Source organism: Cellulomonas sp. NS3 (assembly GCF_024757985.1).
In the GTDB taxonomy this organism is placed as follows: Bacteria; Actinomycetota; Actinomycetes; order Actinomycetales; family Cellulomonadaceae; genus Cellulomonas_A.
Genome location: NZ_CP103289.1, coordinates 4,733,457 through 4,776,279 on the forward strand (window position 1 = coordinate 4,733,457; position 42,823 = coordinate 4,776,279).

General features: G+C 72.5%; 34 protein-coding genes (1 of these 34 running past the window's edge). 17 read left to right on the plus strand and 17 right to left on the minus strand.

Translation table 11 applies throughout. The features are described from left to right. A protein-coding gene (locus NXY84_RS21525; RefSeq protein ID WP_258725075.1) for a protein adenylyltransferase SelO crosses the window boundary here: on the minus strand, window positions 1-118 show its 5' portion. It extends 1,346 nt beyond the left edge of the window; the window shows 118 of its 1,464 coding nt (coding positions 1-118); it begins with the start codon at window positions 116-118; its stop codon lies beyond the left edge, outside the window. Window positions 119-399: 281 nt separating this feature from the next. On the opposite strand from NXY84_RS21525, the gene NXY84_RS21530 reads away from it, so the two are divergent. The 3 genes from NXY84_RS21530 (at window position 400) to NXY84_RS21540 (ending at window position 3,102) form a co-directional block, all read left to right on the plus strand. After that, window positions 400-1,836, plus strand: a complete 1,437-nt coding sequence (locus tag NXY84_RS21530; RefSeq protein WP_258725076.1) for a DUF1996 domain-containing protein — start codon at window positions 400-402, stop codon at window positions 1,834-1,836. A 195-nt stretch (window positions 1,837-2,031) separates the two neighbouring features. Then, entirely contained in the window at window positions 2,032-2,802 is a 771-nt protein-coding gene (locus NXY84_RS21535; protein ID WP_258725077.1) for a hypothetical protein, read from the plus strand. A gap of 87 nt (window positions 2,803-2,889) precedes the next feature. Beyond that, window positions 2,890-3,102, plus strand: coding sequence for a hypothetical protein (locus tag NXY84_RS21540; RefSeq protein ID WP_258725078.1), 213 nt, complete (start codon window positions 2,890-2,892; stop codon window positions 3,100-3,102). 212 nt (window positions 3,103-3,314) lie between these two features. Here NXY84_RS21540 and NXY84_RS21545 read toward each other — a convergent pair whose 3' ends face one another. Beyond that, window positions 3,315-3,623 carry a hypothetical protein gene (locus NXY84_RS21545; protein ID WP_258725079.1) on the minus strand — a complete coding sequence of 103 codons (309 nt, stop codon included), beginning with the start codon at window positions 3,621-3,623 and terminating at the stop codon, window positions 3,315-3,317. Window positions 3,624-4,230: 607 nt separating this feature from the next. Between NXY84_RS21545 and NXY84_RS21550 the strand changes: the two genes are divergently transcribed. After that, entirely contained in the window at window positions 4,231-4,497 is a 267-nt protein-coding gene (locus NXY84_RS21550) for a hypothetical protein (RefSeq protein ID WP_258725080.1), read from the plus strand. Between the two features lie 416 nt (window positions 4,498-4,913). Here NXY84_RS21550 and dnaB read toward each other — a convergent pair whose 3' ends face one another. After that, window positions 4,914-6,290, minus strand: a complete 1,377-nt coding sequence (dnaB, locus tag NXY84_RS21555; protein ID WP_258725081.1) for a replicative DNA helicase — start codon at window positions 6,288-6,290, stop codon at window positions 4,914-4,916. Window positions 6,291-6,532: 242 nt separating this feature from the next. Here dnaB and NXY84_RS21560 point away from each other — a divergent pair, with 242 nt between their 5' ends. Beyond that, window positions 6,533-7,957 carry an MATE family efflux transporter gene (locus tag NXY84_RS21560; RefSeq protein ID WP_396126353.1) on the plus strand — a complete coding sequence of 475 codons (1,425 nt, stop codon included), beginning with the start codon at window positions 6,533-6,535 and terminating at the stop codon, window positions 7,955-7,957. A gap of 125 nt (window positions 7,958-8,082) precedes the next feature. Here NXY84_RS21560 and rplI read toward each other — a convergent pair whose 3' ends face one another. From rplI to NXY84_RS21585, 5 genes are all read right to left on the minus strand, one after another. After that, window positions 8,083-8,532 carry a 50S ribosomal protein L9 gene (gene rplI / locus NXY84_RS21565; protein WP_034624455.1) on the minus strand — a complete coding sequence of 150 codons (450 nt, stop codon included), beginning with the start codon at window positions 8,530-8,532 and terminating at the stop codon, window positions 8,083-8,085. A 16-nt stretch (window positions 8,533-8,548) separates the two neighbouring features. Continuing rightward, the gene (rpsR, locus tag NXY84_RS21570; protein ID WP_034624459.1) at window positions 8,549-8,785 is read right to left on the minus strand and encodes a 30S ribosomal protein S18; all 237 of its coding nucleotides are present in this window, start codon (window positions 8,783-8,785) and stop codon (window positions 8,549-8,551) included. 79 nt (window positions 8,786-8,864) lie between these two features. Then, the gene (locus NXY84_RS21575; RefSeq protein ID WP_258725083.1) at window positions 8,865-9,395 is read right to left on the minus strand and encodes a single-stranded DNA-binding protein; all 531 of its coding nucleotides are present in this window, start codon (window positions 9,393-9,395) and stop codon (window positions 8,865-8,867) included. A 92-nt stretch (window positions 9,396-9,487) separates the two neighbouring features. Continuing rightward, entirely contained in the window at window positions 9,488-9,781 is a 294-nt protein-coding gene (rpsF, locus tag NXY84_RS21580) for a 30S ribosomal protein S6 (RefSeq protein ID WP_034624464.1), read from the minus strand. A 390-nt stretch (window positions 9,782-10,171) separates the two neighbouring features. Beyond that, window positions 10,172-12,649, minus strand: coding sequence for a transglycosylase domain-containing protein (locus tag NXY84_RS21585; protein WP_258725084.1), 2,478 nt, complete (start codon window positions 12,647-12,649; stop codon window positions 10,172-10,174). A gap of 368 nt (window positions 12,650-13,017) precedes the next feature. On the opposite strand from NXY84_RS21585, the gene NXY84_RS21590 reads away from it, so the two are divergent. The 4 genes from NXY84_RS21590 to NXY84_RS21605 all read left to right on the plus strand — a co-directional run bounded on the left by NXY84_RS21590 (window position 13,018) and on the right by NXY84_RS21605 (window position 18,347). Continuing rightward, window positions 13,018-13,677, plus strand: coding sequence for a PadR family transcriptional regulator (locus tag NXY84_RS21590; RefSeq protein ID WP_258725085.1), 660 nt, complete (start codon window positions 13,018-13,020; stop codon window positions 13,675-13,677). Beyond that, on the plus strand, window positions 13,674-14,768 hold the full coding sequence (locus NXY84_RS21595; protein ID WP_258725086.1) for an inositol-3-phosphate synthase: 1,095 nt from the start codon (window positions 13,674-13,676) through the stop codon (window positions 14,766-14,768). The genes NXY84_RS21590 and NXY84_RS21595 overlap by 4 nt, the downstream gene beginning before the upstream one ends. 111 nt (window positions 14,769-14,879) lie before the next feature. Then, complete coding sequence (locus NXY84_RS21600) at window positions 14,880-16,202, plus strand: MFS transporter (RefSeq protein WP_258725087.1); 1,323 nt, start codon at window positions 14,880-14,882, stop codon at window positions 16,200-16,202. Between the two features lie 9 nt (window positions 16,203-16,211). After that, on the plus strand, window positions 16,212-18,347 hold the full coding sequence (locus NXY84_RS21605; RefSeq protein WP_258725088.1) for a SpoIIE family protein phosphatase: 2,136 nt from the start codon (window positions 16,212-16,214) through the stop codon (window positions 18,345-18,347). An 88-nt stretch (window positions 18,348-18,435) separates the two neighbouring features. Here NXY84_RS21605 and NXY84_RS21610 read toward each other — a convergent pair whose 3' ends face one another. Further along, entirely contained in the window at window positions 18,436-19,920 is a 1,485-nt protein-coding gene (locus NXY84_RS21610) for a CCA tRNA nucleotidyltransferase (protein WP_309485028.1), read from the minus strand. Between the two features lie 146 nt (window positions 19,921-20,066). On the opposite strand from NXY84_RS21610, the gene NXY84_RS21615 reads away from it, so the two are divergent. From NXY84_RS21615 to NXY84_RS21650, 8 genes are all read left to right on the plus strand, one after another. After that, on the plus strand, window positions 20,067-20,612 hold the full coding sequence (locus tag NXY84_RS21615; RefSeq protein WP_258725089.1) for an NUDIX hydrolase: 546 nt from the start codon (window positions 20,067-20,069) through the stop codon (window positions 20,610-20,612). After that, window positions 20,609-22,942 carry a DUF6049 family protein gene (locus NXY84_RS21620; protein WP_258725090.1) on the plus strand — a complete coding sequence of 778 codons (2,334 nt, stop codon included), beginning with the start codon at window positions 20,609-20,611 and terminating at the stop codon, window positions 22,940-22,942. Before NXY84_RS21615 ends, NXY84_RS21620 begins: the two co-directional genes overlap by 4 nt. Continuing rightward, entirely contained in the window at window positions 22,939-24,570 is a 1,632-nt protein-coding gene (murJ, locus tag NXY84_RS21625) for a murein biosynthesis integral membrane protein MurJ (protein ID WP_258725091.1), read from the plus strand. Before NXY84_RS21620 ends, murJ begins: the two co-directional genes overlap by 4 nt. A gap of 60 nt (window positions 24,571-24,630) precedes the next feature. Then, window positions 24,631-26,556, plus strand: coding sequence for a hypothetical protein (locus NXY84_RS21630; protein ID WP_258725092.1), 1,926 nt, complete (start codon window positions 24,631-24,633; stop codon window positions 26,554-26,556). A 179-nt stretch (window positions 26,557-26,735) separates the two neighbouring features. Continuing rightward, a complete protein-coding gene (gene trxB / locus NXY84_RS21635; protein WP_258725093.1) occupies window positions 26,736-27,731 on the plus strand; it encodes a thioredoxin-disulfide reductase in 996 nt (331 codons plus the stop codon). Beyond that, window positions 27,731-28,072 carry a thioredoxin gene (trxA, locus tag NXY84_RS21640; RefSeq protein ID WP_258725094.1) on the plus strand — a complete coding sequence of 114 codons (342 nt, stop codon included), beginning with the start codon at window positions 27,731-27,733 and terminating at the stop codon, window positions 28,070-28,072. The genes trxB and trxA overlap by 1 nt, the downstream gene beginning before the upstream one ends. A 303-nt stretch (window positions 28,073-28,375) precedes the next feature. Beyond that, window positions 28,376-29,716 (plus strand): PLP-dependent aminotransferase family protein, encoded by a 1,341-nt coding sequence (locus NXY84_RS21645; protein ID WP_258725095.1) that lies wholly within the window; start codon window positions 28,376-28,378, stop codon window positions 29,714-29,716. A 72-nt stretch (window positions 29,717-29,788) separates the two neighbouring features. Further along, window positions 29,789-30,775 carry a D-alanine--D-alanine ligase family protein gene (locus NXY84_RS21650; RefSeq protein ID WP_258725096.1) on the plus strand — a complete coding sequence of 329 codons (987 nt, stop codon included), beginning with the start codon at window positions 29,789-29,791 and terminating at the stop codon, window positions 30,773-30,775. 1,798 nt (window positions 30,776-32,573) lie between these two features. Here the strand turns inward: NXY84_RS21650 and NXY84_RS21655 are convergent. The 8 genes from NXY84_RS21655 to rpmH form a co-directional block, all read right to left on the minus strand. Continuing rightward, window positions 32,574-33,827 carry a ParB/RepB/Spo0J family partition protein gene (locus NXY84_RS21655; RefSeq protein ID WP_258725097.1) on the minus strand — a complete coding sequence of 418 codons (1,254 nt, stop codon included), beginning with the start codon at window positions 33,825-33,827 and terminating at the stop codon, window positions 32,574-32,576. After that, the gene (locus NXY84_RS21805; protein WP_309485030.1) at window positions 33,824-35,617 is read right to left on the minus strand and encodes an AAA family ATPase; all 1,794 of its coding nucleotides are present in this window, start codon (window positions 35,615-35,617) and stop codon (window positions 33,824-33,826) included. The genes NXY84_RS21655 and NXY84_RS21805 overlap by 4 nt, the downstream gene beginning before the upstream one ends. A 328-nt stretch (window positions 35,618-35,945) precedes the next feature. Next, window positions 35,946-36,626, minus strand: coding sequence for a 16S rRNA (guanine(527)-N(7))-methyltransferase RsmG (gene rsmG, locus NXY84_RS21665; RefSeq protein ID WP_258725098.1), 681 nt, complete (start codon window positions 36,624-36,626; stop codon window positions 35,946-35,948). 2,985 nt (window positions 36,627-39,611) lie between these two features. Next, window positions 39,612-40,136, minus strand: a complete 525-nt coding sequence (locus NXY84_RS21670; protein ID WP_258725100.1) for a protein jag — start codon at window positions 40,134-40,136, stop codon at window positions 39,612-39,614. 42 nt (window positions 40,137-40,178) lie between these two features. Continuing rightward, entirely contained in the window at window positions 40,179-41,315 is a 1,137-nt protein-coding gene (yidC, locus tag NXY84_RS21675; protein ID WP_258725101.1) for a membrane protein insertase YidC, read from the minus strand. Between the two features lie 22 nt (window positions 41,316-41,337). Then, entirely contained in the window at window positions 41,338-41,643 is a 306-nt protein-coding gene (gene yidD / locus NXY84_RS21680) for a membrane protein insertion efficiency factor YidD (RefSeq protein ID WP_258725102.1), read from the minus strand. 8 nt (window positions 41,644-41,651) lie between these two features. After that, window positions 41,652-42,077 (minus strand): ribonuclease P protein component, encoded by a 426-nt coding sequence (rnpA, locus tag NXY84_RS21685; protein ID WP_309485031.1) that lies wholly within the window; start codon window positions 42,075-42,077, stop codon window positions 41,652-41,654. After that, window positions 42,025-42,162: a 50S ribosomal protein L34 gene (gene rpmH, locus NXY84_RS21690; RefSeq protein ID WP_034225701.1), complete on the minus strand. Its 138-nt coding sequence runs from the start codon at window positions 42,160-42,162 to the stop codon at window positions 42,025-42,027. Before rpmH ends, rnpA begins: the two co-directional genes overlap by 53 nt. Window positions 42,163-42,823: the final 661 nt, after the last annotated feature.

Below are 42,823 nucleotides of genomic sequence, written 5' to 3' on the forward strand. Positions count from 1 at the left end.
CGAGCACGAGCAGCTGCGGGGCGGGCGCCGTCTCCGCCTGCCAGGGCACGGCCATCTCGGGGAGCTCCCGCGCGAAGCGGTCACCCAGCGTGATGGTCGATGCCGGTGCGACGCTCATCGATCCACAGTACGTCGCCCACCGTGAGCGGCGACCCGGGGAGCCGTTCGGTGCGCGCCGGCCCATCGCCCACGGACCTGGTGACCGGGACCTGTGCGCCGACCCGACCGCGGAGTACCCCTGCGGGATGGTCGGAGAGCGCTCTGACGGCGGTGAACGGTCCGGACGAGAAGCGTGCGAACGGCCGCACGACTCTGCGGCTACTGCCGCCCGGCCATTGAGAGAGCGCTCTCTGGCGCGTACGGTTCGCTACGTCCGTGTGGTCCGATCTTGGAGGAATCATGAAGAGCAGACACACGCGGACGGCAGCGTCGCCGACCGCAGCAGGACGCGGCCCGACGTCACGTGGACGCCGTGCGGTCGCCGCCCTGATCCTCGCCGCTGCCGGCGCGCTCGCCGTGACCGTCGGACCGAGCAGCGCAGCATCCGCAGCGGAGACCGTCACGGTCCAGGCGGAGTCGTACAGCGCCCAGTCGGGCGCCGGGACCGAGAACACGGCCGACACGGGCGGCGGCCGGAACGTCGGCTGGCTCGCCGACGGTGACTGGCTGCGGTACGACGACGTCAACCTCGGGCTGACCGGCGCCCACAAGGCCACCCTGCGTCTGGCCTCGGCGAGCAGCGCCGGCGGCACCGTGGAGCTGCGTGCGGACTCACGCACCGGCCCTCTGCTGGGAACGTTCGCCGTGTCGTCCACGGGCGGATGGCAGACGTGGACCACGAAGACCGCGAGCTCGATGACGATGGCCACCGGCAGGCACACCGTCTACCTCGTCCTGCGCAGCCCTCAGGCCGGCGACTTCGTCAACCTCAACTGGTTCACGATCACCGCGGACGAGTCGCACACCATGCCCCCGATGCCGACGGCGGGCTGGATCCCCGTCGACGCTGCCCAGCAGGCCGCGGACACCGCGGCGTTCTTCGCCCTCACGCCCGAGCCGATCACCGACAACCCGGTCCGGGTCCCCGAGTTCCACGCCCTGTGCCAGGTGAGCCACCACCTCAACGACGACCCGATCGTCGCCCCGAACCAGCCCGGCGCCTCGCACAACCACACCTTCATCGGGGCGACGACCACGAATGCGGCCTCGACGTTCGACTCCCTCAAGGCCGGCGGCACGAACTGCAACCCGGTCGAGGACAAGTCGGCCTACTGGGTCCCGACCCTCTACTCGAACGGCAAGGCCGTGGACCCCGTCGGCGGGGTCATCGTCTACTACGGATCGAGCCTGCAGGACCCGAGCCGGGTTCAGCCCTTCCCTGAGGGCTTCCGGATGATCGCCGGCAACGCCAAGCAGCAGACGGACACCCCGGACAAGCAGGGCAACCACTTCTGGTGCGCGGGCATCGGCGGGGCCACCGGCAGGACCGCGGACGGCGTCATGCCGATCTGCGCGCCCACCGCCCAGCTCACCTACCAGCTGGTGTTCCCTCAGTGCTGGGACGGCAAGCACCTCGACAGCCCGGACCACAAGGCCCACGTCGCGAACCCGGTCTCGGGGAGCTGCCCGACGACCCACCCGGTCGCGATCCCGCACCTGTCGTTCGTCTTCTCCTACCCGCACGGGATGGACACGACGAACGTCACGCTCGCCTCGGGGTCGACGTTCTCGATGCACGGTGACTTCTTCAACGCCTGGGAGCCGGCAGCCCAGGCGCAGCGAGTGCGGACCTGCATCAACCAGTCCGCGAAGTGCAACGCGGCGGGCGGCTTCTGACCCGTCGTGACCCGGGGAGACCCGGTCCGGCCACGGGCCGGGCCGGGTCTTCCGGCGCGCTCGGCGACGAGGACGGCCCGGCCGTCCGACGGCCGGCTCTCGGCCGACGCGTGATCGGCGAAGCAGCCGCAACGAACGACCCGGTCGGCGGGTGACGCGGCGCCCCGTGTCGGAGGGCCGTGGTGGCATGGCGACGTGCGGGACGACCACGACGACGAGGACGACCTCGGTCCGGTCCGGTGCGCCCGCCGGGCGACCTCCGACCGGACGAGCTTCGTGGTCACCAGCGTGACGCCGGAGCTCCTCGACGCCGTGCGAGCCGCCGGCTTCCAGGAGGGCGCGGACGGGTGGGCGAAGTCGTTCCCGTCCGACACGCCGCACCTCGACGAGGCGTGGGCGAGCTTTCGGCGCCTGCTGGTCCCGTGGCTTCGGCAGGCGGCGAGGCTCGATCCCGTCCCGTGGGCCGAGGCGCTCGCCGAGACGGCCGACCGGCTCGACGCGGCGGGGATCGACTGGTGGCTCACCGGTAGCACGGCACTCGCCGTGCGGGGCGTGGACGTCGCGCCCGGCGACGTCGACCTCGTCGTGGCCGACCAGGACGCGCACACCGTCGGTGACCTGCTGCTGGACGGCCTGGTCGAGCCCGTGGCCCCGGCGGCCTGGTTCTGCCGCTGGTGGGGCCGCGCCTTCCTCGGCGCCCGCGTCGAGTGGGTCGGTGGGGTCGGGCCGGCGGCCGACGAGCCGCTGCCGCGTCGTACTCCGACCGGCCACCGGTCTCGACCGGTCACCAGTCCATGTGTGCAGTCTGCTCAGTGGGTGCCCGGCTCGGCGATGGTCGCGCGGGTGTGCGGGCTGCGTCCTCGTGGGACTGGCCCGGCGGAACACGCTCCGGGCAGCTGCCGTCGAGCGACCCCGCCTGAGTCCCTCGAGCCCTCGGAGCCCTGCCCCGACTCGCGATGGTCGTGACCGTGGGCCATGATCCGGGGGCTTTCGAATCATCGGAAGCACCAGACCCTCCGGCAGGCTCGCCGGGCCCCTTCCCTTGGAGTGCTCATGCTCGCGATCGTCGCTGCCGCGATCTTCGCCCTCGCCCTGCTCCTCGACCTCGTCGAGGCGAACGTCGGGGACGCTCTGACCCCACAGACGCTGATGTTTGCCGGTCTGTTCTTCCTCGCGCTGCACCTGGGAGGCGTCGGCGGCGCGTCGCCGGTGAACGGCGGCTGGCGGGGGCGTGGGCGGCGTGGGGGAAGTTCCCGCCGGCGGTAGGGGCTCGTACCACCCGCTCCGTCATCACGCCGGAATGCACCAAGGGAGGAGCCGCACGGGCAGCTTCCACCGCCGCTGGGCCCGGCGGCGGGAACATCCCTGCGACCAGCATCCGCTGCCAACCCTTCGGTACAGGCACCGGGACCCTCGACGTCCGGCAGCGCGGTGGTCTCGGGCCTGGCACGGCGGCCGACGTCCGCGACCGCAGACGGTCAGCCTCGGCGGCGGTGCCGGTCGACGAACGAGGAAAGGCCGAGCGCCGCGAACGTGGCTGGCCAGCACGCCCAGACCCACCACGGCGAGTAGTCGGTCGCCTTGGGAGAGATTCCGACGGCGAAGAACCCGACCGCGGCGAACGTCCAGGCCTTCGAGGCACGGGAGCTCTCGGTCCACTCTCGGCGCCGCTCGGCGTCCCGCTCTCGTGTCTCGGGCGACCTGTGCCGGTGGTGGTACACCGCCGCCAGGACGACGAGCACGATGAAGAGCGCGAGCCCGATCAGGATCGTGGTGTCGGACGGCACGGCGCCGACCGTACCGGGGCTGACCGGCCTCCGCACCGCGCAGGCTCTCGGTCAGCGGGCGCCCTGGGCTAGTCAGACTATCGACGCCGGTTGGTCACACTGTCTTGCATCTCGACGACTCGACACAAATGTCGAGATGCCGTAATGATTGACCGGCGCCGCGTCGTACTTCGACGGGAACCGGGTCTGCCAGGTTCGCGGTCGATCTTCACCGGCTCGCAAGGAGATCTCGGGTCCTCGCAGTTGTGACTTCGCCGCCGTCTACGGTGGAGGTATGCGGCACCACTCAGCCCCCATGGTCATCTCCGTACTCGCGCTGGCTCTGGCCGGGTGCGCAACTCCCGAGGCGGTACCCGGCGGCGCCGTCGGACCGGCTGAAACCCCTTCGCCTGGTCAGACCTCCGAGACGAGCGAGTCGACTGCCGCGGCTGTTGCGACTGGGAGCGCGCACGCCGAGGCGCAGGCGCGCGCTTGGCTTGATGCTGCGACCCTCCCGCCCGGAGCCGTTCCCGCCGACGCGAGCGTGGCGGCGTTCGGTTCTCACCAGGGCTGGCCCTGCGGTCCCTATGCGGAGCTTGAGGCGTTCTGGTCGATTCCTGGTTCGACCGTGAGCGAGACCGCGAACTGGCTGCGAGAGAACCCGACCGGTGCCCTCATTTCCACCGCGGTCGGCCCGGTGCCGGACGATCCGGCCTTTCAGTCGGCAGTTGTTGGGTATATCCCCGCTGACGGGGCGCAGGAGGGCATCGTCTACACCGTCAAGAAGACCCCCGACGGTGTGGCTGTGCGCGCTGAGGCCGCAGCGCACACCGCGGCCGCCGCCTGCCCCGACCTTCCGGACGGCGGGGTGCTTGGCGCGCCAGGTCAGGGGTGAAGTCAGGCCATGAGCTGCACCGAGTGCTCGGAGGTCTTCGTGTCGCAGGTCGCGCCTGGGTGAGTCGTCGCGGCGCGCTGCTGATTGATGACCGACGCGGACCGGGCGCCGTCGATAGCCGGGCTGGGAACTGCACGAAGGTCTAGGCCGACCGTCGGGGACGGTGCCAGCTGACGAGCCGGTCGGACTCGTGTGGCTTGCTGGCCGCACCTGGCGCCAGCCGGGCCTGCACCCACGAGCCCGCAGGGGACTTGAACCCCCCGCAGCCCGGCCTGCTCTCGACGCAGGGCCCGCGTCCTCGAGGGGTAGTCAGACTGGCACTGAGCCGAGCCATCGTGCATCTCGGCAGACGGGGTAGTCAGACTATCGACGCGGACTAGTCGAGCTATCTTGCATCTCGACAGCGGCGGCTCGGACTACGCCTGCATGTCCACGAATCGCGAATAGTGGCCCTGGAACGCCACTGTGATCGTGTCGGTGGGTCCGTTTCTGTGCTTCGCGACGATCAGGTCCGCCTCGCCCGCGCGAGGTGATTCTTTCTCATAGGCATCCTCGCGATGCAAAAGTATTACCATGTCGGCATCTTGCTCGATAGAGCCAGATTCGCGAAGGTCGCTCATCGCCGGCCGCTTGTCGGTCCGCTGCTCCGGGCCACGATTCAGCTGCGAGATCGCGATGACCGGAACCTCGAGCTCCTTGGCGAGCAGCTTGAGCGCACGCGAGAACTCCGAGACCTCCTGCTGGCGGGACTCGACGCGCTTGCCCGACGACATGAGCTGGAGGTAGTCGATCACGACGAGCTTGAGGTCGTGACGCTGCTTGAGCCGCCGGCACTTGGCGCGGATCTCCATGAGCGACATGTTCGGCGAGTCGTCGATAAAGAGCGGCGCCTCGGAGATCTTGCCCATCGTGGCGGCGAGCTTCTGCCAGTCGTCCTCGCCCATCTGGCCCGTGCGCATCTTCTGCAGGTGGATGCGCGCCTCGGCGGACAGCAGACGCATGGTGATCTCGTTACGGCTCATCTCGAGCGAGAACACGACCGCGGCCTGGTTGTGCTTGATCGCCGCGGACCTGACGATATCGATTCCCAACGTTGATTTTCCGATTGCCGGCCGCGCAGCGATGACAATCATCTGCCCCGGGTGCAGCCCGTTGGTCAGCCGGTCGAGGTCCGCGAACCCGGTGGGCACGCCGATCATGCCCTCGCCGCGGTGTCCGGCGGCCTCGATCTCGTCGACCGTGCCCCCGATGACCTCGCCGAGGCGGTGGTAGTCCTCGGTGGTCCGGCGCTCGGTGACGGCGTAGACCTCGGCCTGGGCGTTGTTGACGATCTCGTCGACGTCGCCGCCGTCGGTCGCGTACCCGAGCTGGACGATGCGCGTCCCGGCCTCGACGAGCCGGCGCAGGACGGCCCGCTCGCGCACGATGCGCGCGTAGTACCCGGCGTTCGCGGCGGTGGGGACGGCCGAGATGAGCGTGTGCAGGTACGGCGCCCCGCCGATGCGGGTCATGTCGCCGCGCTTGGTCAGCTCGTCGGCGACGGTCACGGCGTCGGCCGGCTCGCCGCGGCCGTACAGGTCGAGGATCGCGTCGTAGATCGCCTCGTGCGCCGGGCGGTAGAAGTCGGTGCCGCGCAGCTGCTCGACGACGTCGGCGATCGCGTCCTTCGAGAGCATCATGCCGCCGAGGACGCTCTGCTCCGCGGCCACGTCCTGCGGAGGGGTCCGGTCGTAGCCGCCTCCGGCGCGTACGCCATCGGACGGCGCGCCGTACTCGAGCTCCTCGATCGTCACAGACTTCCCCCGACTCACCGTGCACGTTGTCGAACATGTGTTCTATCAGGAGATACTGACAAGCTCCTGCGTCGTCCCCCTCGGACGCCCCCTGGAGCATCATCGCCCGCGCCGTACGCGAGGCTAAGGTGCTGCCTCCGGACACGCCAAGAACGCCGTCCACAGGCCCTGGGGACAACCCGACGGTGCTTGTGGACCCCCCTCACGGCGCTGTGCACAGGTCGTGGACAGGCCTGTGGACAATGGTGGACGAGGGCCTGAAAGACGCCTCTCACCGGGGGAGACGCCGTGCACCGTTGTGGACGAGGAGAAAGTTGGTCAGGAGTTCACAGGGTGGACGTTCGGCGTCCAGCCTCGACCGGCAGGTCCTCGCGCTCGCCGTCCCCGCCCTCGGCGCGCTCGTCGCCGAGCCCCTGTTCGTGCTCGTGGACTCGGCCGTCGTCGGGCACCTCGGGACCCCCGAGCTCGCCGGGCTCGCGCTCGCCTCGACCGTCCTGGTGACCGTCGTCGGGCTCTGCGTCTTCCTCGCGTACGCGACGACCGCGGCCGTCGCACGACACCTCGGCGCGGGCGACCGGGTCGCCGCGCTGCGGCTGGGGATCGACGGGATGTGGCTCGCCGCGGGGCTCGGCGCCGTCCTCGCGCTCGCCCTGGCGATCGCCGCGCCGTGGGCCGTCGAGGCGCTCGGGGCCGAGGGCGCCGTCGCCGGGCACGCCGTGACCTACCTGCGCTGGTCGGCGCCAGGGCTGCCCGGGATGCTCCTGGTCCTGGCCGCGACCGGCGCGCTGCGAGGGCTCCTCGACACCCGCACGCCGCTCGTCGTCGCCGCGTCGGGCGCGGTCGCCAACGCGGTCCTCAACGTCGCCCTCGTGTACGGCGCCGGGATGGGGATCGCCGGGTCGGGGCTCGGGACGGCCGTCGCGCAGCTCGGCATGGCGGCGGTGCTCGTCGTCGTCGTCGTGCGCGGGGCCCGGGCCGCCGGCGCTCCCCTCTCCCCCGCGGCGGCCGGCATCCTCGGGCAGGCCCGCGCCGGCGCGCCGCTGCTCGTGCGGACCGTCTCGCTGCGGCTCGCGATCCTGCTGACGGTCTGGGTCGCGACCGGGCTCGGCCCTGCCGTGCTCGCCGGGCACCAGGTCGTCAACGCGGTCTGGGGTCTCACCGCCTTCGCGCTCGACGCGCTCGCGATCGCCGCGCAGGCCCTCGTGGGGCACGCGCTCGGCGCCCGCGACGTCGACCGGGTCCGCGCCGTCCTGCGGCGCACGGTCACGTGGGGCGTCGCCGCCGGCGCGGTCCTCGGCGTGCTCATCGCCGTGGCGTCGCCGCTGATCGCCCGGCCGTTCACGTCGGACCCCGCCGTGCGCGACGCCGTCGTCGCCGGGCTCGTCGTCGCCGCCGTCGCCCTCCCCCTCGCCGGCTGGGTGTTCGTGCTCGACGGCGTCCTGATCGGCGCGGGCGACGGGCGCTACCTCGCGTGGGCGGGCCTCGTGACGCTCGCCGCGTACGTGCCCTGCGCGCTCGCCGTCCGCGCCTGGGCCCCCGACGGCGCGGCCGGGCTCGCGTGGCTCTGGGCGGCGTTCGCGGGCGTGTTCATGCTCTCCCGGGCCGCGACGACGGCGCTCCGGGCGCGGGGCACGGCCTGGATGGTCGACGGCCCGACGGCGCGCTGACACCGGCCGGTCGCCCGCACGCGCCCGCACGCCCGTCAGCGGCGGGCGCGCCCGCCACCGTGCCGACGACGCACGAGGCCGGCACCCTGTCAGGGCACCGGCCTCGTGTCACGCGTCCGAGCAGGTCAGGCAGCGACGACCTTGACGGTCACCGTGGCCGAGACCTCGGCGTGCAGGCGGACCTGCACCTTGTACTCGCCGGTCGCCTTGATGGGCTGACCGATCTCGATCTTGCGCTTGTCGACCGTCTGGGCGCCGTTCGCCTTGACCGCGTCCGCGATCTCCGCGGTCGTGATCGCACCGAACAGACGGCCCGACTCGCCGGCCTTCGCGGTGACGACGACGGGCTTCGACTGCAGCGAGTCGCGCACCGCCTGGGCACCCTCGAGGCTCTCGATCTCGCGGGCCTTGCGGGCCTTGCGGATCGCGGTGATCTCCTTCTCGGCGCCCTTGGTCCAGGGCGTCGCGAGGGAGCGGGGCACGAGGTAGTTACGGGCGTACCCGTCCTTCACCTCGACGACGTCACCCGGGGCACCGAGACCGGTGACCTCGTGGGTCAGGATGAGCTTGGCCATGAGTGTCGCCTCCTTCTCAGCGTGCCGACGACGAGTACGGCAGGAGAGCCATCTCGCGGGCGTTCTTGACGGCGCGTGCGATCGCACGCTGCTCCTGGACGGACACACCGGTCACTCGGCGCGCGCGGATCTTCCCGCGGTCCGAGATGAACTTGCGCAGCAGCGCAGTGTCCTTGTAGTCGACGACGTCGATCTTCGCCGCCTTGAGCGGGTTCATCTTCTTCTTGGGCTTGCGGACAACGGCCTTGGCCATCGTGGTGCTCCTTCTCAAGTACCGGAGCCCGGGGAGTTGCCATGCCCCGGGATGGGTGTGTCAGTGGTGCTGGGGCTGATCAGAACGGGGGCTCGTCGGAGAACGACCCACCAGAGGCGCCGCCCGGGGCCGGCGTGGCCCACGGGTCGTCCTGCTGCTGGTTGCCGCCGCCGCCGTACCCGCCGCCGCCGCCGTTGAAGCCGCCACCGCCGCCCCCGCCGAAGCCACCGCCGCCGCCACCCGAGCGCTGGGCCCGGGTGACCTTCGCGGTCGCGTAGCGGAGGGACGGGCCGACCTCGTCGACCTGCATCTCGTACACCGTGCGCTTCTCGCCCTCGCGGGTCTCGTAGGAGCGCTGCACGAGACGGCCCTGCACGATGACGCGGGTCCCCTTCGTCAGGGACTCCGCGACGCTCTCCGCCGCCTCACGCCACACCGAGCAGCGCAGGAACAGCGTGTCGCCGTCCTTCCACTCGTTGGACTGGCGGTCGAACGTGCGAGGGGTCGAGGCCACGGTGAAGTTCGCCACGGCCGCACCCGAGGGGGTGAAGCGCAGCTCGGGGTCCCCGGTCAGGTTCCCGATCACCGTGATGACGGTCTCACCAGCCATGCCAGCTCCTTGTGACGTCAGTTCGTCGGGGAGCTCGTCGCGGAGCTCGCCGTGGGGTCAGTGGTGCGCACCGTACTCGCGCGGTCCGACGCTCAGGCGTCGGCGCGGAGCACCTTGGTGCGCAGGACGACCTCGTTGAGGCCCAGCTGGCGGTCGAGCTCCTTGGCGGTCGCGGGCGACGCCGTGAAGTCGACGACCGCGTAGATGCCCTCGGACTTCTTCTGGATGTCGTACGCCAGGCGGCGACGGCCCCAGATGTCGACCTTGTCCACGGTCCCACCGTCGTTCTTGATGACGGTCAGGTACTTGTCGAGCGAGGGAGCGACGGTGCGCTCCTCGATCTCGGGGTCGAGGATGATCATGATCTCGTACTGACGCAGGCTCATACCCACCTCCTCTGGTCTCGGCGGCCACGGTCTGTCCGTGGCAGGAGGGTCCTCATGCGTCGCGGCACCTCGACGCGGGCCCGGAGGCCCGTGGGGTGGTGCCGCACACCGTGCCCGGGTCCCGCGTCGATCGGCGACGGCAACCCAGTGGCACAGCAGCGGTCAAGCCTACCGGCTGGAGAGCCCGGACTGAAATCCCGGCTGCACCGGCAGCGGACGCCGAGCGGGCGGGCCGGACGCGAGCACGCCGGACGCGAGCCGGCCGGACGCGAGCGGAGCCGGACGCGAGCACGCCGGACGCGAGCCGGCCGGACGCGAGCGGAGCCGGACGCGAGCGGAGCCGGGGACGACGTGCGTCCCCGGCCCCGCTGTCCCGCGTGCGCGACGGGACTACCCGCCACCGGCGTTGCCGCCGCCACCGTTCCCGCCGCCCGCACCCTCGGCGGGAGGCGGCGTCGGCGTCGGCGTCGGCTGCGGGGCCTGCGTCTGGGTCGGCGCCGGGGTCGGCGTCGGCTTTTTCGCGGGCCCCGACGACACGACGATCGTGACGGCCGAGCCCTTGTTCAGCATCGTGCCGCCGCCCGGGCTCGCGCTGATCACCCGGCCCGCCGCGACGCTGTCGGACGCCTGCTGGGACACCGCCGGCGCGAGGCCCGCGTTCACCACCGCGGCCTCGGCGTCGGCCTGCGTCTTGCCCTCGAGGCCACCCGGCACCGCGACCTGCGTCTCGGCCGGGGGCTGAGTCTCGACGGGCGCCTCGGTCGCCGTCGCGGTCGCGGTCGGCGTGGGCTTCTTGCCGACGTTCGCGCGCTTCGGGAACTGCTGGACCTCGGCGTACGCAGGCTGCTGGAACACCTGCTCCATGTACTTGGCCCACAGCGCGGAGGGCCACGACCCGCCCGTGATCTGCTTGATCGGCCGGCCGCGGCCGTCGACCCCGAACTCGGTGATGCGCACCGGGTCCTTCATGTTCTCGCCGACCTGGCTGAACGCGACGGCCGTCGCGACCTGCGGCGTGAAGCCCACGAACCAGGCCGACTTGTTGTCGGTCGAGGTGCCGGTCTTGCCGGCGATCGGGCGCCCGAGCGGCTTCACGTACGTCTCGCCCGAGCCCTTCTCGACCACCTGGGTCATCGCGAACGTCGTGTCCGCCATGACGTCAGGGGCGAACACCTGCTTGGGCTCGTCGGTGCCGCCGCGGTAGGCGACCGTGTCGGGGTCCGCGACGTAGCGGGCCTCCCGGACGATGAACGGCTTGTGGTAGACGCCACCGGAGGCGATCGTCGCGTACGCCGCGGCCATGTCGAGCGGGTGCACGGCATCGGGCCCGAGCACGTTCGACGGCTTGTCGACGAGCGGGGTCGTGATGCCGGCCCGCGTCGCGGCCTCGACGGTCTTCTGCGGCGTGACGAGGTCGTTGAGCTGCGCGTACACGGTGTTGACGGAGTCGGCGGTGGCGTCCGCGAGGTTCATCTCCGGGAGGGACGTCTCACCGAAGTTGATGATCTCCTCGTCCGGCCCCCACGAGTCCAGCTTGAGCGGGCTCGCGCCCGAGAACCGGGTCTCGAGGCTGATCCCCTGCTCGAGCGCCGCGATGAGCGTGAACGGCTTGAACGTCGACCCCGCCTGCGCGGTGTCGCGGGTCACGCGGTTGATCTGGTCGGTCAGGAAGTCCTGCCCGCCGTACATCGAGACGATCGCGCCGTCCCGGGTGTCGAGCGAGACGACGCCCATCTTGAAGTGGGCGAGGTCGGGGGTGCCCCCGGCCAGGCTGCCGTCCCAGACCGTGTTCGCCTGGGCGACCAGCGCCTCCTGGAGGGGCTGCTGGATCGTCGTGACGACCTGGAGGCCGCCGGTGTAGAGGATGTCCTCGGTGATCCCCTTGGTCTCGAGCTCGTCCTTGACGAGATCCAGGATGTACCCGTTGGTGCCCGCGAGGGTGTTCGAGCGGGTGTAGGGCACGAGGGAGTCGGTCGGGAAGACCGCGGCCTCGCGGTCCTCGGCGGTGATGTGCCCGTCCTCGACCATGATGTTGAGCACGCGCTCCCAACGCTGCTGCGCCTTGTCGGGGCTCTCGGCGGGGTCCCAGTTGTTCGGCGAGGGGATGATGCCGGCGAGCATCGCGGCCTCGGAGAGGCTGAGGTCGGCGGCGTTCTTGCCGAAGTAGGACTTCGCGGCGGTCTGGATCCCGTAGGAGTCGCGGCCGAAGTAGATGGTGTTGAGGTAGCGCTCGAGGATCTCGGGCTTCTCCTGCGACTGCGAGATCTTGACGGCGAGCAGCGTCTCGCGCGCCTTCCCGAGGTAGTCCGACGTCGTCTTGCCCGTGTAGTACCGCTCGACGTACTGCTGCGTGAGCGTCGAGGCGCCCTGGGTGTCGCCGCCGCGCACGTTGTTCCAGAGGGCACGCACGATGCCGCGTGGCGAGATGCCGCTGTTTTCCCAGAACGTGCGGTCCTCGGACGCGATGACGGCGTCGCCGACGTAGTCCGGCAGCGTCGTGAGGTCGACGAGCTCGCGCTTCTGCTCGGCGAAGGTCGCGATCGGAGCACCGGGGGTGCCCTCCGGGGAGCCCTCGGGCGGGGCGAAGTACACGGTCGACGCCTGGAACTTGGCGTCCTCCGACGGGTCAGGGATCTTCGTGACGGCGTACGCCGCGACGAGCGCACCGAGGCCGAGGAACCCGACGGTCAGGAACGACCCGAGCACGAAGCGCCACGACGGCAGCCACCGGTGCAGGCCCTCGTAGCCCGAGCGGGGGTAGTCGAAGAACCGGCGCCGTCCGGCGGGCCGGCCCGCTGCGGGTACGGAGGCGACGCGCGACGCACGGCGCCGCGACGGCGCCGGGGCTCTCCGGTTGCTGCTCGCCAACGCACTGCCTTCCTGCCGGGGACTCGGGTCGCGGCCCGGGCACAGGGGGGTGCCGGGCGGACCGCCGGTTCAGTATGGACGACCGTCCTGGGCCCGGCGCCTGTTCGATGTCCGGTCTTCACATCATGGGCACCCGATCCGCGCGTCGTGCCTGCGTGTCGCACAGCGGCCGCGTGGTGCGGCTCACAGGACGCGGGCGGGCCGGCCGCCGACCGTGCCGCAGCTCCGTCCGGTTGCCGCGAGGCATCGGCGCGACGTACTGTGCGGATGTATCAAGTCGATACATCGATTCCCGGCTCCTGCGCCGGTGCAGGCCGGTGCAGGCCGGTGCAGGCCGGTGCAGGACCGACGAGCCCAAGGAGGTGCACGTGCGCGGACGTTCCGACGTCCTCGAGCCGGCCATCCTCGGCCTGCTCCACGAGGCACCCATGCACGGCTACGAGCTGCGCAAGCGCCTCAACCTCGTGCTCGGCTCGTTCCGCGCGCTGTCCTACGGCTCGCTCTACCCGTGCCTCAAGTCGCTCGTCGCGCGAGGCTGGATCGCCGGCACCGAGTCGGCCGACGCGCCGCCGCACGCCCTGTCGGGCAAGCGCGCGCGGATCGTCTACCAGCTCACGGCGGACGGCAAGGAGCACTTCCAGCAGATCCTCGCCTCGTCGGGCCCGTCGGCGTGGGAGGACGAGAACTTCGACGTCCGGTTCGCGTTCTTCGCGCAGACCGACGCCGAGACGCGGCTGCGGATCCTCGAGGGACGGCGCAGCCGGCTCACCGAGCGCCTCGAGACGATCCGCCAGTCGTTCGCCCGGACCCGGGCCCGCATGGACGAGTACACGCTCGAGCTCCAGCGGCACGGTCTCGAGCAGGTCGAGCGCGAGGTGCGCTGGCTCGACGACCTCATCGACAACGAGCGCGGCCTGCGTCGCGCCCGTCCCTCAGGTGCTGGCCACCCGGCCGTCACCGACATCCAGATAGCTGTCGACGGCGCCTCGGGCACCCCGGCACAGACAACCGAGAAGGAGCGAGGATGACCTCCATCCGCGTCGCCATCGTCGGCGTCGGCAACTGCGCCGCGTCGCTCGTCCAGGGCGTGCACTTCTACGCCGACGCCGACCCGAGCGCCCGCGTGCCGGGCCTCATGCACGTGCAGTTCGGTCCGTACCACGTGCGTGACATCGAGTTCGTCGCGGCGTTCGACGTCGACGCGAAGAAGGTCGGGTTCGACCTGTCCGACGCGATCGGCGCCTCGGAGAACAACACGATCAAGATCGCCGACGTCCCGCCGCTCGGCGTGACCGTCCAGCGCGGCGTGACCAACGACGGCCTCGGCAAGTACTACCGCGAGACGATCGAGGAGTCGGACGCCGAGCCGGTCGACATCGTCGCCGCGCTGCGCGAGGCCCGTGCCGACGTGCTCGTCTGCTACCTCCCCGTCGGGTCCGAGGTCGCCGCCAAGTACTACGCCGAGTGCGCCATCGAGGCCGGCGTCGCGTTCGTCAACGCGCTGCCCGTCTTCATCGCGTCCGACCCGGAGTGGGCCGCGAAGTTCGAGGCCGCCGGCGTCCCGATCGTCGGCGACGACATCAAGTCGCAGGTCGGCGCCACGATCACGCACCGCGTGCTCGCGAAGCTCTTCGAGGACCGCGGCGTCGTGCTGGACCGCACGTACCAGCTCAACGTCGGCGGCAACATGGACTTCAAGAACATGCTCGAGCGCGACCGCCTCGAGTCGAAGAAGCTCTCCAAGACGCAGGCCGTCACCTCCAACATCGACGAGGGCCCCCTCGCCGGCAAGAAGGAGGACCGCAACGTCCACATCGGCCCGTCGGACTACGTCGCGTGGCTCGACGACCGCAAGTGGGCGTACGTGCGCCTCGAGGGCCGCGCGTTCGGCGAGGTGCCCCTGAACCTCGAGTACAAGCTCGAGGTCTGGGACTCCCCGAACTCGGCCGGCATCATCATCGACGCCGTGCGTGCCGCGAAGATCGCCAAGGACCGCGGCATCGGCGGCCCCATCCTGTCCGCGTCGACGTACTTCATGAAGTCGCCGCCGGTCCAGATGGAGGACACCGCGGGCCGCGCGCAGCTCGAGGCGTTCATCCGCGGCGACGTCGAGCGCTGACCTCGCGTCACGCACGACCGCAGCACCCCAGCAGCACCCCGGACGAGGCCCGGCGCTCCCGCAGCGTCGGGCCTCGTCCCGGTCCCCGGTCCGGCCGGATAGCCTGACCCGGTGCGCGTGATCGGCGAGCTCCGCCAGCTCCTGCGGCTCCCGGGCTTCCGCCGACTCTTCGCCGTCCGGCTCACGAGCCAGACCTCCGACGGCATGTTCCAGGTCGGCCTCGCGACGCTGTTCTTCTTCTCCCCCGAGAACGCGAGCACCGCGACGGGGGTCGCCGCGGCGTTCGCCGTCCTCCTGCTGCCGTTCACGATCGTCGGGCCGTGGGCCGGGGTGCTGCTCGACCGGTGGCGCCGCCGTCAGGTGCTGCTCGTCGGGAACCTCGTGCGCGTCGGGCTCACCCTGACGATCGCGGTCCTCATGGCGACGAGCGGCGTCGGCCCGGCGGTGTACGTGCTCGCGCTCGTGACGCTCTCGGTCAACCGGTTCCTGCTCTCGGCGCTGTCCGCGTCGCTCCCCCGCGTCGTCGACGGACCGCTGCTGCTCACCGCCAACTCGCTGACCCCGACGCTCGGGGCGGCCGCGGCGGGCGTGGGCGGCGCCGTGGGGCTCGTGCTCGGTCTCGTGCTGCCCGAGGGACGGGCGCAGGACGTCGGGGCGCTCGTGCTGGCCGCCTCGCTCATGGGCGCCGCGTCGGCCCTCGCGCTCCGGCTGGGCCGCGACCAGCTCGGGCCCGACGCGCGCGCCGCCGGCGAGGAGCTGCGCCGCGCGCTCGGGATGCTCGCGCACGGGCTCGTCGCGGGGGCGCGGCACCTCGTCGCGCGGCGCACCCCGGCCCTCGCGCTCGGTGTCATGGCGGTGCACCGGTTCCTCTACGGCGCGACGTTCATCGCGAGCATCCTGATCTCCCGGAACCTGCTCTCCGACCCCGCCGACGCGGACGCCGGGCTCCGGACGTTCGGGACGGTGCTCGCGGCGTCGGCCGTCGGCTTCGCCCTCGCGGTGGTGCTCACCCCGGTGCTGAGCCCGCGCACCGGCCCGCACGCGTGGATCGTGCTGTGCCTCGGGGGGGCGGCGCTCAGCCAGCTCCTGCTGACCGTCACGGTCGAGCGGTGGGCGGTCCTCGTCGGTGCCGGGGCGCTCGGCCTCGCAGCGCAGGGCGCCAAGATCGCCGTCGACACGATCGTCCAGCGCGACACCGCGGACGCGTTCCGCGGGCGGGCGTTCGCGCTCTACGACGTGCTCTACAACGCCGCGTTCGTCGGCGCCGCGGCCCTCGCCGCCGCGACGCTCCCGGACACCGGCTGGTCGCGGGTCGTGTTCGCGCTGCTCGCGGTCGCGTACGCGCTCGCGGCGGTGCTGTACCGGGCGGCCTCCGCGCGCGGCCCGAGCGACGTCACCCTCGCCCCGGTGTTGCCGGGCAGAGGCGAACCCTAGAATCTCCGGGTGCAGCCGGACGACCACGCCGTGAGCGCGAGCTCGCCGCGGACCGCAGACCCTCGCGCGACCGCGGTGCTCCCCCCCATCGTCCGGGACAGGCCAGCCGCCACGCTGCTCGTCGATGTCGAGCGCGGGACCGTCGTCTTCGCCAACCGCCTCGCGGTCGAGCTGGCGCCCGGGATGCACCTGCCGGTCTCGCTCGAGGCCTGGTCGCTCGAGGCCGGCCTCGTGACCCCGGACGGGGCCGCGCTCGGCGCGGGCGAGTTCTCGCTCGCCGACCTGGCTGCCGGTCGCCCCGCGCGAGGAGTCGCGGTGACCGCGGCGCGGCGCTCCGACGCGTCGGCTGCGCGCGAGGCGATGTGGGTCGTCGGCGTCCCGCTCACGGACGCGCCGGCGCCGCTCACCCGCCAGTCGCTCGTGATCCTGCTCCCGGTGCGCGAGGAGGAGGCGCTGCGCGCGCTGCAGGACCGCGCGGGTGACCTGCACGCGCGCGCGGCGATGGCGAGCGAGCTGTCGTTCACGATCTCCGACCCCCACGAGATCGACGACCCGCTCGTCTGGGTGAACCCGGCGTTCGAGCGCGTCACCGGATACTCCGCCGAGGACTCCGTGGGTCGCAACTGCCGGTTCCTGCAGGGGCCCGACACCGACCGCGCGACGATCGACCGCTTGCGCGAGTCGCTGGAGCGCGGCGAGACGTTCGCCGAGACGATGCTCAACTACCGCAAGGACGGCACGCCGTTCTGGAACCAGGTCGTCATCAGCCCGGTGCTCGACGCGGACGGGGTCATCACCCACCACGTCGGCATCCAGGCGGACGTCACGGAGCGCGTCGAGCTCGAGCGCGCGCGCGACGAGGCGCTCGACGAGGCCCGTGTGACGAGCGAGCGCCTCCAGCTCCTCGCGGAGGTCGTCGACGCCCTCGCGCACCACCTGGACTACGGGGCCGCGGTCGACGCGCTCGCCGACGTCGCCGTGCCCGCGCTCGCGACCTGGGGCTTCGTCACCGTCACGACCGACGCGGGGCAGATCGAGCGGATCCACATCGCGACGACGCACCCCGAGTCCTCCACGGCCGCCCGGATCCTCGAGAGCGAGGACATCTCGTGGCTCACCCGGTCGCCGAGCGTCGCCGCGGCGCTCGCGAGCGAGTCCGGGTACGTCGCCGCACCGTTCCCCGTCGACCTCGCCAGCCTCCCCGCCCGCACGACGCCGCGGCAGCTCGACGCGCTGCGCGAGCTCGGGCTCGGCAGCGCGCTCGTCGTCCCGCTGCGCGCGCGTGACCGCGTCATCGGCGTGCTGTGCCTCGTGCACGAGTCCGTCGACGGCTTCCCGCGCGCGGTCGTCGACACGGCGGCGCACCTCGGCCAGCGTGCCGGCCTCGCGCTCGACAACGTGCGGCTCTACCTCCGCGAGCGCGAGGCGGCCCTCACGCTGCAGCACTCGCTGCTGCCCGAGATCCCCGACGTCGAGGGTCTCGACCTCGCCGCGTCCTACGTCCCCGCGGTGCACCGCGCGCAGGTGGGCGGCGACTGGTTCGACGTGCTGCCGCTCCCCGACGGCGCGCTCGGGCTCGCGGTCGGCGACGTCGTCGGGCACGACCTGCGCGCCGCGGCGTCGATGGGCCAGCTGCGCTCGGTGCTGCGCTCCTACGCGTGGAGCGGCGAGCGGGCCGGCCGGGTCGTCGCGCACCTCGACGAGCTCGTGCGCGGGCTCGGGATGGCCGACATCTCGACGTGCGTGTACCTGCGGCTCGAGGTGGCCGAGGGTGCCGCGGGCGGGAGCCGGCGGCTCACGTACAGCCGCGCCGGGCACCCGACGCCGCTGCTGCGCCTGCCCGGCGGCGAGGTCGTGGCGCTCTCCGGTGCGCTCGCGACACCCATCGGCGTGACGACTCTCGGGGAGCCGGCGCCCGAGGCCGAGCAGGACATGCCGCCCGGCTCGGTGCTCGTCGTCTACTCCGACGGGCTCGTCGAGCGGCGCGACCGCTCGCTGCGCGAGGGCATCGCCGAGCTGACCCGGACCCTCGGCAAGATCCCCGCGGGGGCGAGCGCGGCCGAGATCCGCGACGAGCTCGTCGAGCGGCTCGTGTCCGCGCGCCAGGAGGACGACGTGTGCCTCCTGGTGGTCCGCATCCCCTGACGGACCGCCGGCCCGGGCCGGGGCAGCACCGACCGGACCGGGCCGAGGCACCCGCGAGCCGGACCGGGCCGGGGTGGTCCGCGGCGGGTCAGTCCTGCTGGGCCGACCACCACGCGAGCAGCTCCGCGCGCGCCGCGTCGTGGTCGAGCGGGCCGCGCTCCATGCGCAGCTCGAGCAGGTGCTTGTAGGCCTTGCCGACCGTGGGCCCCGGCGGGATGCCGAGGATCTCCATGATCGCGGCGCCGTCGAGGTCGGGGCGGATCGAGGCGAGCTCCTCCTGCTCCCGCAGCCGCGCGATGCGGACCTCGAGGTCGTCGTACGCCCGGGACAGGCGCTCGGCCTTGCGGCGGTTGCGGGTCGTGCAGTCCGAGCGCGTGAGCCGGTGCAGGCGCTCGAGCAGCGGGCCGGCGTCGGTCACGTAGCGCCGCACCGCCGAGTCCGTCCACGCGCCCTCGCCGTACCCGTGGAAGCGCAGGTGCAGCTCGGTGAGCCGCGCGACCGCCTGCACAGTGGCCTTGTCGAAGCGCAGGGCCTTGAGCCGGCGGGCCACGAGCTTGGCACCGACGACCTCGTGGTGGTGGAAGCTCACGCCGCCGCCGTCCTCGAACCGGCGCGTCGCGGGCTTGCCGATGTCGTGCAGCAGCGCCGCGAGCCGCAGCACCAGGTCCGGGCCGGGCACCGGGCCGGTCGGGGCGTCGACCGTGCCGGTCTCCAGGTCGATCGCCTGCTCGAGCACGATGAGCGAGTGCTCGTACACGTCCTTGTGGCGGTGGTGCTCGTCGATCTCGAGGCGCAGCGCGGGCAGCTCGGGCAGCACGTGGTCGGCGAGCCCGGTCGCGACGAGCACCTCGAGCCCCTCGCGGGGGGACGGCGAGAGCAGCAGCTTGGTCAGCTCGTCGCGCACGCGCTCGGCCGAGACGATCGTGATGCGCTCGGCCATGTCGCCGATCGCCGCGAGCGCGTCGTCGTCCACCGTGAAGCCGAGCTGGGCGGCGAACCGTGCGGCGCGCATCATGCGCAGCGGGTCGTCGTCGAACGACTGCCGCGCGGCCACCGGGGTGCGCAGCGTGCGGCGCGCCAGTTCGGCGAGACCGTCGAACGGGTCGACGAACGTGAGCTCGGGGACGCGCACCGCCATGGAGTTGACCGTGAAGTCGCGGCGCGAGAGGTCGCCCTCGAGCGTGTCCCCGAAGGCGACCTCGGGCTTGCGCGACGCCGGGTCGTACGCGTCGGTGCGGTAGGTCGTGACCTCGACGACAACGTCGGCCCCGCCCCGGCGGCGCCCGTGCCGGCGTGCACCGATCGTCCCGAACGCCTTGCCGATGTCCCAGTGCGCGTCGCCCCACGCGGCGAGCAGCGCGATCGTCTCGTCGGGGGTCGCGGACGTCGCGAAGTCGAGGTCGTTGCTGACCCGACCGAGGAACGCGTCCCGCACCGGCCCGCCCACGAGCGCGAGCTCGTGACCGGCGGCGCGGAAGACCTCCCCGAGCTCGAGCGCGTCCGGCGCGAGGTCCGCGAGGACGGTCAGTGCGCGGCGGCGGAGCTGGAGCAGGTCGGTGGGGTCGGTGGGCACGACGCCCAAGCCTGCCAGATCGGGCGCGCGGGCGTGGGTGAGGGCCGGTGCCGGGGACGACGCGCGCGCGGCGCCGGGCGGGGGGCGGGCGAACCGGCCACCCCGAGGGTGAGGGACCCGTCGGGGCGAATGGTTACAGTGTCGACATGCCGAGCCCTGCGCGTCCTGATGGCGTACCCACGCCACCGGGCGGGCACGCGCTCCGGATCGAGCTGCGGAGCGCGTCCGTCCGCCCTGTCCCCGCGGTCCTCCCCGTCGTCGAGGAGACCAGCGCGGGCGGCCTCGTCGTGAGCACGGTCCAGGGCGTGCACCACGCCGCGGTCATCGCGCGCCGCAACCGCGCCGGGCGGCTCGAGTGGTGCCTGCCGAAGGGCCACCTGGAGGGTGTCGAGACCCCCGAGGAGGCGGCCGTCCGCGAGATCGCCGAGGAGACCGGGATCCTCGGGCAGGTGCTGCGCCGGCTCGGCGTCATCGACTACTGGTTCACCGGCGACGACCGGCGCGTGCACAAGGTCGTGCACCACTTCCTGCTCGGGGCGGTCGGCGGCGAGCTGACCGTCGAGGGCGACCCGGACGGCGAGGCGGAGGACGTCGAGTGGGTCCCGGTGACGGAGCTGCCCGGACGCCTCGCCTACCCGAACGAGCGTCGGCTCGCCGAGGCGGCCCACCTCGTGCTCACCAGCCAGGCATGAGCGCAACGCCCTCCCGCCGCGCGGCCGACCCGCGCCCCGCCGGCACGCGCCCCGCCCGCACGCGCCGCCCCGCGCGCACGGCGCTCCGTCGCACGCCGCGAACCCCGCGCGCCGGGCTGCTCGCACGCTCCGCCGGACTGCTCGCGGTGCTCGCCCCGCTCGTCGGCGTGACGCCCGCCCCTGCGGCCGCCGCACCGTCGACCGACGAGCTGCCCGTCACTGTGGACGTCACGGCGGTCACCCCGCAGGTGCTCGCGCCCGAGCAGAACCTGAGCGTGACCGTGACGGTCCGCAACGACGGCGACACCGAGCTCGCGAGCCCGAGCGCCGTCCTTCGCCTGAGCCGGACCCGGCCGGGGACGAGCGCCGAGCTCGACGCCTGGGTCGACGCGGACGCACGGGCGAGCGCGGGCAGCGCCGTCGGGCGGCCCGTCGCACTCGGTGCACCGCTCGCCCCGGGTGCGTCGGCCGACGTCACCTTCGACGTGCCGGCCTCGTCCGTCGGCCTGCTCGACACCCCGGACGCGTGGGGGCCGCGTGGCCTCGCGATCGAGCTCCTCGACGGGCGTCGGCGCGTGGGGATCGAGCGCACGTTCCTGCTGTGGCTGCCCGACGCCGAGGACCTGCCCCAGACCCGGCTCAGCGTGCTCGTGCCGCTCGTGGCGTCGGCGCCCGGTGCGGGCGTGGCGTCGGCCACGAGCGCGCAGGTGCCCGCCCCGACGGCGACCGAGGGGGCCCCCGCGGAGGGGACGGACCCGGGCACCGCGCCCGGGACGGACGGGACCGAGGAGGGCGACGGCACCGAGCAGCCCGCGCCCGAGCCGCCCGACGAGGACGTGCCCGACGAGCCGCAGGAGCCGGAGGACACCGCGCTCGAGGCCCAGACGGGTCCCACGGGCCGCCTGCGCGCGCTGCTGACCGCGAGCGCCGCGAGCACCGGGGTGTCCTGGGCGCTCGACCCGGCCCTGCTCACGCGCGCGGCCGACGCCGGGCCGCTGTCGGCCGCGTGGCTCGAGGAGCTCGGTACCGCCGCCGAGGGCCGTGACGTGCTGGCGCTGCCGTGGGCCGACCCCGACCTCGCGGCGCTCGCGCACGCCGACCGGCCCGACCTGCTCACGGCGGCGCTCGCGTCGTCGGCCGACGCCCGTCCGCTGGTCGGTGAGTCGGTCACGCCCGTGCAGTGGGCGGCCGACGACGTCCCCGACCTGCGCACCGCCGCGCTCGCCGCCGGCTCCGACGTCCCGTCCCTCGTCGTCGGCCCCGGCGCGCTCACGCCCGAGCGCACGACGTCGACGACGCCCGGTCCCGTGACGACCGTGACGACCGACGCGGGCGACGTGACGGCACTCGTGCCGGACCCCACGCTCAGCTCGCTGCTCACCGAGCCCGGCCGGCTCCAGCCCGGGGCGACCGCGGCGACGCTCGCGCAGCGGCTGCTCGCCGAGACCGCCGTCGTCGCGCACGAGGACCGCGACACGGTGCCGCACCTGCTCGCGACCGTCCCGCGGAACTGGTCCCCCGACGCCGCGCTCGTGACCGCCGCGCTCGACGCCCTCGACGCCGCGCCCTGGGTCCGCCTCGCTCCCGCGAGCGCGCTCCTCGACGCCGCACCCGACACGGCCGACCGCGAGCCGCTCCCCGACGTCGACCGCGCCGCGGTCGAGCTCTCGGCCGCGACGGTCAACGCGCTCGCCGACGCCCGGAACGCCGCCGTCGCGTTCGCCGCGGTGCTCGTGGACCCCGCGGAGCACCTCGCGGGGCTCGACCACGAGGTGCTGCGTCCGCTGTCGGTCGCGTGGCGCGCCGACGACGAGGGCCGCCGCAGCGTCGTCCAGACGGCGCTCGCCGACGCGACCGCGCGACGCTCGGGACTCAGCGTCGTGCTGAGCGAACGGTTCACGATCATCTCGAGCACGAGCCAGATCCGGCTCGCGCTGCGCAGCACGCTCGACCAGCCCGCGACGGTCCGGGTCGAGATGCGCCCGCGCAAGGCGTGCCTCGAGGTCGGCGACGCCCCCACGGCGACCGTCCAGCCCGGCGCCGAGCAGACCGTCGTGGTCGAGGTCAGCGCCAACGCCAACTGCGACGTGCTCGTCGACGTGTTCGCGCTCGCGCCCGACGGCACCTCGGTCGCGACGGCCGGGCGCTTCAACGCGCACGTGTCCCCCACCATCGAGAACGTCGGCACCGCCGTCGTGGGCGCGCTCCTCGCGCTCGCGCTGCTGCTCGGCATCGTGAAGACCGTGCGCCGGGGCCAGACGGCCCGGCGCGGAGCCCGGCTCGCGGCGCAGGCCGTGCCCGGTGACGAGAGCGAGACGACCCCCGCATGACCGCCGCACCCACCAAGCCGTCCGGCCTGGGCCGCTCGACGGCGCTCATGGCGTCCGGCACCGCGGCGTCGCGCCTGCTGGGCCTCGTGCGCAACAGTGCGCTCGTCGCGACCATCGGCATGCTCGGCTCCGCGGCCAACGCGTTCGGCGCCGCCAACAAGCTGCCGAGCATCCTGTACCTGCTCATCGCGGGCGGCGCGCTCAACGCGGTGCTCGTCCCCGAGGTGGTGCGCGCGTACCGGCGGGCCGACGGGCAGGTGTACGTCGACAAGCTGCTGACGCTGGGCATCGTCGGCCTCGCGGGCCTGACGCTCGTGCTCACGGCCGCCGTCCCGCTGCTGACGTCCGTCTACGCGGACTTCCCGGATCCCGAGGTGCAGCGCCTCACCGTCGCGCTCGCGTACTGGTGCGTGCCCCAGGTGTTCTTCTACGGGCTGTACGCGCTGCTCGGGCAGGTGCTCAACGCCCGCGGCAGCTTCGGGCCGTTCATGTGGGCGCCGGTCGTCAACAACGTCGTCGCCATCGCCGGGCTCGTGGTGTTCGTCGCGCTGTGGGGCTCGCGCGTGCCGCCCGAGGGGCAGGCCGGCGACGTGTCGTGGTGGGGTCCCGAGCAGATCGCGGTGCTCGCGGGCACGGCGACGCTCGGGGTGGCCGCGCAGGCGCTCGTGCTCGTCGTGCCGCTGTACCGCAGCGGGTTCCGCTACCGGCCGCGCTGGGGGCTGCGCGGGTCCGGGCTGGGGGCGGCCGGGCGCGTCACGCTGTGGACGTTCCTCGGGCTCGTCGTCGGGCAGGTCGGCGTGCTCGTCGTCTCGCGCGTCACGACCGCCGCCGGGACCGGGGAGACCGCGGGCAACGTCGTCTACGACAACGCGTTCCTCATCTTCATGCTGCCGCACTCGCTCGTCACGGTGTCGCTCATGACGGCGCTGTTCACGCGCCTGTCGGCGAAGGCCGCGGCGGGCGACGTGGTCGCGGTGCGCGACGACCTGAGCCTCGGGCTGCGGACCGTCGGGCTGTTCACGGTCCTCGCGACCACCGGGATCGCGGTCCTCGCCTACCCGCTCGTCCGGATGATCTTCCCGGGGACCACCAACGGGGCGTCCGACCTCGCGACGGTCGTGGTCACCATGGTCGCCGGCCTCGTGGCGTTCGGCGCGTGGTCGATGTGCCAGCGGGTGTACTACGCGTACCAGGACGCCAGGTCGATGATCCCGATCCAGGTCGCGATGATGCTGGTCGTCGTCGCCGGGACGCTGCTCGGCAAGGCCGTGCTCGGGCGGGAGCTGTGGGTCGCCGCGGCGGGCGTGTCCATGACCGTGTCCTACGGGCTGGGCGCCGTGGTGGCGCTCGTCGTGATCCGCCGGCGGCTCGGCGGGCTCGACGGCCGGCGCGTGCTCGTCACGCACGCCAAGGCGGTCGCGGCCGCGGTCCTCGCCGGCGGCGCCGGGACGCTCGTCGTCCGCCTGCTCGGGCCCGTCGGGTCCGCCCTCGACGCCCTCGTCATGTGCGCCGTCGGCGGCGCCGTGATCGCCGGGCTCTACGTCGCGGTGCTCGTCGCGCTGCGGGCCCGCGAGCTCCAGACGCTCGCCGGTCCGCTGCTCCGGCGCATACGCCGCACCCGCGCCTGACGCCCCGACTAGCATGGGGGTCCGGCAGTCGCCGGATGAACCGTCGCCGGGAGGACTCGCGTGGAGGACGTCGTCGGACGTGGCACCGTGCTGGCCGGGCGCTACCGCGTCCTGCAGCTCGTGGGCTCGGACCTGCCGGGGGCGAGCTCGTGGCAGGCGACCGACCAGATCCTCGACCGCCCGGTGCGCGTGCGCGTGCTCGAGCAGGGCAACGTCGCGCAGGCGCTCGACGCCGCCCGGCGCGCCGCCCTCGTCTCGGACCCGCGCCTCGTGCGCGTGCTCGACGTCGGCACGCACCAGGGCTCGATCAGCTACGTGGTCACCGAGCAGGTCACGGGCCCGTCGCTGAGCGACCTGCTCGCGCGCGGCCCTCTGTCGGCGGACCAGGCCCGGGCCGTCGTCGGCGAGGCCGCCGCCGCGCTCGAGGTCGCCCGCCGGCGCGGCGTCCACCACCTCGCGCTGCGCCCGACCGTCCTGCACGTGACGCCCGAGGACCGCGTGCTGCTCACCGGCCTCGCGCTCGACGGTGCGCTGCTCGGCCAGGGCCTCGGCGACGCGCGCAGCACCACGCGCGCCGACACCGTCGGCCTCGTCCGGCTCCTGTACGCGGCCCTCACCGGCCGCTGGCCCACGCTCGACGGCGAGCTCGTGCCGTCCGAGACCCTGCCCGCCGCCCCCGTGCGCGACGGGCTCCTCGTCCCGCCCTCGGACCTGGTGCGCGGCATCCCCGCGGACCTCGACACGCTCTGCGCCGTGACGCTCGGCCCGCACGAGGACGGTCCGCACAGCCCCGCCGAGCTCGTCCGCGAGCTCGAGCCGTGGGGCGAGATCCGCACCACCGGGCTCAGCGAGGTCATGGCCGCCGCCGCGACCGCGCCGCTCGAGGAGCAGCTCACGCCCGCCGCGCCGCCCGAGACCCGGCCGGTGCAGGTTCAGCGCCAGTCCGTCCGCTCCGCGTTCGACGAGCAGGCGCCCGCCGGGACCGGCCGACCCGGGACCCCGCCGCCGGCGCACCCCCGCGGCGGACCGGCGTTCGCCCAGTCGGCCCCCGCTGCCACGCGCCCGATGCTTCCGACCCCTCCCCCGCCCGCAGCGGCCGCACCCGCCGCCGTCGCCGAGACCGCCGTGGCCGCGGGTCCGCCGACGACCGTCGGTCCTCCGCCGCCCGTGCAGCGGCAGCCCGCTGCCCCGGCCCGCCAGCCCGGCCCCCCGCCGCGCGCGCAGCAGGGTCCCTACGACCAGTCGCCGCCGTCCTTCGCGGTCGGCCTCGGCGGGCACGACGACGAGCCCGACGTCTTCGACATCTCCGGCGACGAGGACGTCGACGTCGCCGAGCGCCGCTTCGACCCGACCAAGATCGTGCTGCTCGTCGTCGCGATCGTCGTGATCATCGGCGTCGTCATCGCGTTCAACGCGCTGCGCAGCCCCGTCGGCGGGACCGAGGCGGGCACCTCCCCGGGCGTCACCGAGACCGCCGCCGCGCCGCCGGCCGAGGGCGAGCAGCCCGCCGAGGAGCCCGCGGAGGAGGCGCCCGCCGACCCCGCACCGCCCGCCGGCGCGGCCCCGACGATCGCCGGTGCGACGACCGTCGACCCGTCCGACAGCGACGGCGAGCACGAGGAGGCCGTCTCCCTCGCGTTCGACGGCGACCCCACCTCGTTCTGGTACACCCAGACCTACAACCGCCCCGAGTTCGGCGGGCTCAAGCCCGGCGTCGGCTACGTGATCACGCTGGCGGGGCCGTCGACGGTCTCGGGCGTCACGCTCAAGACGAACCAGACCGGCGGCAACGTCGAGGTCCGGGCGACCGACGCGGCGAACCCGGGCGGCGGCACGGTCCTCGCCTCCGGCCCGCTCGCACCCGACACCGTGTTCACGTTCCCCGAGCCCGCCGAGACCGGCTCGATCGTGCTCTGGTTCACGTCGCTGCCGCAGGCCGCCGACGGCAAGTACCGCGTCGAGGTCACCGAGCTCGCACTGTCCTGACCCGCGCTCGGCCCGGCGTCCTGAGGACGCCGGGCCGGAGCCGTGGCGTGGTGCCCGGCGCGGGGCCGAGCGACCCTGCCGTGAGCCCGTCCGCCATGCGGATGGGGGTCGGCGGCCGGGGAACAGATCCGCCCTAGGATCGGTTCACCGAGCACAATCCCCGACCCGAGGAATCTCACGTGACCGAGCAGTCTGCCCCGCGCGACCTGATCATCGTCGGCTCCGGCCCCGCCGGATACACCGCCGCGATCTACGCGGCCCGCGCCGGCCTGGCCCCGCTCGTCATCGCCGGCTCCGTGACCGCCGGCGGGGCGCTCATGAACACCACCGAGGTCGAGAACTTCCCCGGCTTCCCCGACGGCATCCAGGGCCCCGAGCTCATGGAGAACCTGCAGAAGCAGGCCGAGAAGTTCGGCGCCGAGGTCCTCTGGGACGACGTGACGTCGGTCGAGCTCCGCGGCACGACCAAGACCGTCGTCACCGGCGGCGGGGAGACGTTCACCGCGCGCGCCGTCGTGCTGGCGACCGGGTCCGCGTACCGCGAGCTCGGGCTGGACGACGAGAAGCGCCTGTCCGGCCGCGGGGTCTCCTGGTGCGCGACCTGCGACGGGTTCTTCTTCCGCGACCAGGAGATCATCGTCGTCGGCGGTGGGGACTCCGCCGTCGAGGAGGCCACCTTCCTCACGCGCTTCGGCAAGCGCGTCACGATGGTGCACCGGCGCGACAGGCTCCGCGCCTCCAAGATCATGGCCGACCGTGCCGCGAACGACCCGAAGATCGACTTCGCGTGGAATAGCGAGGTCGTCGCGATCCACGGCGCCGACAAGGTCAGCGGCGTGACGCTGCGCGACACCGTGACCGGCGAGACGCGCGAGCACCCCGCGACCGGCGTGTTCGTCGCGATCGGCCACGTCCCGCGCACCGAGCTGCTCCACGGGCAGGTCGAGCTCGACGAGAACGGCTACATCGTCGTGCAGGGCCGTTCGACCCTCACGAACCTCGAGGGTGTCTTCGCGTGCGGCGACGCCGTCGACCACACCTACCGTCAGGCGATCACCGCCGCCGGCTCCGGTTGCGCGGCCGCGCTCGACGCCCAGCACTACCTGACCGGCCTCGGCGACGTCGGCACCGAGGGCCCCGTCTCCCCCGAGGCCGACGTCCTCCAGGAGGCGTGATGACCGACATCCACGTGACCGACGAGACCTTCCAGTCCGAGGTCCTCGAGTCCGAGATCCCCGTCCTCGTGGACTTCTGGGCGGCCTGGTGCGGCCCGTGCCGCATGGTCGCGCCCGTGCTCGCCGAGCTCGCGCAGGAGTACGACGGCAAGATCAAGATCGTCAAGGTCGACACCGAGGCGAACCCCGTCGTCGTCGGGCAGTACGGCGTGGTGTCGATCCCGCTGCTGAACTTCTACGCGGGCGGTGAGCTCGTGCGCTCGCTGTCCGGCGCTCGGCCGAAGCAGATCATCGCCCAGGAGATCGAGGGCGTGCTCGCGGAGGTCGGCGCGCAGGCGTAGCCGGCGTCCGGTCGCGCCCTGCCGGCGAGGACCTCGACTCAGCCCCCGGGCGCGCAGAGATGCGGGCACGGGGGCTGAGTCGTGCTCGGACCGGTCCGGCCCGGCTCGGGTCGGACGTGCTGGTGCGTCGGTGCCGATCCCGTCGCGTGCGGCGCAGCCTCGCCGGGCGCCGTGCCGGCTCGTCGCTCGACCGCGTGCCACCCGTTCGTCCTGCTGCTGCCCGTCCCCCGCGGCCACGACACGGCCGGGTGAGGTGCGCGGACGCACCGGCTGACCTCCCGAGGTGCGTGCGACACTCGGAGGATGAGCCAGCACACCCCCACCGGCGGCACGACGTCGGGCACCCCTCCGACGACCGCCGCAGGGACGCGGCTCGACCCCTGGCTCGGCGCGTACGCCGACCGGACCCACGGGATGCGCGCCTCGGAGATCCGCGCGCTGTTCGCCGTCGCCAACCGGCCGGAGGTCGTCTCGCTCGCCGGTGGGATGCCCAACCTCGACGGCCTCCCCCTCGACGTCCTCGCCGACGTCGCCCAGCGCGTCGTCGCGACGCGCGGCACGACGGCGCTGCAGTACGGCTCCGGGCAGGGCGACGAGACGCTGCGGGAGCAGATCCTCGAGGTCATGCGCCTCGAAGGCATCCACGCGCACCCGGACGACGTGGTCGTCACCACCGGGTCGCAACAAGCCCTCGATCTTGTCACGCGGCTCTTCGTCAACCCCGGCGACGTCGTCGTCGCGGAGGCGCCGAGCTACGTCGGCGCTCTCGGGGTGTTCCGCGCCTACCAGGCCGACGTCGTCCACGTGCCGCTCGACGCCCACGGGCTCGTGCCCGCCGCGCTCGAGGAGGCTCTGACCCGGCTGGCCGTCGAGGGCCGCCGCGTCAAGCTGCTGTACACGGTCCCGAACTTCCACAACCCTGCGGGTGTGACGCTCTCCGCCGAGCGCCGCCCCCAGATCCTCGAGATCTGCCGGCGTCACGGCGTCCTCGTGCTCGAGGACAACCCATACGGCCTGCTCGGCTTCGACGGTGACCCGATCCCCGCCATGCGATCGCTCGACGAGGACGGGGTCATCTACCTCGGCTCGTTCTCCAAGACGTTCGCGCCCGGGTACCGCGTCGGGTGGGCCGTCGCGCCGCACGCCGTGCGCGAGAAGCTCGTGCTGGCGTCCGAGTCCGCCATCCTCTGCCCGTCCAACGCGTCGCAGCTCGCGATCAGCGCCTACCTCACGACGTGCGACTGGCGCGGCCAGATCAAGGCGTTCCGCGAGATGTACCGCGAGCGGCGCGACGCGATGATGGGCGCGCTCGCCGAGCACCTGCCCGACGCGACGTGGACCGTCCCGGACGGCGGCTTCTACACATGGGTCCGCCTGCCCGACGGGCTCGACGCCAAGGCCATGCTCCCGCGCGCGGTCACCGCCCGGGTGGCGTACGTCCCCGGCACCGCGTTCTACGCCGACGGCCAGGGCAGCGACCACATGCGCCTGTCGTTCTGCTACCCGACGCCCGAGCGGATCCGCGAAGGTGTGCGGCGGCTGGCCGGGGTCGTCAGCGGGGAGTCGGAGCTCGTCTCGCTGTTCGGTGCCGGGCTCGGCGGGACCCGGGGTGACGTGCAGGCACCGGGCCCGGACGTGTCCTGAGAGCTCCGGCGCACGCCGCGGACCTTCCCTCCTCCTGATCGCACTCCTCCCGACCCCGGAGCCTCGACGCACGTGAGCGACACGCCCATCCCCAGCACCCCGCGCATCGTCATCCTCGCCGGGGGCCTGTCCCACGAGCGCGACGTCTCCCTGCGCTCAGGCCGCCGCGTCGCCGAGGCGCTGCGGTCCACGGGCGTCGACGTCACCGTCCACGACGTCGACTCCGACCTCGTGCCGGCCCTGCTCGACGCGCAGCCCGACCTCGTCTGGCCGCTCCTGCACGGCGCGAGCGGCGAGGACGGCTCAGTCCGTGACGTGCTCGCGCTCCTCGGTCTGTCCACGGTCGGTACGGGCCCGCGCGAGAGCCGTGTCGCCTGGAGCAAGCCCATCGCGAAGACCGTCGTCGCGCGCGCCGGGATCAGCACGCCCGACTTCGTGACGCTGCCGCAGAGCCTCTTCCGCGAGCTCGGTGCGTCCCGCGTGCTCGACGCGGTCACCGCACGCCTCGGCCTCCCCCTGGTCGTGAAGCCCTCCCGCGGTGGGTCCGCGCTCGGTGTGAGCCTCGTGACCGACGCCGCGGACCTCCCCCGGGCGATGGTCCAGTGCTTCGCGTACGGCGACACCGCGCTCATCGAGCAGGCGGTCGTCGGGACCGAGCTCGCCGTCAGCGTCGTCGACCTGGGCGACGGCGTCCGGGCGCTTCCCGCGGTCGAGATCGTCACCGACGGCCCGTACGACTACGACGCTCGCTACAACCCCGGTCGCACCGAGTACTTCGCTCCCGCTCGGCTGACCCGCGACCTCGCCGAACGGGCCGGCGCGGTCGCCGTCGCCGCGCACGAGGCGCTCGGGCTCCGCCACCTCTCGCGCACCGACCTGATCGTCGCTCCCGACGGCTCCGTGGCGTTCCTGGAGGTCAACGTCGCGCCCGGGATGACCGAGACGTCGCTCCTCCCCCAGTCGGCGGAGGCCGCGGGCCACGAGCTCGGGGCCTTGTATCGGTCGCTGGTCGAGACGGCGCTGCGGGATGCGCTGGCCGAGCGGGACGATCACGCCTAGCCGCAGGCCTGCCGAGCGGGACTATCGCGCCTAGCCGAGCGAGCCGACCGAGCGGTACGAGCGCGCCAAGCCCGGGCGAGCCTGCCGAGCGGGACTATCGCGCCTGGCCGGGCGAGCCGACCGAGCGATACGACCGCGCCAAGCCCGGGCGAGCCGGCCGAGCGGGACGACCGCACCCGATCCGCCGAGCCGGACGACAGCGCCTACCCCGTCGAGCACGCCGAGCGGCCGCGACCTCGCCTACCCTTGAGCCGGCCTGGCCGGGACGACCGCCCTTCGCCGTCGAGCCGGTCGAGTGAGGACGACCGCGCGCAACTCGTCGAGCCAGATACCCAGGCCCAACCCACCGAGCCGGACGCCCACGCCTAACTCGCCCAACCAGCCGAACGCCAACGTGTGCAGAGCGGGGTTGACGGGGGCGGTACGAAAAGTCATCACATGACTCGCTCGGGCGACGCGCCTGCAAGCCTCCTGAGCGAGCCGAGCGTGGGTCGACGGGAAGCGCATCGCAACACTGACGCGGCACACGCGTGGCACATGGGCGGCGGCTCGGGACTCGAGCGCGTCATGTGCACCTTCGAAGCCGCAAGCTCGTCGCCGGTGCGGGTCGGCGGCTGCGGGTGCGTGAAGGTCCGGGTACCAACACCTGGAACGCCACCGACACCTGCCAGCCGGATCGTGTGCGCGTCGTACGGGACGCGTCGGTGTCCGGGCATCCTCGAGGCGGAAACGTCGCGCCGCGATTCGTTTCACGTGAAACGCACCGCCGTGCTGACTTGTCGCTCGTCCCTACCAGCCGACCCGACGCGCCCGGCCAGATCTCGCGCCCGGCCGCTTCGCGCATCGACGCCAGCCTCGCTAGGGCGGGCACCGTGGCCTTGAAGGGCGGGTCGCACGCGCCTCAACGGCGCGGGCTCCGGAGCTCTCGCCGCAGATGCGTCGACGCCGCACACCGTCGGTGGGCACCAGTGTCGCGAGAAAACCTTGTGCCTCAGCCGTGCTCGTCGTCACGCAGTCACGAGGCGGTCGCGGATGCATGCTGTGCCGTGCCGGACGGTCCACGCTCTGCACGGTGCGCGGTCTTGTCGCGGGCCGCTGGGCATCGCCGAGCACCGTAGGCACGATTCGCTACCGCCAGGACCGTCGGAGGTGGATCGTGCCCCGCGGGTCGGGGTGTCGCAAGCGCGCGTCCACCGCGCGGATGACGGGCTGCGGGCACACGCTCGCACGTCTCGTCTGCACGACCTCGTTCTTGGGTGCGCTCCCCACAACCGGCCGGCGATCGCCGGCCGCCGTCAGCGGTTCGCCCTTGCCATCGACGGGGCCCCGCCGAGGTCGTCGCGAAGGATGCTCCATGTCCTGTCGCTGAGCCTGTCCCCGGAGCGGGCGCGAGGGACTCGTGGGCGCTCTGCACGAGCGGCACCGACATCGAACGGAGCCCCGTATGCGGATGTGGGCCCCGACCTGCGAGACATCGACGGCCCTGTCGGCGTCAGCAACGACCTCAGGGCGCAGTCGCGCGCCCGGGCCCCCGGACCGCCGCCGTCCGGTCTCGGCTCGTCGCCATTCGCGCGACCTACGGCTCCTGAGCCGCCCGGATCCGCCGAGCGCCGGGCTTTGGGACGCCCAGTGCTGGGCATCCGATCGCTGAGCCACGGGCGCCGAGCGCGGAACGACAGGCGCCGAGCCGACGATGACGGCGATTACGGGTGCCGCGCACGACGCTAGTGGACGCACGGCATGGACGTCGCTCACGTCATGGCGCGACAGAGCCGCCCGTTCCACGTGAAACAACGACTCAGGGCTTGAGGAGGCCCGGATCCTCCGGTGCGAGGCTCTCCAGGATGCGGTTCAGGTCTTGGACGGAAGCGAACTCCACGGTGAGTCGGCCTCGGGCCTTGCCGAGGTTGATCTTCACGCGCGTCTCGAACCGGTCTGACAGTCTGGATGCGAGTTCGTCGAGCGCCTCGTTCCGCTCCCCCGCCTTCGGCCGACGCCGTGCGGCTGGACTCTCGGCGTCGCCCCCGAGCGACACGATCTCCTCGACGGCGCGTACCGACAGCCCTTCGGAGACGATGCGCTGCGCGAGCCGCTCGATCGCCGCTCCGTCGGCGAGTCCGAGCAGCGCGCGCGCGTGACCCGCGGAGATCACACCAGCGGCGACGCGGCGCTGCACGAGCGGCGGAAGCCGGAGCAGCCGAAGCGTGTTGGAGATCTGCGGGCGGGAGCGGTGAATGCGCGTGGCCAGCTCCTCGTGCGTGCAGCCGAAGTCGTCGAGCAGCTGCTGGTAGGCGGCCGCCTCCTCGAGCGGGTTGAGCTGCGATCGGTGCAAGTTCTCCAGGAGCGCGTCGCGGAGCAGATCGCTGTCCTCAGTGTCCCGGACGATCGCGGGGATCACGGACATGCCGGCGGCCTGGGTGGCCCGCCACCGGCGCTCACCCATGATGAGCTCGTACTGATCGTCACCGACCGGCCGGACCACGACCGGCTGCAGGACGCCAACCTCGCGGATCGAGGCGACGAGCTCCTCGAGCGCCTCCTCCTCGAACACCGTCCGCGGCTGACGCGGGTTCGGCCGGATCGAATCGACGGGGAGCTCGGCGAACCGCGCGCCCGGCACGGGCACCAGGTCCTCTGCGAGACCGGTTGACCGTCGACTCGTCCTGTCGGCGGCGGGAGACGTGTCCCCCGCGTCGGGCGGCACCTCGTCACTCGGCGTCGCGGCCGGGCTCGAGACCGTCGCGGTGTCCACCGCTGCGTCGGTCACAGCTGTCCGCGTCTCGTCGACGGCAGGCTCGGCTTCCGAGACCGTGGCGGTCGCCTCGGACGTCGTTGTTGGTGCGACGGCCGTAGCCGTTGCCGGCGCTGTGGTTCCACGTGAAACAGGCCGCGTCACCGGATCGGGAGGAAGGTCCACGTCCGGAGCACCGGTCCTGTTGTCCGGGAAGAAGACGTCCACCGGACGCTGAGCGTCCGACGTCCGCTGGCCGTCCAGGCCGTTGGGGATGAGGGCGCCGAGCCCTCGGCCCAGCCCCCGACGCTTCTCGCTCACTTGTCCTCCTGCTGGTGGGTCACGTCGCCGTGCGTGCCGGTTCGGGCCTCGGCGAACGCGCCGTCGCGCTCTGCCGAGAGTTCGTCCGGGCCGTTCGCAGGGCCGTCCGACGCGGGGCGATCGTTGGGGGTGATGTCGCCGCCCGGGGCGGCGACGATGGCTCGCTCGGCAAGTTCCCGTGCCGCTTCCAGGTACGCGAGTGCGCCGGTGGAGCCGGGGTCGTACGTCATCACCGTCTGGCCGTAGCTCGGGGCTTCGGAGATACGGACCGACCGAGGGACCGAGGTGCGCAGCGTGGTCTCCGGGAAGTGCTCGCGCACCTCTTGTGCCACCTGCTGGGCGAGGTTCGTACGCGCGTCGTACATCGTCAGCAGGATCGTCGAGACGTGCAGGTCCGGGTTCAGGTGTGCCTGGATGAGCTGGATCGTCTTCAGCAGCTGGCTCAGCCCCTCAAGCGCGTAGTACTCGCACTGGATCGGGATCAGCACCTCCCGACCGACGACGAACGCGTTCACCGTGAGCAGCCCGAGGCTCGGGGGGCAGTCGACGAAGACGTAGTCGATCGGCTCGAGCCCAGCCTCGATGCGACCGCGCAGGTACGCATCGAGTGCTGACCGGAGGCGAGTCTCCCGCGCCACCATCGACACGAGCTCGATCTCCGCGCCCGACAGGTCGATGGTCGCCGGCAAGCACCAGAGGCGCGGCACGTCCGGGCTCTCCTGCACGGCCTCCGCCATGCTCGCCCCCTCGACCAGGACCTCGTAGATCGAGGGAGTCCCGGCACGGTGCTCGATGCCGAGGGCGGTCGAGGCGTTGCCCTGGGGGTCGTTGTCCAGCACGAGCACGTTGAGTCCGGCCTGCGCGAGAGCCGCCGCCATGTTCACGGTCGTCGTGGTCTTGCCGACGCCACCCTTCTGGTTCGCCACCGTGATGACCCGCGTCGACGCGGGGCGGGGGAACCTTCTCCCCCGCAGCTGTATGCGCCGGCGAGCGTCCTCCTGGATCTGCGCCATCAAAGGTGTGTCCTCACCGACGTCCGGAAGACTCTGCACGAGCGCATCCCGGTGGAGGTCGTCGGCGTCCACTCCGGCGGCATCGAGCGTGAGCGTGTCGTCGAGATCCTGGCCCGCCGACCCAGGTGCTGGTGCGCGGTCCGCGTCAACGACCTGCTCCTGGTCATCGACCCGGGCTGCGGTCATACCGTCGTTCATCTGCTCGCTTGCTTCTGCACCGTCAGGCGCGTCGTGGAGAGTGCCGTGCACATGGTCGGGCATCGGAGGCCCGGAGATGTCCGCTGGCGGAGGCGGCGTGTCAAAACGCACGGGTGCCGGCACGGGGTCGGTGGAGTCGTCCTGCGCGGCGAACGCCTGCGCGGCACTTGCTCCGGTATCCCCGTCATTGCCGGACGCGTGCACGGTGTCGTCGGCCGCCGCGGCCGGTACGTCATTCGATGCCGCGGGTGCAGAGCCGTGAGCCGCGGTGCCGTCCATCACCGCGTTCGATGGTTCCGCAGTCCTCGACGCGCCGCTGGGTGCGACGTTCGAAGCCTGAGCCGAACTGCCCGCGCCGACGGCTCCACCCGAGAACCCCGTTGTTTCACGTGAAACCGATCGCTCTGCGTCGATCGCTGCGGCGGCCTCGAACTCCGAGCTCGTCGCACCGTCTGACCGGCTGTCCGCGGTCGGGGCCGGCCTGTCGAGCGCTGCGGCCGCGGTCTGAGCGGCGAGCTCGTGGGAACCGTCCGCGGGCGTGAGGTCCGCGTTCGCCGTCTCGGCGTATGCGTCAGCCATGACAGACGCACCCTTCGAGACCGGGGCGTCCGACTGAGGGTCGAGGGCGCGCGCAGAGGATTCGGTGTGCACGGGACCGCTCCCCGGCGCGAGCGACGGCCACACAGTCGTCGACACCGATCCCGCCACGTCTGAGGCCTCGCCTGCGGGTGCCGCCTCGCTCCCGAGGCGCTGGCTATCCGCGTCCTCGGTGGTCGAAGGGGGCGACGCCTGCGGCGTCGGCTCCGAAGCGGGCTCGGCGTAGGCCGGTCTGACCGGAGGAGCGGGTACCCAGGAGTCGATGTCGGGACTGGCTGGCACAGCGATGGGATCTTGGCGCCGCTTCTTCCTACCGAACACCGCGAACAGCCTCCCGAACGACGCGAACCACTGTGGTCTCATCGACACCGTCAATTGTGTGAGCCGCATGAATGGACGCTTGCCCGGCTCCCAGACGCTTGCCGGCCTTGCTTGCCGTCTGCACCTCGTCCGCTGCCCGTCCGCCCTTGAGCGCCACGAGAACTCCCCCGCTGGTCAGGAGCGGGAGCGCCCACCGGTAGAGCCGGTCGAGGGGGGCGACTGCGCGGGCGGTGATGGCGTCAGCCAGGAGACTCCCGTGTACGTCTTCGGCTCGTGCGCGGGTGACGGTCGCATTCGCCAGGCCGAGCTCCGCGACAACTTCACCGAGCCAGACGCATCGACGCTCCATCGGCTCGAGCAGCACGACCTCCGCTTCCGGGAGCATCGCCGCAACGACAACGCCCGGCAGGCCGGCTCCAGAGCCGAGGTCCACGATGCGGCCGGTCTGCGGCAGGAACGGCACGACGGCGGCCGAGTTCAGCAGGTGCCGCTCCCACAGGCGTCCGACCTCACGCGGCCCGACAAGGCCGCGAAGGACGCCCTCGTCCGCCAGCATGCGATGGAAGTGCTGGACGGAGCTCCAGGAAGATCCGAAGTACGCCGGCAGCCGAGAATCTCCTTCGAGCGGGTCCGGAAGCATGGTCGCCTCGTCCGTCTCGGCTCCGTTCATGCACCTCGCCCCGTTCCTGAAGGGGCCGAAGCCCCGCTCGATCGAGGCCGCCGGACCTCGTCACCACACTGGTGCGCGGCCCACCGTACCGTCTGCTCGATCGCATCCATGTGTGCCACCCCGCTGCTTGTGTACATCGACACGCGCGTCACTGTCCGGGGGCGGACGAGGTGTCCCCGATTCGCCGTCGGCCTCTCCTCACCCGCTGCGAGAGTCGGTGTTTCACGTAGAACGTGCCCTGCCGGTTGACGTCTCGGGCGTGAAGTCGACGCTCTCGCGCGTGCACCACTGGTGTACGCCCGGGATCCGCGGCATCAACTCTTGGGCTGCACTCGTCGTGACGGGGATCTCACGGGACTGCCGCAGCGGGGCGGAGCCAAGCTTCTCTCCAGCGAGCGCCCGCCCAGCAACAGCCGTGGCGGCATCTGCGGCCGACGCTCCCGTTTCACGTGAAACATGCCCGACGTGTGACGTGCGCGCTCGACCCCGACCGCGCCGCGGCTGAAACGAGAACCACGACGCGGTCAGCTACGTAGGCAGCGACTCCGGTGCACTGCCTCGACGGGACCCCGTTGCGCCTGACCCATGAGAAGGGCTGCGTAGCTGACGGAACCAAGTGCCCCGGCGACAGCGAAACCACTACCCCTCGACGCACGAGCACGGCGGCGGCGAATGGACGACCCGACGGCGATCGTGGGTCGGCGCTGAGCCGCATAGTCATCCTGCGCACAGGACGGCATGCGCCCTCCGAATGCGGCGTCGCGCCAGTGGCGCTCCCAGCTTTCATGTTCCAGCGAGTCCAGGGCACAAGGGTGTCAGCCGCTCCAGCGCCCAGTGGGCGCAAGCGGCGTGCGCCGTGGGCGGAGGGCGGTGGACGATGGACGGCCTCCACTGCCTCCGTGGATTGGGTCATGTGTCCGCTGGATCCGCACCGCGTCAGTACGGGGCGCGCGGCAACGCACGCCTGACCGGCGTGATCCGCGCGGCAGGAGCGTTTCACGTGAAACGAGCGACACCCTTGTCTCGGGTGCGGTTCGGAACGGGCACGCCACGTCACCGACTGCCGGCGAACCTGCAGGGTGTCATGCGGGTCTTGCGGAACGGTGCACAGAGCATGGGAGTCCTCTCGGGTCGAACCTCGACGCCGCAGGCGTCGGCTCAGCAGGGCGCTCCCTCGCGTCGCGCCGGCGAGCGGGCGGCGGTCATTCGACGAGATCTCTCCGAAACAGCTGAAGCAAACAGCCCGCCACGCTGCAGCCACGGGCACGGGTCGCAGCTGGTGGCGTCGCCGGTTGCTAAGCGACCGGTCGTGGCGCGCGTCCGCGCCGCGCCGCTGGCGCGCGGGGGCAGGGGCGGGGGCGCGGGGGCGCGGCGATCAAACCGGAAGGCGATGAGCCGGACGCCATGAGACCAATGCACCCACCAGCACGCCACGTTCCCTCGCGCAGAGGAGGGGCGTTGATCGAACCCCCATGAATCCACGATCGGATCACTGTCATGACCCCGACTGTCATGTGCGCCGCGAGCGCAGACGGCGATCCGTGAACTGCCAAAGGCCATCGGCCGCCGCTGTCGTCCTGTCAGGTGCCCGGCGAGCAGACCGTCTGGTGTGCCGGGCTTGCTCGAACACCCCTCTGGTGTGCCGAGCCGACTCGAACACCGAGCGACGCAAGAAGCCGGTCCCGGGGGTTCGGAGACGCGGATCGGCAGCGGACTGGTCGACCGTGCGCCGATACGGCGCGCTCGGCCCGGCGGGCCCCTCCTGCGCACGTAGCGGGGCTGTGGCGGTCCTGCCAGCTCCGTCGGACCACGTTGCGCGCTACGCGGCGTCGCGAGTCGTGCGGCCGATCCCGCTTGTCGACTCGGACGGCTACTGGTCCTCGACTCGGACGGCTACTTCACCGGCGGTGCCGTCGACCGGCGCTTCGACGCCAAACGACGCCGGAGGCAGACGACCTGGAGGGCAGGGCCGCATCCTCTACGCCATGGCGCGGGCCCCTCCGGTTGGCCGTCGACGCGGCGATCCGCGCGTCGGGCGGACGAAGACCCACCGTCATCGTCTGCTGTCGCCGCGCCTCGGGTGCCCCGCATCCAGACGTGGACGACAGGTCGAGGCGCATCCCCTCGCAGCCGAGATCGACACAAACGTGACCTTACGTCCACCCGCCGATGGCGGCGGATGCGCACGGTCGCGACAGCAGGACCGGCTGCCTACTTGTCACTGGTAGCGCAACAGCGCGCCTGGAGGCTCGTGTCTCGTTTCTCGTCGCGCGCAGCTCCAGCAACGTCCCACTCGGCTCGTACCCTCGAGCACCGGTCTCGTCGCTCGAGGCTTCCCGCTGACGGCTCGTAGTGCACGGCTACCCCCCGAGGTTCGCGGCTCGCTGTTCACGGCTCACGGGTTCGCGGTTCCCGGCTCCGAGTTCCCGGCCCCAGACTCCGGTTCATGGGTCCCGGATCGCGGCTCCCGGTTCGCGGCGCCCGGACGCGGCTCCCGGGATGCCGGGGGCGGACACCGGGACACCGCAGACGCCGGGACACCGCAGACGCCGGGACGCCGGGACCTCGGGACGTCGGGACGTCGGGACGTCCTCCCCCGCCCGTCACCGCATGACAACCTCGCGCGACGGCCCCACACATCACCACATGGTCCCCAGCATCATCGATCGACGACGCGACCCCGCGCGTAGGCGGACGAGACAGTCAGCGCACGCACGTTCCTCCTCCGCCGCACGCCTATCGGCGAACCCGCCGTTCCACGTGAAACACCGTCCCGGTTCAGGGCCGCTAGCCCCCGACTCGTCCCCCGGGTGCCCGAGCGCGCGCAACCAGTACGTCTCATCCCTCACAGCCCACACCCGGCTCACCGTCCTCATGCACCCCACGGACGACCCGAGCACCCGCCGCGCCACCACACCCCAGACACGCCGAGGGCGGCCGATCCACGATCGGCCGCCCTCGAGGCACTGCGGGTCGTCGTCGAGCTCAGGACGCCCTGATCACCACATGGCGCGCCGGCTCCACACCGTCCGAGTCGCTCACGAGCCCGGCAGCGGCGACAGCGTCGTGCACGACCTTCCGCTCGAACGGGTTCATCGGCTCGAGGGCCACGTCAGCGCCGCTCTCCTTGACCCGCGCGATCGCCTCGTCGGCGACCTTGATGAGCTCGGTCCGGCGTGCGGCGCGGTACCCCGCCACGTCGAGCATGAGCCGGCTCCGCTCCCCCGTCTTGGCCTGCACAGCGAGCCGGGTCAGCTCCTGGAGCGCGTCGAGGACCTCACCGTCCTCGCCGGCGAGACGCTGGAGCCCGCGCTCGGAGCCGCCCTCGGCGATGATCTCGACCGCCGCACGACCGTGGTCGACGTCGATGTCGATGTCCCCGTCGAGGTCGGCGATGTCGAGGAGCTCCTCGAGGTAGTCGGCGGCGATCTCACCCTCCTCCTCGAGGCGCGAGGACGGGACCTCGTCGGGGGTGGGCGGCGTGCTGGGCTGCTCGGTTGCAGGCGTCATCGGTGCTGCTCCTCGGGAGTCGGCTCGGTGCCGGGGTGAGCGTTACTTCTTGGGCTTGGGCTTGGTCGTGCTGACGCGCTTCGCGGGAGGCTCGTCGGGACCGTCGGACGGCACCGGGGCACTGGGCTCAGCGGCCGCAGCTGGTGCCGCCGCCGCCGTCGCGCCCGTCGCGCCCGTCGCGCCCGTCGCGCCAGCACCCGTCGGACGCGGCTTGGCGCGGTCCTTGCGCTTCGGCTGCGTGCGCTGCCCGGTGCGCGGCTTCTCGTCGAGGACCGTGCTGGGCGTCTCCTCGATCTCGAGCGTCTTCCCCTTGCTCGCGGCCTTGCGGGCCTTGCGCTCCTTGAGGGCGATCTCGGCCTGCGACCCGGGGGCCGGCATGCGACGGATCGTGTAGAACTGCTGACCCATCGACCACAGGTTCGTGGTGGTCCAGTAGATGAGGACACCGATCGGGAAGTTGACGCCGGACACCGCGAAGATGATCGGCATCAAGTAGAGGAGCATCTTCTGCTGCTGCGCCATGGGCCCCTGCAGGGCGGCGGGGGGCATGTTCTTCATCGTCAGCTGGCGCTGCGTGAGGAAGGTCGTCGCGGACATCGCGAGGATCAGCAGGACGGTGACGATCTTGACCTGGATGTCGTCGGACCCGAGGAACGTGCCGGACAGCGGCGCGCCGAAGATCGTGGCCGACTCGGCCTGGCCGGCGAGCTCTGCGGTGAGCGGGCCGATGGTCGCGCGGGGGTTCTCGGCATTCGGGTAGGTGCCGTCGGCGAGCGGTCCGAGCGAGTACAGGACCCGGAACAGCGCGAAGAAGATCGGCGACTGCGCGAGGATCGGCAGGCAGGACGCGAACGGGTTCGTGCCGTGCTTGCGGTACAGCTCCATCGTCTCGCGGCTCATCGCCTCACGGGACGCGGGGTCCGTCTTGCCCTTGTACTTCTTCTGGATCGCCTGCATCTCGGGTGCCAGCAGCTGCATCCCGCGGGAGGCCTTGATCTGCTTGAAGAAGAGCGGGATGAGCAGGATCCGCATGACGATGACGAGGCCGACGATCGACAGCGCCCACGCAGCACCGGACTCCGGGTCGAGCCCGAGATTGGTCAGCAGCGAGTGGAACTGGACCATGATCCAGGCCACCGCGACCATGATCGGGTAGAGCAGGCCGTCGAACCACGACATGTGGCAGAGCTCCTTGCTGGGGTCAGTGCGCGGCGTGGGCCGTGCGAGGAGAGCGAGGCCGGTGCTCCGCTGCTGGCGGAACGTCGTCGACGCCCCCGGGGTTCCAGGGGTGGCACCGCAGCACGCGTCGGACGGCGAGCCAGGTGCCCCGGACGGCGCCGTGGCGGGTGAGTGCGAGCACGGCGTACTGCGAGCACGACGGGTAGAACCGGCACGTCGGGGGCGTGAGCGGCGAGATGACGGTCTGGTACACCCGCACGAGCGCGACGAGCACGAGCACCGGCAGCCGCACGAGCAGCCGGAGGGCCTGCGCAGGACGTGAGGTCATGGGATGTCTCAAGCGCCGGCGCGCTGTCGGGCACGCTTGGCGGCGACCTTGAGCGCGATGTCGAGGTCCTCGCCGAGCGCCGCGTAGTCGCGCACCGCCGCGGGAGGCAGCGCACGCACGACGACGCCTGCGTCCGCCGGCATCGTCGCGAGCCGCTCGCGCACGAGCGCGCGCAGACGCCGCTTGACCCGGTTCCGCGTCACGGCGTTGCCGACGCCCTTGGACACGACGAGACCGACCACCGGACCAGGTCCGGGGTCGGTCTCAGTCACGAGGTGCACGACGAGCGACTCACGTCCGCCACGCGCACCGCGGCGCACCGCCCGCTCGAACTCGGCGGGACGGCGCATCCGGTGCGCGGCAGGCAGCACCGGAGAGGCGTCAGGCCGAGAGCTCCGTGCGACCCTTGCGCCGACGAGCGGCGAGGATCGCACGGCCGGCGCGCGTGCGCATGCGCAGACGGAAGCCGTGCGTCTTGGCGCGGCGCCGGTTGTTCGGCTGGAAGGTCCGCTTGCTCACGAGGGTCTCCAAGTACTTCGGGGCAATGATCACGCGCAGCGCGCACGACCAGGTCAGGGTGCCGAGCTCGACTGCTCCGGGGTCGACACGCGCGAGCGTGTCCGGCGTCATGGCGCGCCAGCAGGAGCCATCAGGAAGGGCTGCACAACGTTACGCCGCGCCGGCCTCGAGGGTCAAATGGCGGGCAGCACGAAACGCCGCTCCACGACACACAGCTCCACGACCCGGCACCGGGGCCACGCACGACGACCCCCGCTACGGCTGCGCGACCGCCGCCACACGAGGTCGCTCTCACCCGTCATGGCCGCGTCCCGCCCCGATGCCCCGACCTGCGACCGGAGGCCCGGCACTATGCCATCCCCCGGAGCCCTCGACGCGGCACGACACGCCGACGTCCGGTTTTCTCACCCGCCCGCCCTCCCGGAGGGCCGACGACGACGGTTAGTATCGTGCGTCGTCGCGACGGTCCCCCGGGCACTCCGGCGCTCCGCAGGACCGGACGTCCACCCGTCGGCAGGCGCGAGGCCCAGGGCGACCGCCGCCGCCCACGCCCCGCCACGGGGCCATTCGACGCACCGCACACAGGCTGTGGACAAAGGTGTGGATCATCGAGTGACCGTGCGAGACTCACGGCCACGACAACGGGCAGCGAGGGTAGGAC

Excerpts from the sequence above, each read along its gene's own strand:
- NXY84_RS21530 (WP_258725076.1), top strand. The coding sequence starts at position 400 with ATGAAGAGCAGACACACGCGGACGGCAGCGTCGCCGACCGCAGCAGGA.
- NXY84_RS21540 (WP_258725078.1), top strand. The coding sequence starts at position 2,890 with ATGCTCGCGATCGTCGCTGCCGCGATCTTCGCCCTCGCCCTGCTCCTC.
- NXY84_RS21560 (WP_396126353.1), top strand. The coding sequence starts at position 6,533 with ATGGTGGACGAGGGCCTGAAAGACGCCTCTCACCGGGGGAGACGCCGT.
- rplI (WP_034624455.1), bottom strand. The coding sequence starts at position 8,532 with ATGGCCAAGCTCATCCTGACCCACGAGGTCACCGGTCTCGGTGCCCCG.
- rpsR (WP_034624459.1), bottom strand. The coding sequence starts at position 8,785 with ATGGCCAAGGCCGTTGTCCGCAAGCCCAAGAAGAAGATGAACCCGCTC.
- NXY84_RS21575 (WP_258725083.1), bottom strand. The coding sequence starts at position 9,395 with ATGGCTGGTGAGACCGTCATCACGGTGATCGGGAACCTGACCGGGGAC.
- rpsF (WP_034624464.1), bottom strand. The coding sequence starts at position 9,781 with ATGAGCCTGCGTCAGTACGAGATCATGATCATCCTCGACCCCGAGATC.
- NXY84_RS21595 (WP_258725086.1), top strand. The coding sequence starts at position 13,674 with ATGACCTCCATCCGCGTCGCCATCGTCGGCGTCGGCAACTGCGCCGCG.
- NXY84_RS21615 (WP_258725089.1), top strand. The coding sequence starts at position 20,067 with ATGCCGAGCCCTGCGCGTCCTGATGGCGTACCCACGCCACCGGGCGGG.
- NXY84_RS21620 (WP_258725090.1), top strand. The coding sequence starts at position 20,609 with ATGAGCGCAACGCCCTCCCGCCGCGCGGCCGACCCGCGCCCCGCCGGC.
- murJ (WP_258725091.1), top strand. The coding sequence starts at position 22,939 with ATGACCGCCGCACCCACCAAGCCGTCCGGCCTGGGCCGCTCGACGGCG.
- trxA (WP_258725094.1), top strand. The coding sequence starts at position 27,731 with ATGACCGACATCCACGTGACCGACGAGACCTTCCAGTCCGAGGTCCTC.
- NXY84_RS21645 (WP_258725095.1), top strand. The coding sequence starts at position 28,376 with ATGAGCCAGCACACCCCCACCGGCGGCACGACGTCGGGCACCCCTCCG.
- NXY84_RS21805 (WP_309485030.1), bottom strand. The coding sequence starts at position 35,617 with ATGGCTGACGCATACGCCGAGACGGCGAACGCGGACCTCACGCCCGCG.
- rsmG (WP_258725098.1), bottom strand. The coding sequence starts at position 36,626 with ATGAACGGAGCCGAGACGGACGAGGCGACCATGCTTCCGGACCCGCTC.
- NXY84_RS21670 (WP_258725100.1), bottom strand. The coding sequence starts at position 40,136 with ATGACGCCTGCAACCGAGCAGCCCAGCACGCCGCCCACCCCCGACGAG.
- yidC (WP_258725101.1), bottom strand. The coding sequence starts at position 41,315 with ATGTCGTGGTTCGACGGCCTGCTCTACCCGATCATGGTCGCGGTGGCC.
- yidD (WP_258725102.1), bottom strand. The coding sequence starts at position 41,643 with ATGACCTCACGTCCTGCGCAGGCCCTCCGGCTGCTCGTGCGGCTGCCG.